The sequence below is a fragment of the Acinetobacter courvalinii genome (genome assembly GCF_014635545.1).
Classification (GTDB): domain Bacteria; phylum Pseudomonadota; class Gammaproteobacteria; order Pseudomonadales; family Moraxellaceae; genus Acinetobacter; species Acinetobacter courvalinii.
Genome location: NZ_BMDA01000005.1, coordinates 57,672 through 115,342 on the forward strand (window position 1 = coordinate 57,672; position 57,671 = coordinate 115,342).

The window sequence follows — 57,671 nt, forward strand, 5'->3', positions numbered from 1 at the left end:
CCAATCACGATAATCAGGATAAACCAATACTCTTGCATCCATTTGGACATGTTCACCACCATTTTGGTGAATGCCGGAAGATCTGCGCCAAAAGAACTGAACAAGTCTTGGAATACGGGTACCACTTTGACCATCAGAATAATGGTCACAATCACAGCCACCACAATCACCGTAGCCGGGTATTTCATGGCCTTTTTAATTTTCTGTTTGAGCAGTTCACTTTTCTCTTTATAGATCGCAACGCGGTCTAACATGGTTTCGAGTGCACCTGATTGTTCACCCGACTCCACCAGCGAGCAGAACAGATTATCAAAATATTGCGGGTATTTTTTTAAGGCGCCAGCAAAAGTATTACCGCCTTCAACCTCGCCTTTGATCCCCAACACCACTTCACGCATAGAGGGATTTTCCAAGCCTTCGGCCACGATTTCAAAGCCCTGTACCAGTGGTACACCTGCTTTCATCATGGTGGCCAATTGACGGGTGAAAATGGTGATATCCAGCGTGGTCACTTTTTTCTTCATCAGGCCTTCAAGAATATTCTTGCGTTTTTCCCGAATATTCTTAATGGTGACCCCTTGTTTACGTAAGGTGACTTTCGCCAAAGCCATATTACGTGCCGGTAATTCCCCTTTAATTTTTGCCCCTTTCCGGTCAACCCCTTCATAAGCAAAAGTTGGCATCATTTGCGCTTTTTTAGCTGCCATGATTATTAATCCTTTTTATTGATTTTATTCACTTGTTACGCGGTTAATTTCTTGCAAAGAGGTAATTCCTTGCATCACTTTTTTTAAACCTGAACGGCGTAAATTATTAAAACCTGCTTGTTCGGATGCCGCTGCAATCTGTAAGGCATTGCCGTCTTCCATAATAATTCTGGAAATTTCTGGCGTAACTTTCATGACTTCATAGACGCCGACACGGCCTTTATAACCTTCACGACATTCGGCACAGCCCACCGGTTGAAAAATCCTGAAATCGGGATCGGCCATATCCTGTTCAGTAAAGCCAAGCTCTAACAGGCTCTGTTTTGGAATATCAATCGGTGCCTTACATTGCGAGCATAAGCGACGTGCCAGACGTTGTGCAATCACCAGATTGACCGAAGTGGCAATGTTGAAGGACGGCACGCCCATATTGCGCAAACGGGTCAAGGTTTCAGGGGCACTGTTGGTATGCAGTGTCGACATCACCATATGACCGGTTTGTGCGGCTTTAATGGCAATTTCTGCGGTTTCCAGATCCCGGATCTCACCGACCATGATGATGTCTGGATCCTGACGTAAGAATGCTTTCAATGCAGCAGAGAAGGTCAGTCCGGTTTTAGGATTGACGTTGACCTGATTAATGCCTTCCAGATTGATTTCGACCGGATCTTCGGCAGTAGAAATGTTGGTGTCTTCAGTATTGAGGATATTCAAACCGGTATACAAAGACACGGTTTTACCAGAACCGGTTGGGCCGGTAATCAGTAGCATGCCTTGAGGCTTATCCAGCGCTTCCATAAATAAGGCTTTTTGCTCGTCCTCGTAACCCAGCGCTTCAATCCCGAGCATGGCACTGGATGGATCAAGAATACGTAGCACCAGCTTCTCGCCAAACAGTGTAGGTAGTGAGTTGACACGGAAGTCGATGGCTTTGGTTTTGGATAGCTTTAATTTAATACGGCCATCTTGAGGCATCCGTTTTTCTGAAATGTCCATTTGCGACATGACCTTTAAACGGGAGGCGAGACGGGTTGCCATTTGTAAGGGCGGCGTGGCAATTTGACGCAGTACTCCATCTACACGGTAACGCACCCGATACATCTTTTCATAAGGCTCAAAATGTAAATCAGATGCACCCATACGAATCGCATCAATGAGGAGCTTGTTGATATATTTAACAATTGGGGATTCGTCGCCTTGTGGTGCATCCTCTTCTTCTTGGTTTGGATCTTGGTTTACATCGATATCTAAATCAAAATCTTCACTCTCTCCAAAGTCGAAACTGCCTGAATCGCCAAATTGCTGTTCAATCAGTTTTTCGAGTTTGGTGTGCTCAACAATAATCGGTTCGATATTGAGCTTGGTGTTAAAGCGAATGGCATCCAGCGCTTCAATATTGGTTGGATTGCTGGTCGCAACGTATAAAATCTGACCCCGCTGCAGCAGGGGCGCGACTCTGTGTTTCTGAATCAGTTTGTTGTCGGCCAGATCACGCGGTAACAGGGCGGTATCGTATACGGCCAGATCAAATAACGGCTCACCAAATTCGGCTGCAATGGTTTCAGCAATGGTGAGTGGTGATAAACGATGATGTTCAATCAAATGTGCGACGATATCTTGTCGTGCTTTTTTAGCTGTATCAATCGCTGTTTGCATGGTTGTTGCAGACAGATGACTGTCTTCAACTAACCGTCGAATAAACCCCGAAAACTTTGGAGACGTATGTAATCCTGACATCTGTCCGCCTTATGACAATAAATGTTTATAATATGTATCCTAAAAATTATACTTTTGTTAGGCAAAAATGCCACTAGCTAAAGTGTCGTTTTTGCCTTGGTTCATCGTTAAACTTTGAACTGATCGAGTTTTTTTACAAATTAATTTTATCTAATACGTTCATTTCTAAACTGATCCGATACTTTTGCCCGCCACCAGCCTGTTGTTTTTAAATAAATATAACAAGCGACTAGCGCGTAAACTGTAACCAGGCTGAGATGAAGATAAATTTTAAATTGATTTAGATCTAAACAATAGAAAAAAACTGAATTTTATAAAAATCCGTGTAAAATATGCAGCATTTTTGAAAATTAACAGTAGGCGGGCGAAGGATGTCGAATTCAACCATTACCCCTTGGGTTGTTGGCAATTGGAAGATGAATCCAATGCATGCGAATGCTTTCCAACTAATAGAAGAATTTAAGCAGTTATTACAGCAGGACAATATTGCTGCTGAGCAATGCCATATTGGTGTCGCACCAACCAGCATTGTCCTGACTGGGGTTCAGGCTCAGTTAAAAGATGCAGCCAGAGCCGTATATACCGTGGCTCAGGATCTTTCGCGTGTAGCTGGCACGGGTGCCTACACAGGTGAAGTCAGTGCGGAACTGTTAAAAGACAGTCAGATTGAATATGTATTGATTGGACATTCTGAGCGCCGTGAGTTATTCGGTGACAATGTCGAAATATTAAAAGCAAAGCTGCAAAATGCCTTAAGCGCTGGTTTAACTGTGATTTATTGCGTCGGTGAAAGCTTGGAGCAACGCGAGCAGGGTGCAGCAGAGCAGGTGGTATTACAACAGATTTGTGACATTGCAGCGGTGGTAAAAGCTGAACAATGGCAAAATATTGTGGTAGCGTATGAACCGATCTGGGCTATCGGGACGGGTAAAACCGCGTCACCCGCAGATGCCCAGGCGATGCATGCAAAAATCCGTGAAGGCTTAAAGCAGATTACGGCATTTGGCGCCACGACTGCGATCTTGTACGGTGGTAGCGTGAAAGCTGAAAATGCGGTTGAATTGGCGGCATGTCCAGATATTAATGGTGCTTTGGTAGGCGGTGCGTCTTTAAATGCACAATCTTTTTACCAAATCGCAAAAGCATTTGCGCAAAGCAAATAACGAGGAAGAGAGATGTATAGTTTTATACTCGTTGTCCACATCATTCTGGCAATTTTGATTATTGCTTTGGTGCTGGTACAACAAGGTAAAGGTGCAGAAGCAGGCGCATCATTTGGTGGTGGCGGTGCTGCAACCGTATTTGGTGCTTCAGGCGCAGGCAACTTTTTAACTCGTCTGACCGCGATTTTTACTGCACTGTTTTTTGTCACCAGTTTGACACTCGCTGTGTTTGCCAAGAAACAAACCACAGATGCCTATAGTTTGAAATCTGTTCAAACGACGACATCTGCGCCGGCAACATCGCCTGAAACTTCATCAAATGCACCTAAAACGGCTGAATAAGTCGATTTAGGACTTTCCTTTTTGTATTGAAAGGAATAGAATGCGTCCCACAAACTGCGGTGGTGGTGGAATTGGTAGACACGCTACCTTGAGGTGGTAGTGCTTTCGGGCGTGGGGGTTCAAGTCCCCCCTTCCGCACCAAACTTAATAACCAGTTAAGTTCGGTGTATGCAGTGTTTGTGTTGTTGCGGGATGGAGCAGTCTGGTAGCTCGTCGGGCTCATAACCCGAAGGTCGTTGGTTCAAATCCAGCTCCCGCTACCATTTGATTAAGGTGCAACTTAATCAGACGGATATGAAGAAAACTTAGATTGACTTTTTTTCATATTTGTATATAATTTTTGCACGTTGATGCGGGATGGAGCAGTCTGGTAGCTCGTCGGGCTCATAACCCGAAGGTCGTTGGTTCAAATCCAGCTCCCGCTACCAAGTTTCTAAAAAGAGGCTCACAATAAGGTGGGCCTTTTTGCACAGTGGGCTAAGCTTTTCTGTGTAACATAGGGGCGATTTACGCCCTTTTTTATTGGTTGTTTAGCTATCGTGTAGTTGTTCGACATCAATTGGTCAAATAGTCGTGCTTCACTATACGGTTAAGATTGATTGGCTCGTATAAGAGCGACGAGAGTACATGAAATTATCAAATAAATCACAAGCATTGCATGATCTTATTGCGCCAGCTGTAGCTGCGTGTGGTGTAGATCTGTGGGGGATTGAATTCCTGCCACAAGGTAAGCGTTCTTTACTACGTATTTATATCGATAAAGCGGTAGATGAGAGTGCTGAACCTGTCCTCAATGAAGATGGTGAAGTTGAACTCGGGCGTGGTATTGGCGTTCAGGATTGTGTTCTGGTAACACAACAAGTGGGTGCAATGCTTGATGTCCATGATCCAATTTCCGGTGAGTATGCTTTAGAGGTGTCATCACCAGGTTGGGATCGTCCATTTTTCCAACTTAATCAATTACCTGCCTATATCGGGCAACAAGTGGCTTTACGATTAATTGCTGCTGTCGAGAACCGTCGCAAATTTCAGGCAAAATTACTGGCTGTAGACTTGGAAAATGAACTAATTCAGGTCGAAGTTGAAGGTAATCATGTGCTTGAAATTGATAGTAATAATATTGATAAAGCAAATTTAATCTATCAAGACTAATATTAACTTAATTTTATAAGAAATCGGTAGGTGACTTATGGGCCGCGAAATTCTTACCGTTGCAGAAACGGTTAGTAATGAAAAAGGTGTTAGTCGTGAAGCGATCTTCCAAGCGTTAGAGCAAGCACTTGTTGCGGCAACGAAGAAAAAGTTTTACGAAGGCACACATTCTGAAGAAGCTCAACTCCGTGTTGAGATTGATCGTAAAACTGGTGATTACCGTACCTTCCGTCAATGGACGGTGGTTGCGGATGAAGATCATGAAATGCCAGCATGCCAAGATGCAATTTCTGATGTAGACCCTGCGAAGTGGTCAATCGGTGATGTGCGTGAACTTGAAGTTGAATCAATCGAGTTTGGTCGTATTGCTGCGCAAATCGCTAAGCAAGTAATCGTACAGAAGATTCGTGAAGCAGAGCGCGCATTGGTTGCGGATGCATATGAATCTAAAGTCGGTGAGTTGATTTACGGTGAAGTGAAAAAGCAAACCAAAGATGGCTTTATCATTGATCTGGGTGACAACGCTGAAGCTTACTTGGCGCGTGAAGAAACCATTCACAAAGAAATTTTACGCCCTAAACAGCGTATCAATGCGATTTTGTACAATGTAAACCGTGAAGGCCGTGGTGCACAATTATTATTGTCTCGCGCACGCCCTGAAATGCTGATTGCATTGATGAAGAAAGAAATTCCAGAAATTTCTGAAGAAATCATCGAAATTAAAGCAGCAGCGCGTCAACCGGGTGTTCGTGCTAAAATTGCAGTGAAAACCAATGACCATCGTATTGACCCAGTAGGTGCATGTATTGGTATGCGTGGTACACGTATCCAGGCGGTACAGCAAGAGTTGAACGGTGAGCGTATTGATGTGGTGGTGTGGTCTGATGATCCGGCACAATATATCGCCAGTGCGTTAGAGCCAGCTGATGTATCAGGTATTGTCCTTGATGAAGATGCACGTAGTGCGGACATCATCTTCGCAACCAATGATCAGTTAGCGCGTGCCATTGGTTCGCAAGGGCAAAATGTTCGTTTAGCATCGGAATTGACGGGTTATAAACTCGACATGATGTTAGAAGAGGAGTATCGTGCTCGTCAGCAAAATGAAGCACAGCAATATTTAGACATGTTTATTACACGTCTTGATATTGAAGAAGACCTGGCAATGGCATTGGTCGAAATGGGCTTCACTTCATTAGAAGAAATTGCTTACGTTCCGGCTGAAACATTTGACGAAATCGAGCTTGAAGCTGATTTGGTTGAATTGCTACAGAGTCGTGCGAAAGAAGCTGCTTTGACGGATGCATTGAAACAGCAAGAAAATATTCAAGAGCCAAGTGCAGAACTTCTCGGTATGGAAGGTATGACAACCGAGATTGCATATGCATTGGCGGCGCGTGGTGTGGTTACTGTTGATGATTTGGCAGACCAGGCAACTGACGATATTTCTGATATCGAAGGTTTAGGTCATGACAAAGCGGGTCAATTAATCATGAAAGCACGTGAATCATGGTTTAACTAGGAGATAATAGATGACGGACAAGTCGATTCAAGAGTTAGCACTCAGCGTAGAACGTCCTGTAGAGAAACTCCTGGAACAGGTTCGCGAAGCAGGCTTACCACAGCGTAAAGCAGATGACATTATTACCACTGAACAGCAAGATACTTTGGTCAATCACTTGAAAAAAGTACATGGTCAGGAAAGTGGTAACACAGGAAAGATTGCGTTGAAACGTAAAACAACGAGTACTGCTAAAGTTACCAGTACTTCTGGTAAAGCAAAAAGCATTAATGTTGAAGTTCGCAAGAAACAGGTTTTTGCCAAGCCAAATCCAGAGTTACTTGCAGCTGAAGCAAAAGCGCGTGTAGAAGCAGATGCGAAAGTCCGTGCTGAACAAAAAGTACGTGATGAAGCAGATCAAAAAGCTCGTCATAGCGCTGAACAAAAAGCCAATGCAACATTAGAAGCCATGCGTGCAGCGCATACTTCTGATAGTTCAGGTCAAAACACTGCGAAAGCAGCGGTTGTGGTGAAAAAGCGTAATAGCGACAAGGTGATTAAAGCGCCAGTGGTTCGCCCGACTGAAACACCAGAACAGAAAAAAGCACGTGAAGAGCAAACTGCTCAGTTGAAAGCGACTGAAGAAGCAGTACGTCGTAAAGCTGCTGAAGAAGCGCAGCAACGTACGCTTGAGCAAATGCGTCAGATGGCATCAAAATATTCAAATGATGATGCAACTGCAACCATTCGTGTAATTGATGATTCACCTTTAGCTGCCGGTCTTGTTGGTCAGGCCTATGAAGATTCCTTCAACAAGGAAGACCGTGAAATCAAACGCGGTGGGGCGACTGCAAATACACGTGGTGGTAAGAAAGGCGGACGTGGTGGCGATGCTCAGTCTGAGCAAAGCTTCAGCAAGAGCCATCACAAGCGCGGCTTGAAAACCAGCCAAGCCAACAAGCATGGTTTTGAAAAGCCTGTGAAGAAACAGGTTTATGATGTCGAGATCGGTGAGAAAATCATTGTTGCTGATCTTGCACAGAAAATGGCTGTTAAAGTTCGTGAAGTCATCAAGACCCTTATGAAAATGGGTGAGCTTGTGACTCAGAATCAGGCGATTGATCAAGATACTGCGGTACTTGTGGTTGAAGAATTGGGTCACAACCCGGTATTGGTTTCTGATACACAAGCAGAAGATAACTTACTGGTTGCAGCTGAAGAAGCACGTGGTGAGCAAACAACTCGTCCGCCAGTGGTGACGATCATGGGTCACGTTGACCATGGTAAAACCTCATTACTGGATCGTATCCGTCGCTCTAAAGTGGCAGCGGGCGAAGCGGGTGGTATTACTCAGCATATTGGTGCTTACCATGTTGAAACAGAGAAAGGCATTATTACTTTCCTAGATACACCGGGACACGCAGCGTTTACCTCTATGCGTGCACGTGGTGCGAAAGCAACTGATATCGTGGTCCTTGTTGTTGCTGCTGATGATGGTGTCATGCCACAAACAGCTGAAGCGATTGACCATGCGCGTGCTGCGGGTACGCCGATCATCGTTGCAATCAACAAAATGGATAAAGAATCAGCTGATCCAGATCGCGTATTAAACGAATTGACCACCAAAGGTATCGTACCTGAAGAGTGGGGCGGTGATGTTCCAATCGCGAAAGTATCTGCACATTCTGGTGAAGGTATTGATGGTTTACTTGACCTGATCCTGATCCAGTCTGAATTGATGGAGCTTAAAGCGTCTGCTGAAGGTGCGGCACAAGGTGTTGTAATTGAAGCACGTGTTGATAAAGGCCGTGGTGCAGTCACCTCGATCCTGGTACAGAACGGTACATTGAACATTGGTGACCTGGTATTGGCCGGTTCATCGTATGGTCGTGTACGTGCCATGTCAGATGAAAATGGTCAACGTATCACTTCTGCAGGTCCATCAATTCCTGTAGAAATTTTAGGTTTACCAGAAGCGCCAATGGCGGGTGATGAAGTTCTTGTGGTGAATGACGAGAAGAAAGCACGTGAAGTTGCTGATGCTCGTGCAGACCGTGAACGTCAAAAACGTCTTGAGCGTGCAAGCTCGATGCGTCTTGAAAACATCATGGCGTCAATGGGCAAGAAAGATGTTCCAACCGTTAACGTGGTACTCAAAACTGACGTACGCGGTACTTTGGAAGCATTGCATGTTGCACTTGATGAGCTTGCAACTGATGAAGTGAAAGTCCGTGTAATCGGTTCTGGTGTTGGTGCAATCACCGAATCAGACGTTACTTTGGCTGAATCTTCGGAAGCAGTATTGTTAGGCTTCAACGTACGTGCGGACAATACAGCACGTCAAAAAGCTGACCAAGATGGTATCGATATTCGTTACTACAGCATCATCTATCAATTGATTGATGATGTAAAAGCTGCAATGAGCGGTAAGCTTGCACCTGAACACCGTGAGACAATCCTGGGTGTTGCTGAAGTGCGTGAAGTGTTCCACTCAAGCAAGTTTGGTGCAGCAGCAGGCTGTATGGTTCTTGAGGGTGTGTTACACCGTAACAAGCCAATTCGCGTATTGCGTGATGACGTGGTTGTGTTCCAAGGCGAGCTTGAATCTCTTCGTCGCTATAAAGAAGTGGTTGAAGAAGTTCGTGCCGGTATGGAATGTGGTCTTGCAGTCAAAGGCTATAAAGACATCAAGGCACAAGACAAGATCGAAGTGTATGATGTTCAATTGATTAAACGGAGTCTTTAATGGCGGGTAGCCAACGCTTAAAGCGCATGGCGGATTCGGTACAGCGTGAGTTGTCCGAGCTGATCCGTCAGGAGCTTAAAGATCCACGTCTGGGTGGTCTGGTGACCATCTCAGCCGTGAAAGTCAGTGCAGATATGGGATATGCAGAAGTATATGTCACTGTAATGGGCCGTGAACTGGGCGATGACCAAAGTGAAGCTGCAAATAAAGAAACCTTGGATGTCTTGAATAAAGCATCGGGTTTCCTGCGTCATGAGTTGAGTCGTCGTATCAAGACACGGATTACGCCAAGATTGCGTTTCCATTACGATAAGACCAATGCCTATGGTAACTATATGTTTGGTCTGATTGCTGAAGCGGTTAAAGATCTGCCTGAACAAGAGCAAGATGAACAGAAGTAAATAGATATAAAAAAAGCCACCTTCGGGTGGCTTTTTATATTTTTGATTATCTACATGAAAATATTTAATTTTTTATAAAAATAAATGCTCTTATTTGCTCAAGAAATACTGCTTGTCGGATTGATATATTGGATTCTTGACTCTATTTGAATGGAGTATTAGTGTTAAGTTGTGATTAAAAAACAAACAAAATATTGCATTATTTTTAGATAAATTTAAATCTGACTTCTATATCAATATTTAGAATCTTGTGTTGGTGGTGACAAATAAGATGAATTGATTGTCTTGTAGAATCTTTGGTTTTCTGACTCGCTACTATTAATAATAAATTCTAATTATTTGACTTAACGGAGATTATGAAATGAATGATACAAGAAAGTGGAAAGAACCAAACCCTAGTCTTGATAAAGATAAAGACATAGATAAGCATAAAGATAAGGTCATTCCAAATGAGACGACACAGGTCGATGCAAAAGCAGTAATCACTCCAAAAAATGCGAAAAGCATCTTTTTGCAGGCCATAGCTACAGATAAGCCATTCTTCACTAATCCGACTCATCCACCTCTGGTGGTTCCACCTGGTCATATCTTCTATTGGGCCTCGGCCACCTCCCCGCTTTGGACTGATAACAAGGATACCTCCTCTAATCGTCCTCTTTATGGTTGGGATTTTGAGCCATATGAACAAGTTGTCACTTGGCTTCGACGTGCGCAACTTATGGGGCTGTGTAGTTTGGGTAATGGAGAGTATTCAGCGGTTGGTTATGAGGAGAAATTTGACCAGTCTAAAGGTGGAACTTGGTATTACATAAACGACAGTGGAACAACGAGATATTATTATTGGTATATGAACGATAACTTTAATTACTACAGCGATAATGCTGGTGTTGCAAACATGACTTTTATCGTCATGCCATATTAGCTAAGTTATAAGTAGGTTTTTATATATCTGCGTAATTTAGCTTTATAAAGAAATACTAATCTGGTTGAAGCCATGAGTTTACTGGTGGGGTTTATGATAAGTGGCTCATAGAAATTTAAAATAATAAAAATCATTTGTTATGGTTTTAAAATTATGAATGCATAAAAAAGCCACCTTCGGGTGGCTTTTTTATGCTCAGAATAAAAAGGACTTAATCTTTCTTCAATGGATGGCGACGGTAGCGTTGCCAAGGAAGTGGGCGATTTAAGGCTTCTGGTACCTCACCACTGGTTGAGCGTAAGCGTAAGTGGATGGCTGCCTGAGCCATCAAATTGGCGGATACGGGTGCAGTGATAAAGGCAAACAGGGTAATCAAAAGCTCGGCAAAACCAAAACGGCCTTGTGTCGCCCAGAAAATCATTGCCGCAATCAGGAAGCTACCCAGCCCTAAGGTACTGGATTTAGTCGGTGCATGGAGACGCATAAACAAGTCTGGCAGGCGGATCATGCCGATCGAACCGACCAGCATAAAGAAGGCGCCAAACACCACGAAGAATGAAATAATAATCTCAACAATCAGTTGCATGATGACGCTCCTTAATCAATCACGTGACCAGTAGTGAAATAGCGGGCGAGGGCAGCGGTCGAAACAAAGCCCAGCATTGCCACCAGAAGCGCACCTTCAAATAGATTGGTGCTGACCCAATAAATGCCCAACACGACGATTAAACAGGTGGCATTCAGGAACAGGGTATCTAGGGCCAGCAGTCGATCAATGACCGAAGGACCTGCAATCAGACGGATCAGGCACATAAACATCGAGATGGTAATTGCAATTAAGCCAATACCCAATGCATAAGGGAGAATAGTCATTTGGTTGCTCCTTCTGCTGCAATCTTCACGTCAAAGATTTCGATTAAAGGCATTTCATAACGCTTTTTAATGTCCTGAATATCAAGCTCGGCATTATCGGTACTGAGCGCATGCACCAGAATATCGCCACGCTCCTGATCAATCCCCGCTGAAACCGTACCGGGCGTAGTAGTAATGATCATGGCCAGCAAGGTGTTGACCTGCTCGTGTTCGGTTTCCAGAGGAACGCGATACCATTTCGGATGCAGTTGATCCATAGGGCCAAGTACCATTTTAGCAACGCGGAAATTAGAGATCACGATATCCCAAAGCACCACAAAAAACAGTTTAATGGCAGGCATCCACTGAATATGTGGAGTTCTGTCAATAAAGGGACTGACCAGACGCGCAATCCCGATGGCCAGAATCACCGCAATTAAAAGATCGGTTACATCCAGACTGTGAGCCAGCATCAGCCAGCTCACAAAAATCAGCACAGACACAAAGGGATGCGGAAACCAACGGTCAAGCAAAGATAATTTTTGCATCAGTGTTCCTCCATTGGTTTTAACTGCGTGCTATTCGGAATGGTCGGTGCTTCCAAAACCTGCCCAGCGATTTGACGCTGCTTGTATTCAGAAATATGCTCACCTTGCAGGGTTGGCTTGGAAATAATATCCGGAATCAACAGAGCATTATGATCTTCGACTTCACCGCCATATTTGGTTTCAGGTAAATAACTCGGATCATAAGGCTGGACACTGATCGGACGACCCTGCGCATCATTTTTCAGAATGGTCTGGTTATACAGGGCATGGTTCTGGATTTGCTGTGCCGTGGCTGTGGTATAGCTTTGGATAGGCGCAGCAAAGACTACATAGGCCATCAAGCTGGCCAGTAGAATATAGATGGCCTTGTCATTGCGTTTGGGTGCAACTTCAGGCAAAGCCTGATATTCAGCATAAGCAGCTTCTTTCTGGTCTTGTTCCGGTGGTGTTGCACGCCAGAACAGAATAAAACCTACCCGCGTCAGCGCGATAATGCTGAGCAAGCTGACGATCAGGATCACCGCAATGATCCAGCCCTGATAAGGCGTTTCAGCTGTGGCTTGTAAAATAAAGACTTTGCCCAAGAAACCACTGAACGGTGGTAAACCTGCCAGCATTAATGCAATGATGAAAAAGCTGAAGGCAGCGGCTTTTTCCTGCTTGATTTTAGGTGCAACTTTTAGATGATCTTTGAAAGCACCCCGCTGTGAAGTGATCCAGCCACAGAACAGATAGAATGCTGCCCCGATCAAGGTACTGTGTACCAGATAATACAGTGCCGCTGCCCAAGCTTCGGTATTGAACATGGCAATCGCGATCAGCAGGGTACCTATTGACGATAACACCATAAAGCCGACAAAACGACGTAAGCGTTCTGCACCAATTGCACCGACCACCCCATACAATGAAGTAATCAAGCCAATAATCAGCAGGCAGTTCTTGAGAATACTCTGGGCCATGACATCATCAAACACGGTCCCGTTGACCCGTAAGATCGCATAGATACCGACTTTAGTCATGATAGTGAACAGTGCGGCAACGGGGGTGCTGGCAACGGCATAGGTTTTTGGCAACCAGAAGCCGACAGGCAGCATGGCAGCTTTAATACCAAATACCACAAACAGTAAAAAACCGCCTGCAATTGCAAGTTTATGCTGATCACCATCCAGAGTCGGAACCAGACGCCCGACATCGGCCATATTCAGGCTACCCACACTGCCATAGATCATGCCTAAGCCGATCAGGAACAGGGCAGAGGCGAGCAGGTTAATGGTGACGTAGTGAATCCCCAGTTGAAACCGTGGACGGCCCTGACCATGTAACAGCAGCACATAAGATGCCATCAACAGGATTTCAAAGAATACGAATAAGTTAAACAAGTCGCCGGTGAGGAAGGCGCCCGCGATTCCCATCAGCAGGAAATGCACCATGGTATGGAAATAGCGTCCACGCGTGTCCCAGTTATCACTTGCAAACCAGATCACCGGTACCGCAAGCACGTAAGTCAGCACCAGCATAAAGGCAGAAAGTTGGTCCAGTACCAGTACAATGCCAAAAGGTGCAGACCATTCACTGAGTTGATATACCGTGATCTGTCCTGTGCTGGCAATCCCCAGATAGCTCACCGCGGTGATGAGCCCCAGAATTGCTGAGCCCAGACTGATGCCGCGACGCCAAGGCTGGCGCCAATCTTGTTTTAACGAGCCTGAACCCGGGTTGCCGAGTAAGATCAATATAAAACTGGTAAAAGCCGGAATTAAGATACTGATAATCGGAGCATGAGCGTGCCAGAAATTATAAAAATCAAACATTATGGCTCATCCTCACGTGGGTCATAAGTCAAGGTGGGTTCTTCTTTGGAGTCGACATGATCAGTACCTGATTCATAGCGGCTACGTAAGGCAAGTTGCACAATAAATGCTGTGGTTGCAAAGCCAATGACAATGGCAGTCAAGACCAGTGCCTGCGGCAATGGATCAGTGACTTTAGTGGCTTGCGTCAAGACAGCAGGGGCATTGATTTGCAAGCGCCCCATTGCGAACAGGAACAGGTTGACTGCATAACCGATCATGGCAAGGCCAAGCACAACAGGAAAGGTTCTGGCACGCAGAATCAAATAAATACCTGTTGCGGTCAGTAAACCAATCCCTGAAGCGAGTAAAAATTCAATACTAACCATTTTCTTTATCTCCACTTGGGATCGGGCCTGACATACTGGAGTGACGTGAGTCCCCCAAGACCGAGATCAATAACATGGTGGCCCCTACAACAGTGATATAAACCCCTGTATCAAAGGCAACTGCCGATGCAAGATGCATTTTTCCGAGTAACGGTGCTTCTACATAAATATGCGCACTGGTCAGGAACGGGCGTGCCCAGAACCAGGCTGCAATACCGGTTAAACCGGCAATTGTTAAGCCTGAACCAATCCATAACTCATACAGACGGCCTGATTTGGCTTTGATCATCTGTTCGGTCTGGTCTTGTCCCAGCACGATGTACTGGATCACCAAGGCCATTGAGGTAATCAAGCCCGCGATGAAGCCGCCACCCGGCAGGTTGTGACCACGCATGAAAATATACACACTAACGACAAGCGCGAGTGGCAAGATCCATGACGCGGTAATACGTAGCATTAGTGGAGAAGGGTTGAAGCGATAAGTCAGGCCTTGGGTCATGGTGGTACCATGCGCACGCATGCCATCCATCAAGCACAGCGCACCAATGGCTGCGATACCCAATACCGTGATTTCACCGAAGGTATCGAAGCCACGGAAATCCACCAGAATCACGTTCACCACATTTGATCCACCGCCAAGTGGAATCGCCTGTTGCATGAAGAACCATGAAATTGAATTGTGGTCGCGGGTCAGTAGCAGCCATGTAATCCAGCCAATACCCAAACCACCTACGATGGCCAGGGTTGCATCTCTCCAGCGGCGTGAACGACTCGATTCGTATGGTGTCAGTTGTGGCAGTAATGACAAGCTCATGAGCAGTAAAACCGTGGTCACGACATCTACCGTAATTTGCGTTAATGCCAGGTCAGGTGCAGACAGGGTCACGAACACCATGGTCACCACTAAACCAACCGCACCACTGATCAGTACTGCCTTGATTCGTTCATGATGGAACCACAGCATCATCCAGCAACCAGAGAACAACGTGAGCCATAACACGATCGCCACCCACGGCGCATGGGTCAGTTCTCGTGTCCCTGTGGTCAGTCCCTGATTCAACAGCGGCAGTGCCACCATGACAATACTAAACAGGACGATCCAGAGCAGATAGCTTTGCAGAGAACCATTTTCTGTGGTCTGCTTCATGCGGCGACTGCTAAGCAGTAAATGTTTCAGGAACAGATCGAACAGGATTCGGCCCTGAAATTTACCCAGATGCGGATCAAGGTCGATCTTGCGAATACGACCATCTTTTGCCAGTGCGAAATAGAACAGTGTCCCGCCAATCAAGGCAATCACACTCATCAGTAGCGGTGCATTCACCCCATGCCAAATCGCCAGATGCACACCTTCAAATTCAGGTTGAGCCAGACTGGCACGTGTCACGCTATTCACTAGGGTGCCTGCGAGCAGGGCAGGGAGGATGCCGACCAAGATACACAAAGTCGCAAGGATGATTGCAGGTAAGCGCATACCTAATGGTGGTTCATGCGCATCTTTATTTGGAACCTGTTTACCCAGCGGACCATCAAAGAACACACCATGAACCAGACGAATCGAATAACTCACTGCAAAAATACCGGCCAAGGTCGCAATGATCGCCGAGATCACCATGACTGGACCAGATAGATTCGCTAGTAACTCGGTAAAGAACATCTCTTTAGAGATGAAACCATTGGTGAGGGGCACGCCTGCCATAGACGCCGCCGTGATCATGGTCAAAGTTGCAGTGAATGGAAGTAGTTGCCAGACACCACTGAGCTTACGCAAGTCACGGGTGCCGGTTTCGTGGTCGATAATCCCTGCAATCATGAACAATGCCGCTTTAAAGGTGGCATGGTTGATGATATGGAATACTGCCGCTGCAACGGCAAGCGGTGAACCAATACCGAGCAGGCAGACAATCAAACCTAAATGGCTGATAGTCGAATAGGCCAGAAGTCCTTTCAGGTCTTCTTTGAAAATTGCAAAACCTGCGGCCATACACAAGGTGAATAGACCGACAAAGGTCACGATGTTGTGGTATAGCGCAGCACCGATAAAAATAGGCGCTAAACGGGCCAGCAGGAAAATCCCTGCCTTGACCATTGTTGCCGAATGCAGATAAGCCGAAACAGGCGTAGGTGCCGCCATGGCATTGGGTAACCAGAAGTGAAACGGGAACTGCGCACTTTTGGTAAAAGCCCCAAGTAAGATCAGCAATAAGGTCGGAACAAATAGCTCATGTTGCTGAATGGTATCTTTCATCAGCACCAGTTGGTCGATCTGATAAGTTCCGGTGATCTGACCCAGTAAGACAAAGCCCCCCAGCATTGCCAAACCACCCATTCCTGTAATGGTAAGTGCCATACGGGCACCACGCTGGGCCGCATCATACTGACTCCAGTAACCGACCAGCAGGAAAGAGGAAATACTGGTTAACTCCCAAAACACCAATAACAGGATCAGGTTGTTGGAGAGCGAAATCCCCAGCATGGCTGCCATAAACAGCATTAATAATTGATAGAGTTTACTGAGCGAGTTTTTCGGGCTGAGATAATAATAGGCATAAATATAAATGAGTGTGCCGATACCGCTAATCAGCAGACCAAACAATAAACCTAATGCATCCAGGCGAAAACTAAGATTGATCCCAAGCTGCGGAAGCCAGTCCCAGCTTTGTTGCAGGGTATTGCCCTGAAGAACCGTTTCTGCCTGAGTAAGAAGTAAAATAAAACAGCTAAGGCTGATGCCAATCGCCCCAAGTGCCGTCACGCCCCGTGAAATACGTTGCAATTGTGAGACAAGGGTGGTGCCGAGTATGAGCGGTAATAGGATAATAATCGGTAGCACACTGGTATCCATGTCGATGATTTAGGTCGAGACCTAAGGGTGAATTTTTTTCAAGACTTACAGGCACTCAAAGAGAATACCAAAAACTTTAAATCTTGAAGCCCAATCAAGTTAACGGAGGCAGCAAGTTGTATTGCACAACTTGAAAATAAAAAATGAGATTTATTTTACTATAAAACATCAATAAAAATCTGATGTTATTACATGAAAATAACAACACTTTTTGTTCTAAAGCACAGCCTTTTCCAGTGTGGGCAATCGATTAAAGCGGGCTCTCCTGCGGGGTGTCATCGATCTTGAGCAAGTGAATTAAATCGCTCTTTTCCTGTTCATTCAGACCCTGAATCTGATGAAATAACTCATCGACTTTGTTCGATAAAGGATCAGCCTGCAGGACATTTTGCTGTTCGACTGAACTCATCTCTTGTGTTTGTGCCAGCTCTTGATACAGGTCGGAAAGCTGCTGTTGGGAGGCTTCCAGATCAATTTCATAAATGCCTTTCTGATCCAGTTTCAGGCATTGATATTGCGCTGCATGCTCAAGTAAGGCATCACGGTTGCCTGTGCTAATAATTTGCAGGCGAGGGAATGCCTGATGTAAGCGGGCCAGAATCTCAGCACACATATGTTGGTCGAGCTGGTGATCAATCTGGTCAATAAGCAAAATGCCTTCACCTTCCAGACAGGGATTAAAACAGTGCTGGTTCAATAGACACAATCGTCGGCTAATATCGCCCACCAGTGCAATCCAGGCTTTCATTGAGGCAGACAGCAGTTGAAAGGGCAGGGTCTGTTCCTGATAGCGCACCATTAACTGCAGTTTGGGTACGTATTGAATATAAATATCATTCAGTTCGGGAAAAACGGTTTGCAGACTGCTTTTCAAGGCATACAAATTCGGTGCAGACAGCTGTTTAGGATGATTGACCAGTTCCTGCTGCAATTCTTGCAAAATTTCTGACTGGTTTTGCTGATTAAAATCATTGCCCATTAAACGCCGGACTATGTGAGCCGAATGCGCATTCTCTACATCACTGATTTCACGCAACCATTCAAAAAAACGTGCAAAAGTGGTGTAAGGAATTGCAGTCAGATCATAGGCAGCAATCTCCTGCAAAGTCCCCGGTGTATTCTTACTTTGTAAATTAATATCTTGTACAAAGCGTTCAGCCGGATAGTAGGCAATCAGCGGCAAGCCGAGGAGCGGGTCCTGCTGATTGGTTTTCTGATACAGCGTAACCAGCTGGTCGAGTTGCTGGGTTTCCACCTGACTGATGCCAACACCTTGGGCATTAAAGGTTTTATACAACTTCCACATGCAGGTCTGGGTATCGGCGATCTGGGCGGTGCTACTTTCCGGTAAGGCCGCATTCAGCTCGCTGCTCATGCGGACATGCATCTGGATTTTGGCTTGTAATCTATTTAACAGGATGTCCTGATCGGCAATCACCACCCCTGCAGTACGTATATCTTTATAACGTGCAGAAAACCAGGTCAGGCTTTGGTAGATATTTTTTAAAATGGTGCTTTTACCGGTGGCCTGATCACCCAAAATCAGGGTGATGGGCTGCTGTTCAGGATAGAAATCGACTTTCAGATCCCGAAACATGCCGATATGTTTAAAAAGAACCGATTCAAGTTGCATAAGCTGACCTCAATCTTGAGCGCTTTAACCTGCGGACTGACGAAGACTTGCGGGCGCTCGCTGTTTTAATTGTTGTATTAAGTCGTATAAATGATGAATATTTAAACTTACTTTAGCACGCGTGCAGGCCACGTAAAGTAGTCTTAACTCTTCATCTGTAATTTTATGTTCCATTCCATTTATTTTAAACTGGTAGTCATCTTCGATATGAACACGGTTCCACTCCAGTCCTTTGGCTTTATGGGCCGTCGAGATGACATAATCTGCCTGCTCAATCGGCGTGATTTTTGCCAGTGCCCGTTTTAGTGGATCGGTACCATGATCATCGACCAGCTTGACTAAAGGCTTGATATCACTGCCATCATTGGTTTCACAATACTCATGCACATCATGCCATGAATTAAACCAAGCCAGTTCAGGCACGTCGGTGATGCGTTTACCTTGTTTCAGCAAACTGGCAGCATCGACAAAGCGGCTGAGTTTTTGATGATCGGCTTGCAGGCTGACTTTATCCCCATGCACCAGACCCGAAAGCAGTAACTCCATGGCACGGGCATTGGTCCGGCACAGGATCGCATCCCGCATTTTGGTGTGTGGCTTGTTGACGACACTCGATTTAACATTGGGATTACCGAGTAAGGGCACGGTTTCATTCAATGCGCCCAGCAAGCTATTGGCCACATCGGCAATCGCGTCACCAAAACGGAACGAGGTGGTGAGACGACTTTCTGGTAAGGGCATTTGCTGCATGGCATTGATTGCACCACGCCATGCATAGATTTGCTGATGGGCATCACCGACATAAATCACCTGAGTGCTTTTTTGACGGAGCAAAATGCCCAGCATCAATGGATCGGCATCCTGTGCTTCATCAAACAGCACATAGTCTGCAGGAATATTCGGTTCCGATAAGGCCCATAGTTTCAGGTAAATATCATGCCCAATGCCCGCCTGATGATTGGGATCAATCGATTCCAGCCAACGACGTTCTACCGCAGGGTAGAGGTGTTGCTGTAAAGCTTCTATGTCATCCAGATGTAACCAGCTCGGTGCCTGAATATGACGTGGGGCCGGATATTGGGAACTGGTCGAACAAAAATAGCTGACCGCATTGGCCACCAGACTGGCCAGACGGCTGGGCATCAGGACATATTTTTCATAACGTCCACCCATCAAGCGGCGCAGCGTAATGGGCTCCAGACGATATTCTTTGGCAATAAAACTTGGGCTGAGACGGGGTAGACGTAACTTGTCGGTGACTCCACGTGGAACACTGCGAAATGCCAGTGAGTGGAAGGTGCGGCAGTTTACGTTGCCATGAAATTTATTTTGTGCTTCTGAAGCAATCGCCTTGTTAAAGGCCAGATACATACCACGCCGTTCAGGCATAGCATCACTGATCATTTGCAAAGTCGTGGTTTTACCTGTGCCAGCATACGCAATCACTTTAAAAGACTGGCCTAAACGGGCATTGTCTATGGCAATAGCTTGCTCATAGGTGGCTTTTGGTTTTTCTATATTTGACACAGGCTCTATTTACGCTTCTTGACTACGGTTCGCTTTTTCAACTAAACCAGACAAACCTTGGCGACGTGCCAGCTCATCCAGTACCACTTGCGGATCAAGGTCGAAATAACCCAGCATCACAATACTGTGGAACCAGAGATCGGCGACTTCATAAACCAGATCGTGTTTATTTTCCAGTGAGGCATGTACTGCATAATCTTTGGCAGCGATAATGCTTTCGACACTTTCCTCACCGACTTTTTCTAAAATTTTATTGATGCCTTTTTTGTACAGGCTAGCCACATAAGAGTTGTCGGCTTTGGCATGCTTACGCTCCTGCATGAGGCGGCCGAGATAAGCAAGCACATCCACCTGTTCATTTTGCACCTGATCATGCGCTTCAACTTTTGCCGATGCGCCATAAATCGCCGTCGGATCTTTGAGTTGGGCATCTACGATTTCCCAGCCTTGTGGGGTGAGTTTGCGATAGAAGCACGATTCACGGCCGGTGTGACAGGCAATGCCACCATGCTGTTCAATTTGTAGAATGATGACATCGGCATCGCAATCGAGACGAATTTCATGCACGGTTTGAAAGTGCCCTGACTCTTCGCCTTTGTGCCAGAGTTTTTGACGTGAACGCGAGTAATACACCGCCTGATTTTTTTCCGCAGTCAGTTGTAATGCCTCACGATTCATCCACGCAACCATTAACACTCGACCTGTTTGATGATGTTGTGCAATGGCAGGAACAAGACCATTGGAATCAAATTTAACTTCATCTAACCAGTTTGACATGAGTGAAAATCCATTGGGTGGAAAGCAGCTAGTGTAGCGTTTGTGGCTGGGGTTGGCTATGCTTGCAGGCTAAAAAATCGCGGATAGGGCATTAAAGAGTGTTCGATATTTCAATCAGATTCTGATCCGGATCACGGAAATAAATCGAAAGGATTTTTCCCATTGCACCTGTTCTTTGTACAGGACCTTCAATGATTTCAATCTGCTGGGCCTGAAGATGTGCAATCACCTCATTGAGTGGCGTTTCCGCAATAAAACATAAATCAGCTGAACCTGGCGTTGGGTGAAGAGCTTTAGGTTCAAACGCTTTGCCTGCTTGATGCAGGTTAATTTTTTGATGACCAAATTGTAGCGCCTTGCGGTTGTCACCGAAAACAATGATTTCAAAATTCAGGGCTGATTGATAGAACTTACACGTTGTCTCAATATCGGCAACGGTCAGAACCAGATGGTCTAAATGACTAATTTTCATATTTCACTACACTTATTCATATTCAGGAACTGGTGCATGGGGATGCTCAAAAGCCTGCTTTGATCCAGCATAATGTGCCACCTGCTGGTAATCCAGTTGTTGAAACAGTCCTGTCTTTAAGCCTGAAATGGTGAAGGCCATTTCTTTACGAAAATAGGGGATTTGATACAGCCAGGGGAAAGTCAGATCGCGTATGCCACCTGCCCACCAATGATCGGATTGATACAATGGCGTTAATAATCGGCTGAGAAACTGGTAGAACCGGGTCGAAGAACGACGATGTTGATGGTAGTGTTGCCAGAGCATGGACCAGTCAGTTTGCTGATGAGGGGTTGCAGCCTGTAAGGATTGAGAAAAAGCCCAGGCATCCAGTAAAGCCATATTGGCCCCTTGTCCCAGTTGTGGACTCATGGCATGGGCAGCATCACCGATCACGCCGATTCGCCCTTGTCCAAATTGTGACATCACCACATCCCGGTATTGAGCGGAAAGCCATTGCGGTTGATTCTGTTCATTCGTCAAAAGCTGTTTGAGCCAGTCTCCAACCTCAGGCCAACGATCGCCGACTTGCTGTAACCATTGCTGTTTTGCCGATTCATCTTTTAGAAAAGCATCCAGTTGCGCGGTCGGCAGACTCCAGAACACACTGGACAATCGTTGTTGTGGAGCAGACGGGATGGCACCTGTGGGCAGCACGCCCATCATGATTTGGGAACGGTCATAAAATTGATGCAAAATTTCAGGATTTAAGTTTGGGCATTCTGGCACGATGCTCCACGCCGCACCCCAGGGATATGCCTGATCCACTTTGACCCATGCTTGGGGGCGTAACTGGCTACGGGCACCATTGGCAATCAGGACGGCATCAAAATGTTGATCAAATTTCTGTTGCTGATGTGTACCGAATAGCCGAACTGCATGGGCACTTTCCTGAATCGAGTCGATTGAGTGATTCATCTGCCAAGTGACATGACTAGAGTATTCAGCCAGCTTTTGGGTGAGGACGTGACATAAAGTTGCGCGATGAATGCCGAGTCCATACAGATTGCTGCCCGCTTGATGATAATGACTATTTACCAACAGTCGTTTATCTGCAAGCTGGCCTTCTAAACCAGTCACTCTGGCACCTAATTGAAGTGCATGCTCCAGTACCCCTAAATGCTCAAAGACGGCTAAACCTGCGGGTTGTAAAAGTAAGCCTGCACCAACTGGCGAAAGCGTCTCAACTTGCTCGAATAGGGTGACGTGATGGCCTTCGCGTGCCAGCAGAATGGCGCTTGCCAAGCCAGCTGTGCCCGCACCGATAATAGCAAAATGAGGTAATTTCATTATTTATTCTTTTCAGACTGTTATCAGATCATTTCATCATGATCTTAACTGATCCCGGTCAGTTTGAAAAATGAATCCTGAGGCATAAAAAATCCCTTGTCTAAGCAAGGGATCTGAACCTTATTTCATGATGCGCCACAGGGCAATCAGACTACTCAGTACAATCAGAACAATGGAAATAAACCACGGTGTAATAATCGCAATCGTCAGTAAAATCAGCATGCTGCTGCCAAACATCCAGCTACGTCTTTGCTGATGCTGCATTTGCAAACGCATTTGCTGGATTTCACGCAGTTGTTTGTCATGCCACGCCGACTGATTTTTTAAACCATTCAGACTGTCGATCAGCAGGCTTGGAATATCTTGTGCACCCAATAGCAGATCTGGAATTTGCTGACCCAGTTCTTTCATGTTCTTGACCGGGTTCATATTGGCCTTGACCCATTCGGTTAGAATCGGTTTGGCCAGTTTCCAGATATCCAGTTGCGGGTAAAGATCTGTTCCCAGACCTTCAACATGCACCAGTGTCTTGAGCAAGAGCATGAGTTGCGGTGGAATTTCCAGATGGAAACGACGTGCAATATCCATGACCTGAATCAGGATACCGGCGAAATCCAGTTGGTCCATCGGCTTTGAAACCATTGGCCCGACTGTACGGCGCATTTCACGCGATAAGGCATCCTGATCGGTGCCTGGCGGAATCCAGCCGGCCTGATGCACGATCTGGATCAGTTGCATAAAGTTGCTGTTCATCACGGCCAGCAACATACGTGCAACGGTCATTTGGTCATGCTTGGACAGCTCACCCATGATGGCACAGTCCAGCGCAATAAAGCGTGGATTGCTTGGGTTAATAGTCTCGACAAAGACATTGCCCGGATGCATGTCCGCATGGAAGAAGTTGTCGCGGAACACCTGGGTGAAGAAAATGGTCAGGCCTTTTTCTGCCAGATCGGCGCGATCCATGCCTAAACGGTCAAAGGTCGCGATGTCCGAGATCGGCACGCCGGTAATCCGTTCCGCCACCATCACATCTTTACTGTCCATATAGACTTCAGGCACGTACATCATGCTTGAACCGGTAAAGTAGTGACGCATACGTCGGGTATTGTCGGCTTCCAGACTCAGGTCCAGTTCATTTAAAATGATCTGGCGATAATCTTGAATGATTTCAGATAAATGTAAGGCACGGGCCGCTTCCAGACGGTTTTCCAGCCAGTCGCCTAACCAGGCCAGAATTTCAAAATCTTGCAGAATCTGACTGCGAATATCCGGGCGCGTAACTTTCACTACCACTTCGCGACCATCATGTAACGCCGCTGTATGCACCTGTGCAATTGATGCCGCAGCAAGCGGCTGTTCATCAAAGCGGGAGAACAGGGTGGTGACATCCGCTTTCAGTGATTCCTGAATTCGCTGTTTTGCCAGTTGCGTGTCATAGGGCTTAACCTGATCTTGTAATAATACCAGTTGCGATAAGACTTCTGGTGGAATCAGGTCGCGGCGTGTAGACAGCAGCTGTCCCAGCTTAATTGCCAGCGGCCCCATGTCTTCAAGTGCTTCTTTCAGTTTAAGCGGATTCTTCTTTTCACGACTCGACCAGGCCGCAGGATGCATTTTAATGATATTTAAGGCATGACGTGCTTTAACCGGTAATTCTTCCGCAGGGAACAGGGTATCAAGGCGATAGTGTGCTGCGATACGCCAGAGTTCATGTAACCGTTTAACATGCGGAATCATATAAAGTCTTACCTAGTCTTATGTGGGTTGCTTTGGTGAATTAACTTGAGTATTGAGCTGTTGAAGCTTGGCTTCCAGACGATCAATTTCCTGATTGAGTTGGCGGGTCTCTCGGTTGAGGTCATCCATTTGCCAACGTGGGGCAAATAAACCGCTGTCTTCTTTTAAGGCATCTTCAACAAAAAATAAATGGCTTTGCAGGGAGCGTTTTAACTGTTTCGGTGCAAGTTGCACTTTACCCAACTCATGTGCCAGTTGTGGACCGATCCATGGCGATAAATGCGCTGCCAGATCAGGCTCGGCCTGCTGCATGATTTTTTGAATATCCTGCAACAGGTGATAATCACCTTGCAATGGAATATTGCCAATCTGATCCATGTCGCTAAGCAGTAATTTAACCAGCTCAACAGTATTTTCAACATGCAAGGTTGCAGTGGCATCCTTGAAGGTCTGTTGAGGATCAAAAGGGCGCTGTTCAAAAATAGAAGGGCTTTGACTTTGTCCCATCACGGTCGGTTCGAGACGAACTCTATTCTCATCAAAAAACACATCAACCGAGAGTTGTGGGCTATCGATCACAACACGTAATAATTGACCTTGTAGCTGATTGAGCTGCATGCGGGTAATCGCATCCAGATCAATCACATGATGAATGATACGTTCGACTGCACCGAGTGCTAAAATCGACCACATATCTTAAACCTTAAAGTTTGAATCCACGATGAACCGCAACAATACCACCAGTTAAGTTGTGGTAGTCACAGCTTTGGAATCCGGCATTTTCCATCATCCCTTTCAGGGTACGCTGGTCCGGGTGCATACGAATCGATTCAGCCAGATATTTATAGCTTTCCGAGTCATTGGCCACCAGTTTACCCATGATCGGCAAGGCGGTGAATGAATATAGGTCATACAGTTTTGAGAATGGCTCAAACACGGGCTTGGAAAACTCAAGAATCAATAAGCGGCCGCCTGGCTTAAGCACGCGGTACATGGCTTGTAACGCAGCATCTTTATCAGTCACATTACGCAGACCAAAGCTGATGGTGACCAAGTCAAAACTGTTGTCTGCAAATGGCTCTAAAGTTTCAGCATTGGCCAGTACGAAATCAACATTGGTACAGCCAGCATCAATCAGACGGTCACGGCCGACATTGAGCATCGATTCGTTGATGTCTGACAGAACCACATGACCCTGCGGTCCAACTTCACGGCTGAAGACTTTGGCCAAATCACCTGTACCACCGGCAATATCCAGTACGTGCTGACCACGACGAACGCCTGACATGTTAATCGCAAAGCGTTTCCAGAGACGGTGAATACCAAATGACATCAAGTCATTCATGATGTCGTATTTGCTGGCAACGGAATGGAACACTTCGGCAACTTTTTGTGCCTTGTCATCACTACTCACGGTTTGATAACCGAAGTGTGTAGTTGCACCAACGTTGCCGGTATTGGCACCACGCGGCAAATTATATTTTGGGATTGAAGCTGTTGAGGTCGGTGCAGCATCTGGTTGTAAAGACTGTTGCTGACCTTGTGGGGTGCCTTGTGGCAGTGGCGTGTTTAAGAAAGGGCTGACTTTGTCTGAACTTGGGTTTTGCTCAACTTCTGGGGTAGGCTGTTGGTTTTCGTTAGACATTGTTTTCTCCTAAACTTTCGCTCTAGCGGCACGAATCAGCAAGCATGATGACAGATTTTGTATCTTTTTACAGGGTTTCGCATGTAATTGATATGAATAATATACAGAAAGTCACTTTCTCAAAAGGGTTTTAATTTTTCTTAAGATTTGAAAAGACTCATTTTTCTATTTCAGCCATAGGCAGGATGGCTGAAATAGAAGCAGACTTATCCTAGTCACGAAATGGATTTGGATGTCCTGCATGAACTTTATCAATGATTTCCCGCTCTTTTTCGCTAAAGGTTTTGATAAAGCTTGCCGCAGATTTCATCGGTTTCATCGCAGCAAAACCTTCCTGAATAAACTCATACATGCCATCAAACTGGTATTTATGCGCGATGCCTTTGCACATTTTAAAGGCCGCATACATCATGGTTGAACGCATATATTTATCCAGTGTCACGCCTAATTCATCCAGAAGCTGCAGTTGTTCATAGCGTGCCTCGCCCTGATCCAGTTTAATCAAGGTCTGGCGCATGATTTCATCGGTCAAAGGGGTTTCGAGCGGATAATCTTCCAGCAATTGCTGGGCAACTTGCTCATCGAGTCGTGTTGCAAGCACGGCCAGGCTGACGGATTTGGTCCCTGTTTTAATCGCATTTTCAGGCAGCAGGCTTTCGGCTTTATGGGCATATTTGAGCAGGCGTTCGATTTGTTGCGCCATGGCATCAAAGTCTGGCCCGCCATATAAGCGATTTAAAAAGTACGCTGCCATAAGCTGGTTTTTGGGTTCGGCAAAGAATTCGGCATGTGTCTCGGCAATCCGTGCTTTCATCCATGCCTGTACTTCATGCAATCGCTGCGCAACCGCTGGATTCTGGTGGTAATTCAAAGATTGATATTCTAATAAAAGTTGATCAAATGCAGCGAGTTTTGACATGTTCGAACTCAAAGAAAATAAAACGATAAAATCATAGGCATCATCATAACGGAGAACCATGACAGCATAAACTTTAAATGCTTAATAATTGGTCAGTATGGCCGTGTCGTGGCAGTCAACATAAACTGTACACGGGTTTTTGCATGAACATTTATAGTTTGAACGATACCTATTTTAATTTTAATAATGAGCCAGTTAGAGCAGCACATGAGTAAACAACAACCGACATTTGAATTGCGTGATGAAGATGAACTCTCTTTGGACCTGATCGAGGCGCAATATGCCTTAAAAGAAAGCCGCGACAAAAAGAATGCTAAAAGTGTACTGGTTCTGGTCAGTGGCATTGAGCTGGCAGGTAAAGGAGAGGCGGTTAAACAGTTACGTGAATGGCTGGATCCACGCTATTTACGAGTCAAGGCAGATGCACCGCAGTTTTTAACCAATAACCAGCCATTTTGGCAGTCCTATAGCCGCTTTATCCCGGCTGAAGGGCAGATCGTGGTGATGTTTGGTAACTGGTATAGCGATTTGCTCACCACGGCGATGCATGTATCCAAGCCCCTGAATGAACAACTATTTGATGGCTATATTGAACAAATGCGGGCTTTTGAGCATGATTTGCAGAATAATCATGTCCATATTGTCAAAGTCTGGTTTGATTTATCCTGGAAATCACTGCAAAAACGCTTAGACCAGATCGATGCTTCGGAACAGCGCTGGCATAAATTACACGGACTGGATTGGCGTAATAAAAAACAATACGATACCTTGCAGGGCTTGAGCCAGCGCTTTACCGATGACTGGTTTGTGATTGATGGCGAAGACGAAAAGTTGCGTGATCAAAGTTTTGCCCAGTATCTTCTGCAAACCTTACGGGAGTTGCCTGAACACCAGACCAAAGTGAGTCAGAAGTGGCAACAGGCCGAGATTCCCCAGCACTTGCAGGAACCAGCGCAAGCCAGCCTGGAAAAACAGGACTATAAAGCAGAACTGCGTAAACTGAGCAAGAAAGTGGCAGAAAAGCTACGTTTTGATGAACGTAAAGTCGTGATCTGCTTTGAAGGTATGGATGCGGCAGGTAAGGGTGGAGCAATCAAACGCATCGTCAAAAAACTCGATCCGAGAGAATATGAAATCCATACCATTGCAGCGCCGGAACGTTATGAATTGCGCCGACCTTATTTGTGGCGTTTCTGGAATAGATTGAATGATAGCGGCAAGATCACCATTTTTGACCGGACCTGGTATGGGCGGGTACTGGTTGAACGCATTGAAGGTTTTGCCTCTACAGTAGAATGGCAGCGTGCCTATAACGAAATTAACCGTTTTGAAGAAAATCTGGTGGATAGCCAGACTGTGATCGTCAAAATCTGGCTAGCGATTAGTAAAGAGGAGCAGGCGCTCCGCTTCAAGGCACGTGAACAGACACCGCATAAACGTTTTAAGATCACCGAAGAAGACTGGCGTAACCGTGAGAAATGGGATGATTATCTCAAGGCAGCGGCGGATATGTTGGAACGGACCGATACCGATTATGCACCATGGTATGTGATTGCAACGGATGATAAATATTCAGCGCGAATTCAGGTTTTAAAGGCGATTTTGCAACAACTGAAGGCGGATTAATCCGCCTTTCAGCTAACTTCAATTAATTGTTATTTACCAATTGGGCGCTATAGCTGCGATGTTGGCGGAATACGATCAGTGTCGCGATTAAACTGGTGATCGCGGCAAACATCAGCCAGAAAGCAGGCATGCTCTTATTGCCTGAGCTCTGTACCAGATAGGTGGCGATCATGGGCGTAAGCCCGCCAAAAATCGAGGTGGCAAAGCTATAAGCCACCGAGAACCCTGCAATACGTACCGAACTCGGCATCATTTCAGCCAGTGAAACCACCAGCGCACCGTTGTAGAAGCTATACAGTAATGAGAACCACAATAACACCATCAGCATATGCGACAGGCTAATGGTCTGGGTGAGCCAGTTGAGTAAAGGATAAGCACTGATAAAGATCAACAAGGTGGTTGTGATTAAAAGCGGTTTTCGACCAAATTTATCGGAAAGATGACCGCCAATCGGTAACAGTATAAAGTTGCTGAGCCCAACCATAATGGTGGCGATCAAGCTTTCGGTACGGGTTAAATGTAGTACCTCTTTACCGTAGGTCGGGGTATAGACGGTAATGAAGTAGAACATGGTGGTCGTGGTTGCAACCATACACACACCAGCCAGCACGATTTTCCAGTTGGCTGCCAAGGTAGTTAGAATTTGTCGGGTACTTGGATGCTCTTTACGCGAGGCAAAGGCTTCTGTTTCAGCCAGTGACTTCCGTAGCCAGAAAATAAAGGGAATGATGGCACAGCCGACAAAGAAGGGGATTCGCCATGCCCAAGCATCGACCTGGGCCTTGGTAAAGACCAGACTGACGATATAACCCAATACGGCGGCAAAAATTACCGCGACTTGCTGACTGGCAGATTGCCAGCTGGTGATAAAACCACGGTTATGCGGCTCGGCAATTTCGGACAGATACACCGAGACCCCACCCAGTTCTACCCCAGCCGAAAAACCTTGCGCAAGGCGTCCGGCAAAAATCAGGACAGTGGCTGCAAAGCCGATACTGGCATAGCTGGGGGTAAAGGCAATGATTAACGAGCCAAATGCCATAATGCTCAAGGTCACCATCAGGCCTTTACGGCGGCCGATCCGGTCGACATAGGGACCCAGTACCAGTGCGCCAATCGGACGCATCAGAAAACTGACCGCAAATACCAGAAAGGTTTTCATCAGTGCGGCATAACTGCTGTCGGAATGGAAGAATGTCTCGCCGATGGCCTGGGCATAAAGACCGAACAGGAAGAAGTCGTATTGTTCAAGGAAGTTCCCGATGGTCACATTAAAAATGGCACGGACACGAGAGGGGGATTGGCTGGTTTGCACAACGACGCTCCATCATCTAATTATCTTCGAGATGTGGAGATTAAAAATACAATCTTTATGAAAGCTTAAAAAATTAAGTGAATATTAACGTAATTGTGGTGTTTTTTTATGGATCTGTTGGCCTGATGTAACCCAGCGCATCCAGGTGAGCAATAGACATGAAAGCTAATAAGCCGGATTCGGAACATTTTTTAATTCTATTTTGAAGCACTTAATTTCATTCATCAAACAGCAGGTATGCGAACCGCTACCTGCTGCCATAGAACTTACGCTACGATGGTGGTCCGGCTTTTCTGCTGAATCCGCTTGGCAAGGTTATAGCAATCCTGCACATGCGCTTCAGTGATTTTGCGCATCATGAAATAGCCCAGACTGGCCGCGACCAGTTGGCCGCCCAAGGGAATAAATTTAGTCACCTGTTTGGTGGCAATTTTAGTGAAAAAGCCATTAAACGACTTTTTCATCGCGGTACGTGCCACCACGAAGCCTGAAAACTCGAATCCGCGTTTACGTAATTCATCCCAGTGAACTTTTTTGGTTTGAGGGTCATACACACTGATATGTTCGGGTGCCAAACCAAAGCGGGCATTAATATCCGGAATGATCTGGGTCAGCATGCCCAGGTCGACCACCACATCAAAGAATGGAATCGGTACAATCGCTGCACCTGCTGACCAATATGCACGCTTTTTAGCCATTTCTAAACATTCATCACGGATCTGTTCCAAGTTTAAGCTTGGGTCAATCGAATCAGGAATTTTTTCAATTTTCATAAAGTTATACCTAAAGTCTATCCCTTGATAGTACATTCAATACGATTGAATGGTGAATTTCAAAACAATTTTTTTGTTGGATTGTGTATTTAACGTGACTTCATGATATGAAGTTGGATGTTGTATAGTGAGCATTATGGACGGTTTCGTGCAACAAAATGATCATTTTTTGATGAGGTTATATTAATACATGGGTATTCATGTTATTCAAAGTCAACGCCTTGAAGTGTTATTGCAAGGTGTGATGGCATCAATTACCCAACCCGGCGATTCCCCTTTTCAGGTGTTTAAAACCCAGCATTTTATTGTTCCGAGTCCTGCACAACAACAATGGCTGACGCAGAAAATTGCGGAACAGCAAGGCATGACTGCCAATTATCAGTTTCATCAACGTATCCGTGGTTTCCAATGGTATGCCTATCAGCAGGTGCTTGAAAATAAAGAGCAGGTGCGCAAGGCCAATATTCCTCGATTAATTTTAAAATGGCGTATTCATCAAGCCTTACAACCCTTTATCCGTGCTGATCAACTCGATCTCGCCACAGATCATCCTCTCTATTCGATTGTGCAGCGCATTTATGACAGTGCGGCCCAATTACCGCAGGGCACAGAAAAACAGTTAAAAAAGCAGAGCATGCTGTATTGGGTAGCGGAACAGGTGTCACACCTGTTTAATAACTACATGATTTATCGTGGTCATTGTCAAAAAGGCTGTCGTAGTGAATGCAGTTGCTCAAGTAACTGGCTCTCCACCTGGGGGCAGAATAAAGCACTGGATATTGAACAGCTGATTGCCAAGACGGATCAGCAGACCTCAGCCTTTAGCTTAAACCAGACCGAGCAACTGGAAGCATGGCAGCGCTGGTTATGGCAAAACTATTTCCATGATGACTTTATCGAAATGCAGGGGATTGATGCTGATTTCTGGCAGACCTTAGCGCATGCGCAGACCCGGGACAAAGCGCTGGCACAGTTACCGAATCAGGTGATTGTTTTTACCGTGCTGGATTTGCCACCCAGCCAGCTGCAGTTTTTACGCCGTTTAGGTCAATATCTGGATGTGGTGATTTTGCACTATAACCCGTCACAGGAATATTGGGCGGATAGCGTCGATCCACTATGGAAACAACGTTATGATCTTGGGGTAAAAGAGCGGTTTATTGCCAAGCATCCCCAAGCAAATGATGCGGAAATTGCTGCTTTCTTTGAGCGCTTTAGTTTAGGGTTTAATGCCTTGAATCGTGAATCTCGCCATCCTTTACTGACCCGTTTAGGCAAGCAGGCACGCGATCACTTCTCCCTGTTATCGCAACTGGCAACTGGTGAGGAAGGCAAATGGATTGATGCCTTTGAGGATTATTTCCCAGAGACGCTACTGGGCAAAATCCAGTCGGATATTTTCTATCTGGCTGAACCTGTCCCTGAGCAATATGAGCTGGCGGCTGAAGATCATTCTATCCAGTTTCACGTCTGTCATTCCAGCTTGAGACAACTCGAAGTGTTAAAGGAGCAACTGCTACATTGGTTGTCACAAGCGGATACGACGCCGCGCCGTCCAAGTGATGTTCTGGTTCTGACCCCGAATCTGACCGAGCTTGAGCCGCTGATTCGTAGTGTGTTTCCTTCCGTGCCGAATGATCATGATGTGTTTTTACCGGTTAAGATTGCGGGTGTGGCGCAGCTGGATGCACTCAATGCCTGGCGGGCAGTCTTGGGGCGTTTGCAACTGACGCAAACCCGAATGACCCAAGATGATTTTGCGGACTGGCTGAACCTGTCGGCAACCCAACAGCGTTATGGACTAGATTATCACCAGGCACAACGTATCCTGAGCTTATTAAATGAAGCCGGTTTTAAACGCGGTCTGGATGAAGAACATCTCAAGCATAGTTTAAGTGCCGATGATCAGGACTACCGTTATAGCTTTAAATTTGCTTTAGACCGTCTAGCTTTAGGTATTGCCGTACCTGCTCATGTAATGGTGCAACAAACTTTAAGCTATGCACTGGTCCAGCCGAGTGATTTTGAGCTGATTGGCATCCTGATTCAGATTTATCAGGATTTGTCGCTGCGACGTCACTGGCTGGTGGCGCATGAGCAGGGGCAGCGCTTGCCGGTAGTCACCTGGCTCAAACGCCTGAAAGCAGATGTTCAGGAATTTGAGCAGGCCGATATCGTTGCTTTAAAGGCGGTGCGTGAGATTATCCAGAAGCAGGAGCGTATGCTGACGCTGGCCAGTTATTATGAAGAGATGGAAAGCCAGTTACGTCAGATTTCTTTGCCCTTGCCTTATATTATTGAAGAAATTCAACGCACGCTGGAAAGCCAGTCAGCGCAGGTTGAACCTACCGGACAAATTACCTTTAGCCAGATCGGTCAGATTCGTCCGATTCCTTATCGGCTGATTGTGATGCTGAATCTGGATACCGGAAAGTTTCCAAATCGGGATAGTCATATTCCCTTTGATCTGATGGATGTCTTACGTCAGCAATTGGGGGACCGTTCCCGTCTGGAAGATGATCAGGGTGCCTTTCTGGATGCTGTGTTGCTGGCACAGGAACAATTATGGCTGTTCTATAATGGCTTTGATGTGAGTGATGGGGAAGTGCGGGAGCCATCCAGTGTGTTACAGCATTTCCGTGAGCATTTGGCACTGATTATAAAGCCACCCCTTTCTAAATCTCTCCCCGAGGGAGAGTCTTTATTGGGTGAGATTTCTCTCAGCCCAGCTTTAAACAAGGGCGATTCTGGGAGGGTGGCGGATTTGTCTAAGGAATTTGCAGCCTTGCAACTTCTGACACAGCTTTATCCCTTGTACCATATTCATCGCTTACAGCCCTTTGATCCATTAGGTTTTATGGCAGAACAGCGACATAAGCGTTTTCAGGATCAGTGGTTTAAGGTTGCTGCACAGATTCAACAGGACAAAGGCGACCGGGCAGCTTGGGTCAATACGGCTTATCCGGTTGAGAATAATGAGATGCTGATTCTGGATGGCCAGCAATGGATTCAGGATGTCACTTTTCCTGCGCGTTTGTACTTGAAAACTCTGGGTGTAGAAAACCTGAGTTCAACAGAACTCGTTGATCAAAGCGAGCCATTATTGCTGGATGGTTTAGGGAAATATGCCATTCGCCATTTCCTGCAACAGCAGGAGGCCAATCCTTCACCTCAGCTATTACAGGATCAGTTACCTGTTGGCAAAGTCCAGCAAAGTGCCTGGCAGCAAAGCTGTCTGGAACAACAGCGTTTACTGGAGCGCTTGCAGCAACATGCCGCAGCGCCCACTGTAACGACCCAGCGCGTTTGGCGTGTATCCAAACATTTACAGATCGGGTGTACCACCCCGAAACAGATCGGTCAGGACTGGATTAGTCTGGATGCCTCCAGTGCCCGAGCCAAGCGTCTTGCCAAAGTCTGGCTGGAATACCTGTTATGGCTAACGGTACTGGATCACGAGACTGCCGCTGAAAAACGCCGTATTGTGGTGTTTAGTGATCAGACCGTGATTTGTGAAGGCTTAAGTTCTCAGCAAGCACGCACTTATCTGCAAGACTGGCTGGAACTGTGGCAGCATGCCCAGCAACAGCCTGTGGTGCTACCTGCAGCCTTGATGTTAAAGCCACTGGAAAAAGGCAAACAGCATGAATGGTTTGAGCTGGATTCGAAACAGATTTTAGTCGAGGACAGTCAAAAGCAGCTACTGAAAGACTGGAATGATACTGGCGACTTTTCCGGCTTTGATATGAGCCAGAATGAAGCCTGCAAGTTACATCGGGACTGGCAGTTTATTTTGCAGGAACAGGATGCTGCAGCATTATTACAATATGCTTGTGATCACTATTCCTATAGGCTGTATCAGCCAGTGTTTGAATTTTTACGAGTGGAGTAAGGCATGAACGCGCGCTACCCTGTGTCTTTTCAACCGATTCGTGATATTCAGTTCGAAGGCCTGCATCTGATTGAAGCTTCGGCGGGAACAGGCAAAACCTATACCTTGTCCAGTTTAATGGTACGGATTTTCTTAGAAAAATATCTGCCGAATCAGGTGATTGCCACCACCTTTACCCGTGCTGCTGCTGCCGAATTAAAAAGCCGTATCCGTTTACGTTTGGTCGAGATGCAACAGTATCTGGAACCACTGCGGACGGTGCTGGAGCAGGATATCCAAGTTTTGGCTGCACAAGAGTCAGACCCGCTTAAACAGCAGGTTTTGCAGACTTTTGCACCGCGTATTGCCTATGCCTGCGAACGCTTGAAACTGGTGATTGACCAGCTGGATGAACTGTTTGTCGGGACGCTGGACAGCTTTAGCCAGAAGCTGCTCAGAGAGTTTGCTTTTGAAAGTGGCAAGATCGAAGCGGCGCAGATTACCGATGATGCAAAAAGCTATACCCGTCAATTGATTCATGATGTGTTGCGTGAGTGGATTCAAGCTCAACCGCAACAGGTGATTGATACACTTTATAGTGTAGGTGGTCTGAAAAGTGTGGATCATTTTGTATCCATGGTCGAAAGCTCCCTGAATTTTAGTTCGGCTCAGTTCAAGTTGCCGGCCATGCCCGAGATTGAGCTGGCCCAACTGCAGCAGTGGCAACAGCAAGCTGAACAGATTCAGCTGGAGGCGCTTGCGGATTATTTTGATCTGGATGGTGTGCATTATGCGCATATCAATGGCAGCTCTTTCCGTAATCATGCTTTCAACAAGCTGTTTACCGTGCATTGTCCAGCCCTATTAAATGCCTTGAAACAAGCATCACCGTTACAGGTGTTTGATACTTATTTTGAGGCTGATCGCGATGCCATGTTCAAGTTTTTAGACAAGCTCGACAGCCAGAAAATTTTTAAGAAATGTCCTGCAGACATTAGTGATGGTTTTTACCAGCATCCTGCGATCATACAGCTACAGACACTCTGTCAGGCCCTACAACAGACACAGCAGCAATTTGAGCAGTTGCAGGTGTATCTAAAGGCCTATCTGTGTATTGAAGTCAGAAAAAGGTTGCCTCAGGTTTTACAGCAAAAGGGTGAAACCACATTTTCCCAGCAAATTAAAACCTTATCCGAAGCTTTAAAAGGCGAGCAGGGACAACATTTCGCGGTATTTGTACAGGCCCGTTATCCGCTGATTCTGGTGGATGAGTTTCAGGATACCAATCAGGATCAGGATGACATGCTGGCCAGTATCTGGCGACATCCGCAGCGCTATCAGAAGGGCTGTATGATCATGGTGGGAGATCGTAAACAGGCGATTTATGGTTTCCGTGGTGGGGATATGCTGACTTTCCTGAATGCCCATCAGGATATTATGGCGAAGCAGGGCTGCGTCTATAAACTAATTCATAACCATCGTTCAGTAAAAGAACTGGTAGAAGTGGTGGATGTGCTGTTCCAGCGGCAGATTGACTTTGGTGAGCAGGTGCTTTATGACCCGATTCAGGCAGGGTCACGTCCACATCCTGCCCTGATTGAAAATAACCAGATCAATCCTGCACCATTACGCTGGTTACAGCTACAGGATGGCAATGAGCAAGCGACCCAAGTGGCCTGGAAAATACAGACCCTGCTCAATCAGGCCCATGCCGCAGAATTATATTTGGAGGATGAACATCCTAAAGCCATTTGCGAAGATGATATTGCGGTCCTTTCCCGTAGCCATCGCCAGCTGGATGAAGTGCAATACGTACTGGAGCGTTTGGGTATTCGCGTCAATCGTCCTTCCAAACGCAGTGTGTTTGATTCAGCCATTGCACAAGATGTCGGGGCATTGTTGACTGCCATTCTTCATCCTTATGATGAAGCCAAATTAAAACGTGCTTTACTCAGTCGTTTATTCGGTTTTGACTTAAGCCGCTTGTTGGCACTGGAACAGAGTGCAGCAGGCTTGAGCGCATATATCCAGCAGCTGGATGAAATACGGGAAATGTGGCTCAATCAGGGTTTTCTGGCGGCATGGCAACGTTGTCTCAACCAGTTTGGTATCTGGCAGCAACTGGTGGCAACACAAAGCAAGGACAATGAGCGTGCAGTCGTCAATTTACGCCATCTCACCGATATTCTGAGTCAGCACAGCGAACATGTGCAAGGCATACAGAACCTGTATCATTGGTATCTCAAGCAACTACATTCACCCAGTGACCGTGAATGGGAGCTCGAACATAAACTGTCCAGTGAAGCCGGTGTGCAGTTGATGACGATTCACCAGTCCAAGGGGCTGGAATATAAAATCGTGTTTCTGCTCGGTGCCAATAAAGCCTTTTCGGAAATGCAGAAAAGTTTAAATTTTTCCACTGCCGAGATTCAGCATCCGGAAACTGGACAGGTCCGCACACAACGGGTGGTTGCTGTCGCCGATAAAAACTTTCTGCAGCAGGCTGAACTGGATCAGCATCAGCAACGCGCGCTGGCTGAGCAAAACCGCTTATGGTATGTGGCGCTGACCCGTGCCAGCCATCGGGTCTATGCAGTATTTGAACCTGAGAAAGGCGATAAAAACAAGTTTTCCGGACTGGCATTCTGGAAGAACCAAGGCGATGCTTTCCAGCATCCTTGCTGCGCAGATGAGGCTTTGGTACTGGAACGGCCTTATGCCGCCTACCAGCAGCAAGGTAAACAGAAGTTCCCGCTTGCTGCCCAGCCCTTACCGGAGCAACGCTTTTACGCACGTGGCAAGACCAGTTTCAGTTATCTGGCACAGCATCTCAAGCATAAGGCCAATCGTGTTGATCGCTTGGCGAATATCGATGCCGACTTTGAACAGGCCGAAGATGAACTGCATCTTGCCAATAGCCAAGCCTTAGCGAGCTCTCAACCGATCGCCTGGATTAAACAGTATTTTCCGAAAGGCACGCTGGCTGGCAACTTTCTGCATGAAATCTTCGAGCAGATTGATTTTCAGCGTCCGGAAACGTGGATTGAGGAAATTCGCCGCCGTTTTAAAAATACTTATCAAAGTTTATGGGTCGAATTGCTTGAACAGTATCAGCAGCAGTTTCCGGAGCAGACGCAGCCAGAACAGCAACTGTATGAATGGATCGCTGGCTGGTTGCAGGATGTACTGGTGACGCCCCTCAATCAGGGCTTTCAATTAAAGCAACTGCTTGCGGGACAATATCTGTCGGAATGTCCTTTCTATCTGGCATTGTCGGATCGGGTACTGGCCATGCAGCGTGTACAGCAACTGTTTGAAGAGTACGGCATCCACATGCCCGAACTGCTTGAGGCCCGGTCTGCCCGCTATCTGAATGGTTCCATCGATCTGGTTTACTTTGATGGTCAGCGCTACCATATCGCCGATTATAAAAGTAATTATTTAGGCACGGCCCAAGCCGATTATCAACATGAGCAGATCGCAGAAAGTATGTCGCTTTCCAGCTACTGGCTACAAGCGGCTTTATATCTGGTGGCGTTGCATCGCTATCTCGGAGTGAAGTTGCAGAATTACAGCATTGAGCAGCATTTGGGTGGTGCATCTTACTTGTATTTACGGGGCATGAACGGGCAAGCACAACAGGGCTGTCTGTACTGGAAACCTGAAGACGAATTTATCTTGCGTTTAGACGCCATTCTTGGATATTTCTCTGAGGATAAAGCCGGAAAAATGGTGTAGATAAAATGTGTGAATTTAAATTAAACAAAAGCTTAACTTGTGGATAAGACTGTTTATAACCTTGTGGACAAGCGTGTGGGTAAGTTTGAGGATAACTCTGTGGAAAAGCATGTGGATGATCAGTCTGAGCAAATCACCTGGTTGAATATGTGGAGTCAGTACCTGACACAGGCAACCTTTTCTCAATCTGCCCAATCAGTGGGGGCTGCGCAAATATTACAGCAACTGGTTGAAGCCAGCTTGCAAGGCGACAGTTGTATTGAAGTCAATCCATTACAGCTTGAAGTGCTTGGTGACCTGGCCGTTTCGAGTGAGGCTGCTACCAGTCAGGTGGCGCCGTGCGTCTACGATCAGCAGGGCTTGGCATTATACCGATATTGGCAACTAGAGCAACGCCTCGCGGAACAGATTTGTCGATTAAAGCGACAAACGATTCAAACCCTTCAGGCGGCGGATTATCACGACCTGCTCAGTGATGAGCATCAGCAGAATGCCTTGAAAATGGTGTTGCAACAAGGCTTGAGCGTTATTACTGGCGGTCCGGGGACAGGTAAAACCTATACCTTGGCACGTATTATTGCAGCCCTGAACCAGATGATTCCTGATATTCGTATTGCTATGGCGGCGCCTACGGGGAAGGCTGCCCAACGCATGCAGGAAGCCTTACAGAACTCGTTTAATGATCCGAAGCTGTTGGCATCGGGGCTGATTAGCGATGAATTACGTCATCAAAATACCCAGACCTTGCATCGATTACTGGGCATGGGCAATCGGCAGATTCCACGTTTTAACCAGAAACAGCCTTTACCCTATGATGTGATTGTGGTCGATGAAGCCTCCATGCTGGATTTAAATCTGGCGACTGCTTTGTTTGAAGCCGTGCCTGATTATTGCCGTCTCATTTTATTGGGAGATGCCAATCAGCTGGCTTCGGTGGATGTGGGTTCGGTCTTGGCAGATTTACAGCAAGTCGCTGCATTGGCCGAGAATCGGGTGCAACTGCAAACCAGTCGCCGTTTCTCCGGGGAGGCCAAGATTGGACAACTGGCAAGATTTATTCAGGCCCAGCAACATCAGACCGATGTGGATGCTGTATTGGAAAATCTGGAACGCCAGATCGTCGCTGCAACCGCCTTGCAACCCGTTGCATTGTCTAAAGACATGTCTGACCTGATTCAACTAGAATATCTACCCGAACAGCATGAGACGGATATTAGCAGTGCCCAGCAGAAACTGATGTATGGCTTTCAAGGCTATATAGATGCGCTAAAGCTGTATATAAAGGCAGACGAACCCGAGCAATATATTCAACAGGTAATACAGCGCTTTGATGATTATCGGATTTTAACCGCGATCCGGCACGGACAATTGGGGATTGAACAGTTAAATCGTCATGCCGAACAATGGCTAAACCAGCAACTCAGACAGATTGCTGTAGGGGACTGGTATATCGGGCGTCCAGTAATGATGACCTATAATGATTACCAGCTTGGTATTTCCAATGGCGATATCGGGATTTGCTTTAAACACAGATCCCAGCCACAACAATTTGAAGTCTTTTTTCCTAGCCTGAATAAATGGATCGCGGCGCATCGCTTACCGCGTAACATGCAGACTGCTTTTGCCTTGACCATTCATAAATCGCAAGGTTCCGAATTTACCCATACCGCGATTGTACTGGATGCCAGTGCGGAGAAATTGCTGAGTCAGGAATTGATCTATACTGCAGTGACCCGGGCCAAAAAAGTGGTCAGTATTCTGGCTGATTCGAAGGCTCTGTTACAGGCGCTTACCACCCGCACAGTACGCCGTAGTGGTTTAGTGCAAAAGATCAATTTGCTTATATTGTGAACTTTTACTTCAAAATATAAGCGTTTGTAAGTAAAAGCTTACAAGGATTCGAGATATTGTCGCTAGAGCAAATGAGTGCTTTTTGAGATTATGTACCCACAAAGAGCCTGGCATGGAATGCGAGGTAAATCGCAAAAATATAATAATAACGTCGTGATGACAGCGAACTTACAGTGAAGTAAGTGATAAGAGAGGAAACTTACAGCCGCTAAGCCTTGTAGTTTTGGGAGAGACTACAGGGCTTTTTTATTTTCGCGATTCAGCACGACATATTTATCAACCTTCAGATCTGGCCGTCCTATGATTCAAAACGTGAATATTCATGTTTTTGTCACTTTATGCAGGTTTAATTTAGTCTGATAAAAACAAGAAATGAGAATTCTGTTGTAGAACAATTTTTTGTTATTATTAAGTTAAATGTTATACAGACTTGTACGTTTTTTCTTACACAGAGATAAGAAAAATGCTATTTTTCTCCACAATTGATTCTGACAGAATAGTCAGTATAGAAACAACACACATGCGATAACAAAGAATAAGTAAGAACATGATGTGGATAAAACATTCAGAGGGTATGAATGTGAAAGGAGAAGAAGAGTTAATAATAAAAACAAAGCAAAATGATAATAATAAAATCTCAGCGCAAAAGCCCAAGTTGAAACTTGGGCTTTTTTGTTTTGATCTGTTTAATTTAAAAGTTAAACCAGATCCGCCTCAGTACGATCTGTCGCAAATAGCGATCGACGCTGGTTTTTCGGAATTTTCGGGCAATTGCTAGAGATCTGGTATAGCGTTTTTGCCAGTGCAGGCAGATGTGTCCCTACGACTGATTTACCAGTGGTAAGCAGCGATACGCTAATGTCACGTTCAGGGTCCGCCCAACATAAAATATTGGAGAAGCCGATATGACCGAAGGCCTGTCCTGTCATTGGCCCAAATAAGCCAACTGGGTTGCTGCCCAGCATTGGCCCCAGCGCATAGCGCATCGGTGCCAGCAGAGTTCGATCCAGACTGACTCCCGAAGTCGGCAAGGTGGAACGGAATACGGTTTTGGCACTCATGATCTGCTTGCCTTGGTACTCACCACCACTCAGCAACATTTCAAAGAAACGGCCCGCCTGTTCAGCACTGGTATAGATGTTGCCCGCGGGACAAATGGTGTCCATAAAGCGTCGATCATTGGTGACATCCACCGCCAGTTGCAGACCGCCGCCTAATACGTGATTGAGGTAGTAGTCGGTGCCCAGACTTGGATGAATGCCGGTGGCATAGTTGAGGGCAACATCGTCACGATATTCAGGTTTTAAACCGTAGTTGAAATAGTCCAGTCCCATCGGTTTTTCGATATGCTCGGCGAGAAACTCACGAACACTTTGCCCTGTGACCCGCTGAACAATTTCACCCAGAATATAACCGGCAGTGACAGCATGATAGGCAAGGTGGGTACCCGAAGGGGATACCGGTTTTGCAGCATACAGCAGCTTTAAGATGTCTTGCTGGTTAAATAGCAGTTCTGGCGTAACTTCCTGATCAATACGTGGAATGCCGCCACGATGGGAAAGTAAATGGAAAATGGTGGCGCGGCGTTTGCCATTGACGCCATATTCAGGAATGTAATAGCTAATCGGATCAAGCAAATTCAGCTCGCCACGCTCATCCAGCATATGAATTAACATTGCCGTCACCATTTTCGAGGCAGAAAACAGGCAGACAGGCGTATCGGGTGTGGCAATCTTGGCATCTGCTGTCAAGCCCTCAGCGGAGTTGCCTTGCGCATAACCAATGCTACGATTAAGTAGAATCTGTCCCTGACGGCGTAAACATAAGGTGATGAGTGGATAATTCCCCGTTTTATATAAAGATTCAACACTGTTCCAGATTTTTTGAAGCTGTCTTTCGGTCATGCCACCCAAGTCCGCTGACACTTCATCTTTGCTACGAATTACCTGATTAAGGTCATCTGGCACGTAGCAGGTATTGGTCGATAAAATTTTCACGCATCCCTCGCAATTTTTCATTTTCTTTTTTGTCTGCCATCAATCTAAACAGAGCAAGGCTAGTGTGCCTATTTTGTACAATGCTGTCAGCTGCCGAAATGCCGGCGAACATAAAACAATTTTGCAATATAGCGATAGATCACTTAAAATAGCGCCTTGCTGTAGTGATGCACGGCAGTCAGTTGGTTCCAACTGATCAATATCATTTTATTTTTTAAGCATCTCGGAGAAATCGAATGGCTTTAACTAACGCAGATCGCGCAGAGATCATCGCTAAATTTGCTCGTGCTGAAAACGACACTGGTTCACCTGAAGTACAAGTTGCTTTATTGTCTGCGCAAATCAACGATTTGCAAGGTCACTTTAAAGAACACAAACACGACCATCACAGCCGTCGTGGTTTGATCCGTATGGTAAACCAACGTCGTAAATTACTTGACTACTTAAACGGTAAAGATCACGGTCGTTATGTTGCTTTGATCGGCGCATTAGGTTTACGTCGTTAATTCGATTTTACTTTGTTTTCGCTATTTCGCATGTTGCAATGCCTTATCGCTGAAAAGAGAGTTTCACCTAATTTCCGTTAGGTGAGTTTAGAAGGGGCGCTTGTTCGCTCCTTCTTTGTGTTTAAATTTATTTAAAAATTTTGATCTAGTGCGATGGCTTCTAAGCTTTGTCATTTATCCACACGCTAGTGGTGGTCTGAATGCCAAACCTTAGGGGTCTCACTAGAATAAAACTAGGAAAATATAATACATGTCAATGTTTAATATCATTCGTAAAGAATTCCAATTCGGTCAACATCAAGTTGTTTTAGAAACGGGTCGTGTTGCACGTCAAGCCAATACCGTGTTAGTGACCATGGGTGGCGTAACTGTTCTGGTTGCAGTGGTTGCCCAACCTAAAGCAAAAGCGGGTCAAGACTTTTTCCCGTTGACTGTTAACTACCAAGAAAAACAATATGCTGCTGGTCGTATCCCAGGTGGTTACGGTAAGCGTGAAGGCCGTGCCTCAGAAGCTGAAACGTTGATTTCACGTCTGATCGACCGTCCAATCCGTCCGTTGTTCCCGGAAGGTTACTTCAACGAAATTCAAGTTACAGCAACTGTTGTTTCTTCTGACAAAACCATGGATGCCGATATTGCTGCAATGCTCGGTACTTCTGCTGCATTGTCAATTGCCGGTACCCCATTCCGTGGTCCAATCGGCGGTGCGCGTGTTGGTTTAATCAACGGTGAATATGTTCTTAACCCGAACTTTGAACAACTTGCTCAATCTGACCTTGACCTTGTGGTTGCGGGTACTGAATCTGCAGTATTGATGGTTGAATCTGAAGCGAAAGAGCTTTCAGAAGACCAGATGCTTGGTGCTGTTCTATTCGGTCATGACGAAATGCAAATCGCAATTCAAGCGATTAAAGAATTTGCTGCTGCTGCGGGCGCAGTTGAATCAACTTGGGTTGCTCCAAGCAAAAACGAAGTGCTTCTTGAGCAATTAAAAGCAGCTTTCGAAGTGAAGATTTCTGAAGCATATACCATTGCAGTCAAACAAGACCGTTATGCGGCACTTGATGCACTTTATGCAGAAGCAGTTGCTCAGTTCGTTCCTGAAAATGATGAAACGGGTATTGCTGACGAAGTTAATGAATTATTTGAAGACCTTAAATACCGTACCGTACGTGACAACATCTTGTCAGGTAAGCCACGTATTGATGGTCGTGATACCAAAACTGTTCGTGGTATCGACGTACAAGTAGGCGTATTAGACCGTGCACACGGTTCTGCATTATTTACACGTGGTGAAACTCAGGCGTTGGTTACAACCACTTTGGGTAACACGCGTGATGCGTTGATGGTGGATACCCTTGCGGGTACCAAAACTGACAACTTCATGTTGCACTATAACTTCCCAGCATATTCTGTCGGTGAAACCGGTCGTGAATCTGGTCCTAAGCGCCGTGAAATCGGTCATGGCCGTTTAGCTCGTCGTGGTGTTCAAGCCGTTCTTCCAGCAGCTGACCGCTTCCCGTACGTGATTCGTATCGTTTCTGACATCACTGAATCTAACGGTTCATCTTCAATGGCTTCTGTATGTGGTGCTTCATTATCACTTATGGATGCAGGTGTTCCGCTTAAAGCACCAGTTGCAGGTATTGCAATGGGCTTGGTGAAAGAAGGCGAGCGTTTTGCAGTTCTTTCTGACATCTTGGGTGATGAAGATCACTTAGGTGATATGGACTTTAAAGTTGCCGGTTCTGCAAACGGTATTACTGCACTTCAAATGGATATCAAGATCGAAGGTATCACTGAAGAAATCATGGAAGTTGCATTAAACCAGGCATTTGCGGGCCGTATGCACATCCTCAATGAAATGAATAAAGTCATTTCACGTGCGCGTGCTGAAATCAGTGCCAATGCGCCAACATTTGAAGTGATTAACATCAATCCAGACAAGATCCGTGATGTGATTGGTAAAGGTGGTGCTACGATTCGTGCCATCACAGAAGAAACCAAAGCTGCGATTGATATCGAAGACAATGGTACCGTGCGCGTATTTGGTGAAACTAAAGCTGCTGCGCGTGCTGCGATTGCAAAAATCCAGGCACTTACTGCAGAAGTTGAACCAGGCAAGATCTACGACGGTAAAGTCATCCGTATCGTTGAATTTGGTGCGTTCGTTAATATCATGCCAGGTACTGATGGCTTGCTTCACATTTCGCAAATCTCGAATGAGCGTATTGCCAACGTGACTGACGTATTGAAAGAAGGTCAGGAATTGAAAGTACAGGTTGCTGATGTCGACAACCGTGGTCGTATCAAGTTGACAATGAAAGATATTGAGCAAGCATAAGCTAGCGTAGTCTTTTGACTCAAAAAGCGCATTGTGTAAACAATGCGCTTTTTTTATTAACTAGATGATTCTTATGAACATAATTTTTAAACATTTTAGGCATAAGCTGTAGAAATTATGAACATAAGTGGCTTTTATATTAGACATTAGTCTAATATTTTAAATGTGAGCCCTACAACTAACGTAGAATTCCCCAAATTTCCGTGCCTGCCGTATTTATGTGGTTTTAGATAGACAGTCGGAAGTCTATTTGTTCATCTCAATATGAAGGAATATTGCACATGCTTGTCGATCATGTAGCCGCAGGTCAAGATGACCAACAACCTCCCAAAAAACCAAAGTTCTATCAAATTCTCTATGTACAAGTGATCTTCGCAATTGTTGCGGGGATACTACTCGGTCATTTCTTTCCAGAGTTTGGTGAAAGCTTGAAGCCACTGGGCGAAGCCTTCATTAAAATGGTGAAAATGATTATTGCCCCGGTGATTTTCCTGACCGTTGTCACAGGGATCGCGGGCATGAAAAACATTGGAAGTGTTGGACGGGTGACCGGGAAGGCAATGATTTACTTCCTGACTTTTTCAACCTTAGCTTTGATTGTTGGTCTGATTGTCGGAAATGTGATTGAACCAGGTCATGGTTTAAATATTGATCCAAGTACCTTACACAGTACCAAAGTTGACGAATATGCAGCCAAAGCGCATGAGTCTTCAATCACCGGCTTCTTAATGAATATTATCCCGGATACCTTGGTCAGCCCATTCGTATCGGGACAGATTCTTCAAGTGCTATTCGTTGCCGTATTATTTGGTTTGGCTTTGGCAAAATCAGGTGATTTAGGTCGTCCAGTCACAGACTTTCTTCAACAACTGACCAATCCAGTTTTCACCTTGGTGGGAATGTTGATGAAGTTTGCGCCGATTGGTGCATTTGGTGCCATGGCCTTTACCATTGGTGCGTACGGGATTAGTTCGATTGGTAATCTGATGTTGCTGATCGCGACCTTCTATATTACCGCATTACTGTTTGTGATCGTCATTCTGGGCGCTGTTGCACGCTATAACGGTTTCTCGATTATTGACCTGATCCGTTATATTAAAGATGAACTCTGGTTGGTACTCGGGACCAGTTCATCTGAAGCCGCATTACCTTCATTGATGGCGAAAATGGAAAAGGCAGGCTGTGAGAAATCAGTGGTCGGTCTGGTAATTCCGACAGGCTATTCCTTCAATCTGGATGGCACTAATATTTACATGACCTTGGCAGCCTTGTTTATCGCGCAGGCCTGTAATATCGAATTGACGCTGACTCAGCAGATCACCATTCTATTGGTGGCGATGTTGAGCTCTAAAGGTGCAGCAGGGATCACTGGTGCAGGCTTCATTACCTTGGCAGCGACACTTTCAGTGGTACCTGCAATTCCAGTCGCAGGGATGGCACTGATTCTAGGGATTGACCGTTTCATGTCTGAATGTCGTGCATTAACCAACCTGGTCGGAAATGCATGTGCAACGATCGTGGTTGCGAAATGGGATAAGGCATTAGATAAAGAACAACTTGATCTGGCGTTAAAGCACGGGATCGTTAAAGAAGATGCATAATCTTTGATCTGTTCAAAAAGCCTCCTCGTGAGGCTTTTTTTATGGCATGGCAACCCGGTGGTTTGAATAGCGATAGCTTTTTATGACGCTTCATGGCAGCATTTCAATAGCTATCCAAATTCATCTTGTCCTATGCAGCTTTATTATTTTTATCGTCATAACAGCGAAAATACAATTTTTATTAGTACAGAACAACAAGCAGAACATGCGCTAGAATTTTTGTGGGTCGATAGTTTAAGACAGGATCTGGTCAATCATACCGAGACCTGGCAAAGTGATATTTGTCGGCATACGGGATTGGTCTTGAACGAATTTCATATGCGCGACTTACTCAATATCGAGCATCCTTGTGCTTTTGATACCGTAGAAGAATATGACCTGCTGGTGTTCCGTAAACTCATTAGCCCAGATGACCAGATTCTTGAAAGCGAGAATGTGCTGGAATCCCATGAGAGCGTATTTGGACTTGCCACCACACCGATGAGTTTTATCTTGACCCCTACGATTTTGGTCAGTGTCAGGGAGCAGGGCAATCAGGCAGTAGAGAGTTATATTCAGCGTATTCAGACCATTATGGGACGTCCGATCGCCGAGCAGAATAAACCGCGTAAATTGCCTGCCACACCCGCAGATCTGTGCTTGCGTTTACTGAATAGCATGATTGATGGTTATCTGAATCTACGGACTCCGCTCACCCGTCGGGTGGAATATTGGCAACAGCAATTGTTACAGGGCAATCGTCGTTTTAAGCAATGGCATCAGTTATTTCATGAAGACATGGCATTCCAGCAAATCGAAAATTTATGTGAGGAACAGATTGAAACCTTGCAGGAGTTTAGAGATGAGCTGGTGGATAATTATCATCATGTCGTGGGTGAGCATAAACATAAGGCACAAGATATCTTGCTGGTACGTTTGAATGATCTGATGAGCCATGTCGAGCGGGTACAGAAACATAGCTTACGCTTGCGTAATGCGATTCAGTCGGCTATCGATTTGCACTTTTCTGCGATTGCCAACCAGACCAATGAAAACATGCGTATCTTGGCGATTATCACCGCTATTTTTGCACCATTGACCTTGTTAACGGGTATCTATGGGATGAACTTCGAGTTTATTCCTGGACTGAAATCACCGGTCGGGTTCTGGATCATGCTGGGCGTGATGCTGATGAGTACGGTATTGCTGCTGTATTATTTCTATCGTCAGCATCTGGTTGGGCGCGGTGAACGGAGTGTAATTGATTTGCTGGCACAGCAGCATAAGCAGCGTAATCTGAATCTGCTATGGTTTCTGGACTATGAACCGATTAAGCAAACGTTGAAAGAAGTGGAGAAAATGACCAAGTTAAAATAGTTTGAACTTGGTCATACTAAATCCTTTAATGAAAATGTTTGAGCTGTTTACGTAGTTGTTGCACTTCATCAATTAAATCCAGCATCACGGCCACAGCTGACAGGCTGGCATCAAAGTCGCGTTGCAGGCGATAGGCACGTCTGGCACGGCTGACATCTTCACCAATAAACTGATAGCTTTGTGGGTCGACAGAGATTTGCAAAATATCATAATCAATCAGCTTGAGGACCCAGTCGGTACTTTGACCGCATGCTTCGGCAAAGTGTTCAAGATCAAGTGCCAATTGTTCATCAATGATTTCAACTTGGCAGTGACCGTCATATTGAATTTCTTTGTATTGAATCGTTGTCATGATCTTACTCCTTATGAGGCACGAGGTTTGAATGCAGCAAAGGCTTCGGCAAATTGTTGATAAGCCTGTTGCTCTTGCTCACTGTGCGCTGGCGGTAAAACAATATTGATAATCAGGTATAGATGTCCCGCAGTCTTGTTGGGAATGCCTTTCTCTTTTAAACGTAATTGCTGCCCGTTCTTTGCGTTTTTCGGCAAGTTGACCTTGAGTTGTCCCGCAGGGGTATTGACCTCGATACCTTGTCCCAAACCCGCTTCCCAAGGACTGACGTCAATGGTTTGATAGACGTCAGCGCCTTCGACCCGAATCCGGTCAGTCTCCTTATACTGAATTTCGATATAAAGATCGCCATTTGCACCGCCATTGATACCACTCTGGCCTTGACCATTGAGACGGATTTGCTGACCTTCCTTCATGCCTTTTGGAATTTTAACTTCCAAGGTTTTACGTTGTACTTCAGGTTCACCATAGACATTATAAGTCGGAATTTGTAGCGTGATTTGCTGGGTTGATCCGTGATAGGCAATCTCTAAATCGACCTGAATACTGGCATGTTGATCTTCGCCACGATAGCTACGCTGTTGGCGTTGAGAGCGTTGTTGCCCGCCGCCAAAGCCTGAGCCGAAACGACCAAACAGGTCTTCAAAGCCACTAAAATCTGCCCCTTCTCCTGAACTCTGGCGATAGAACTGCGCACCATCGAAACCGCTTTGGTTAGCTTGACCAAAGTTGGAAAAACCTTGTGGATGATCCAGCATCTGATCATATTCGGCTTTTTTGCTGCTATCGCTTAAGGTGTCATAGGCGACATTAATCGCCTGCATTTTGGCTTCCGCATCGGCTTCTTTACTAATGTCAGGATGATATTTACGCGCCAGTTTTCGATAGGCTTTTTTGATTTCATCTGCTGAGGCATCTCTGGAAACACCTAGCTCTTCATAATAATTTTTTGCCATGATCTTTAAATATAATAATGTTGTGTTTCTTTCATTATGAAACGAATCCAAGAGATTTCAATGGATTCGATTGTATAAGACTTGTTCTGTTTGAATCAGAAAAGAGCGTGTAAATAATTTTATTTGGCTTGGTTGAACGTCTAGATAAAGGTTTCGATCAGACCATACAGTGCAATCAAGACCAGCAAGGCACCGCATAAGCCGAGGATTTTTGGATAAACACTGCTTTGTGATAAGCGACGGAAGAACAGATACACCAAAGATAAGGTCAGGAAATCCAGAATAATCCAGGTCACCGTCAACAGACTGAGACTAAAATTGATATTGGGTGAAATTGAAATAAACTGCGGGAAAAATGCCGAAAAGAAAATAATATCTTTGGGATTGGAGATGCCGACCAGAAAGCCTTTGTTAAAACCGCCATTTTGTGCCGATACGGTTTGAATCGCAGTAGGATGCGGCGCCTGAATGACTTCTTTAATAATGCTATAACCGAGATAGGCAATATAAAGGCAACCTAGTACCCGAATGGCTTTCAGGTAGTTTTCATCAATAATCAGAAAGCCTTTGAGAATAAGCACTGAGATAAAAATCAGGATTAAAGAGGCAAAGTTGGTTCCAAAGATGGTCTGTAAAGCTTTTTTATAACCGCCTTTGAGTCCGGCACTGGCCACCAGAATCATGACAGGCCCCGGCGTGGCGATCAGTACCACCACACTCACAATAAACAGTACATATTCGAAGTAATTCATAGCGTAATCATAAGGTCGGTATTATAAGGAGATTTGAACATTGTTTTATCGGGTAGACCTTAATACAAAATAAAAAAAGACGGAAGCCCGTCTTTTTTTATTTTCAACATTGAATGAATTAACTTAAATGTTCACCAAATAAAGCCAAGGCTTCTTCTGCCGTAAATTCATAGCGTGTATTACAGAATTGGCAATCCATCTGGATCGGATTTTGTGCTTCTAAAGTTTCATGCACTGCATCTACACCAATCTGAATCAGGGCATTGGCACAGCGCTCTTTTGAACAGGTACAACCAAACTTTAACTGCTCAACTTCAGGCAAACGCACTTCTTCTTCGTTATACAAACGATAGAGGATTTCATTGGCTGACAGGTCGGTCAGTTCTTCCGGTTTCAAGGTTTCAGTGAGCATGGTCAGACGAGGCCATAGGTCTTCGTCGACCAGTTTTTGCTCTTCTTCATCATTCCGAGGAAGCAACTGAATCAATAAGCCACCTGAACGTTTGCTGTTGGTCGCCAAGACAATATGCGTCGGAATCTGCGCCGATAAATCGTAATATTGGGTCAAACAGCCAGCCAAGGTCGGTTGATCAAGCGGTACGATCCCTTGATAGCGTTCGCCGTGTTCAGGTTCAATATTAATGAACAGAACCGGATTGGTTAAGGCTGCCAGTACCGTACGGCTATCATGGCCTTCGACAAATCTTGGATCTTCTTCATAATCAGCCAAGGCACGGACTTCACCCAAATGGTTACATTCAGCCATGGCCCATTTAAAGGTACCGCTTGCCTGAATCTGTAAGCTAATACGACCACGGATTTTCAGTGTGCTGGCAAGTAATGCAGTCGCACTTAACATTTCGCCCAACAGGCTTTGTACTGCAGGCATATATTCGCGTTGCGCCAAAATGGTTTGTAATGCTTCTTCCAGATGCACCACTTCACCGCGAACAGGGCAGTCCTCAATAAAAAAGCGTTGGCGTAAATCAGACATATTTTTCTCCAGTATCCCGCACAGGGAAAACAAAGCAATGCGCTGCTTTGAAAAGCACTGAGGGCTTTATAAAAAGGTGCATGTATGCAGTCAATAATGGTGTCAGTTTGCTAAAACTCAAGATGTTTCATTGAGTGAATTTGCATCACTTTGTGTGTTTTGATCACTGCGCGTGCGATCTGGCTGCAAAGTTTTTGTGTTTTCAAATAAATACTCAAGTTCTGCAATTGCACTCGGATAATATTCAATAACCTCTTGCTGTTCCTGTACCCAATGTTGCTGGATCAGCAGCAGCTCATCCTGTTGCTTAAAACGCTCTATCTGCATTTGTGCATCAAGATTTGACAGCCCCGTTTCAAGCAACGCCTGCTGGGCCATCTCCAGTGAAGCGGCATAAGTTTCACGCCAGATATATTGAATGCCTAAAGCATTGAGCAAATGCGCATGATGACGGTCGCGTGCCCGCACAAACAGGGTTAGGTCCGGATGATTCAAGCGCAGATAACGTGCCAGATTCATACTGTCTTCAACATCATCAATGGCGAGGATCAGGAGTTTGCAATATTCGATTCCGGCAGCACGTAAGTTCTCAACCTGGGTCACATCGGCATCAAAAAACCGATGTCCATATTGTTCAATAAAATCAGCATCCGGCTGGTTGCTGTCAATCACGCTAAAGTGTTTGCCCTGTGCATGTAAAGCGCGAGCAATCACTTGTCCAAAGCGTCCAAAACCGACAATCAGAATCGGATGTTGCGGCACATCTTCAGGTGCAACAGGTACTTTTTTCTGCAATCGTGGCAAAATTTCTGTATCAAACAGCCAGTACAGCAGCGGCGTCAATAACATCGAGCCGAAGACGATGAGCAAGGCAGGCTGTAATAAGGCCTTGCCAAGTAAATTTTCACTTTCTGCCAGTTTGAGCAAGATAAAGCTCAGTTCACCACTTTGTGCCAAGGTGATGGCAAACAGGGTACTGAGTCGGGCATGACGTTGTTGATAATAACGGATGGCTGCAATCACACCGGACTTGATCAGGATCAGCCCAAAGATTGAACCCAAGATCAGTAAAGGGGTTTGCATTAAGGCCTCTAATGAAAGGCCTAAACCCATCGCCAGAAAAAACAACCCGATGGCCGCATCTTTAAAAGGTGCAAGAATACGTTCAACTTCAGCTTTAAATTCGGTTTCTGCCAGTAATAAGCCTGCCAAAAATGCACCAATCAAGACATGAATATTTAAAACATCCATAATCAGAATGACCGAAACAATAATCAGGGCACTCAGCACAGGGATGAGTTGAATACTGTTTTTTTGTGCTAAAAAGCGGAAGGCTGGACGCACCAGATAGCGACTGGCGAGAAACAGACCTGAAATCGTGGCAATGATTGCTGCAAAATAAGCAATCCCGTGTCTTGTCGATGCAGTATCTTCCAGCAAAGGAAACAGCGCAATCAGAATCACGGTAATAAAAACCTGAAATTGCAGTGTGGCCAAACAGGCTTGTCCCAACGGGTTATGCAGTTGCTGTTTGTTCTGTAGCAGTTGCTGCACTAAAGTCACTGCGGAGAGTGCCAGTGCAAAGCCAAGAATGAGACTGCTCTGCAACTGGTGAAACAGCAGGAAAGCTGCACCAGCTAAAAGCGGGATGGTGACTGCAAGTTGTAGTCCCGTACTTTTAAGGATAGTTTTACGTTCCAGCCACAGTTGTACAGGTCGAAAGCTTAGACCTAGAAACAGCATGACCGCCATCATGCCTAGATTGAGCAGTGACTGGATCAGTTGAGGATCTTCAATCAGCCCAGAAACATGTGTACCGAGTACAAGCCCTGCGATGAGATAACCTAAAACTGTTGTGCCCAGGTAGCGCTTGGCCAAGGGTACAAAAATTAAAGTCGCAGCCAGTAAAAAAATAATGGGGAGCAGTAAGGACATCGAATGCCTCAATTTTTCTATTCTGTTTAGACGAACCCAAATGAGTAAAGCTTAAAAAGACCAATCCGTGATGGGGCTTTGATAAGGTGCGCCTAAACTAGCTTAACTAAACTCTTGTGGATCAACATCAATGGAAAGCCTGAGTTGATGCTGTCGTGGTAAATGTACCACTTGTTGCCACCATTGACGCAAATAAAAGTGCAGTTTTGCCCGATCGGTAGATAAAATCACCATGTGCGCACGATAACGGCCTGCTTTACGCTCCATAGGAGCAGGGATTGGCCCCCAGATATCAACCAGATCACCCGCCATGCTCCTGAGTTGCTGGGCAATCTCGGCCAGAAAGTGTTGGCTATAGTCGCGATCTTTCGATTCCACCCGAACCAGTACCGTATAACGATAAGGCGGCAGCATGGCAATTTTGCGATCAGCCAGCATTTGTTTGGCGACGGTACGATAATCATGCTCAATCAGCGTGGTTAGCATTGGATGGTCAGGACGTAAACTTTGTAAATAGACACTGCCTTTATGCTCACCACGTCCAGCACGTCCGGCCACCTGCACAATCAATTGAGCTGTCCGTTCAGGCGCACGCGGATCAGCACTGAGCAGGCCTGCATCAATATCAAGAATCGCAACCAGCGTCACATGCGGGAAATGATGGCCTTTCGCCAGCATTTGCGTGCCCAGCAAGATACTCGGCTTGTTTTGCTGGATCCGGTCATAAATTTTCTGCCAGCTACCGACCCGGCTGGTACTGTCGCGGTCAACCCGTATCACTTCATTGTGCGGGAACAATTCCTGTAAATGTTCCTCAAGCTTCGCCGTTCCTGCCCCAATGGTTTTCAAACTCTGTTTCTGGCATGCCGGACAATGGTCTGGCAGGCGGTTGATGGTTCCGCAATGATGACAATGCAAATAGTGGTAAGGCTGTGAATGCAGGGTAAAGTGTGCATCACAATGTGGACAGTTGGCTTGCCAGCCGCAGCTTTCACACATCAGGATCGGCGCATAACCGCGTCGGTTTAAAAAGATCAGGACTTGTTCTTTGCGCTCTAAGGTCTGCTTGATTTGCTGAATCAAGGTCTGGCTGAGGCCATGCTGCTTTTTTGCAATCTTTAAATCCACCACATGCATTTTCGGTAAAACCGCCACGCCTGCACGTTGATTCAGTTCAAGCAGTTCCAGCTTTCCAGATTCAACCAGATGATAGCTATCGATACTTGGCGTTGCAGAGCCAAGTATCACCGGACAGTTCTGCAAATGTCCGCGATATAAGGCGACATCACGGGTATGGTAACGGAAGCCTTCTTGCTGTTTATACGAGAGGTCATGTTCTTCATCCAGGATGATCAGCCCCAGATTGGGCAATGGAGTATAAATTGCAGAGCGTGTCCCAATAATGATCGAGGCTTTGCCGGTTTGTGCATGTTGCCATGCCTGTAGCCGTTTTGAGTCATTCAGCCCTGAATGCAGTAAGGCAATATCACAATGAAAGCGTGACTTAAACCGTGAAACGGTTTGCGGGGTGAGGCCAATTTCCGGTACCAGCACCAGTACTTGTTTCCCTTGTTTTAATACCTCATGCATCACTTGCAGATAAACTTCAGTTTTGCCGCTGCCCGTCAAACCATCGAGTAAAAAAGCCTGATAATGATGCTGTGCCTTGAGAATATGTTGAATGGCTTTTTTCTGGTCTTCATTCGGTGTTAAGGGAACTTGAGCCAGTTGCACCGGTGTTGGGGTAAAATCATGCGGCTCCAGACAGCACTCAACCAGGCCTTTCTTTTCCAGTGCTTTCAGGGTCGAGGTTTCCACCCCGCTCAGGTTTAAGACATTTTCAGTGGTGCCATACGGATGCAGTTTTAATACCTGATAGGCGTCATATTGTTTTTGCGAACGTTTTAATAATGAGGCTGGGTCATCATGGGGTATGATTTTCCATAGATGAAACAGGATATCTAAGGCACGACCTTGTCTGAGTAAAGTGGGTAAGGCACTTTGCATGACCTCGCCAATCGGAAATTGATAATATTGGGCGGACCATGTCAACAAAGTTAAAACTTGTTGGTCTAAAATCGCGTCCTGATCGAGTAATTCCGTGATGGCTTTAAGTTTGAACTGACCGGTAAATACTTCGTCCGGATTGACTTTTTCAGTGATGATCCCGACCAGGTTTTGCCGCCCAAATGAAATCGCAACACGCGCGCCAACCTGTGCCTGAGCGTATTGCGCTGCGCTCACCGTATAATCAAAGGTGTCATACAGATACACCGGTATGGCAACGCGAATACGGTAAACAACAGTGCTAGAATTTTGGGTCGGCATATCGGCTTCATTCATATAAAGTGTATGTTGATATTTTCAGCCTTTTAAGTTGTATGATCGCTTAAAACAACTTAAATAAGGCATGACGGCATCTCATAGAATTATGCTAAAGTGCTATGCGTTATATCGATGAATTTCATGTGGAACCACATTCCTCAGGCCATACACGGATGCACTTAACAACGACTATTTTGGGACAATTAGAACAGAACCATGCCTGCTTATCAATTTACTGCGCTTGATGCCTCTGGAAAGCAACAAAAAGGTGTGCTGGAAGGGGATTCCGCACGCCAGATTCGCCAACAGTTGCGCGATAAAGCCTGGACCCCGATCGCGGTCGATGCAGTCGAGCAAAAAGACAAACAGCAACAGCGTTCGTGGTTTAAAAAAAGCTTTAGTGCCTATGATCTGGCATTGATGACACGTCAACTCTCGGTATTGGTGGCGGCTGGGATTCCGCTGGAAGAAGCCCTGCGTGCCGTCAGTAAACAAAGTGAAAAAGCGCATGTCCGAAATCTATTGATTGCGGTACGTTCCAAAGTTCTGGAAGGGCATTCACTGGCAAAAGCGATGCAGCAGTCAGGACGCTTTCCCGAACTATATATTGCAACAGTGGCGGCAGGCGAACGTTCAGGTCATCTGGATCTGATTCTGGATCAGTTATCGGACTACACTGAAAACCGTTTTGCCATGCAGAAGAAAGTTCAGGGTGCGATGATTTATCCGATTGTACTGATGTTAATGTCTTTCGGCATTGTGATGGGCTTGATGACCTATGTGGTGCCTGAAATCGTCAAGACCTTTGAACAAAGTAAAGAAGCTTTGCCTTGGATTACGGTTGCCTTGATGAAGGCCAGTGCCTTTATCCGGCATACCTGGATCGGCATGCTCATTCTTGCCGTCGTATTCATTATTTTATTTACCCGGTTTTTAAGAACGACGGCAGGACATTATGCATTTGACCGATTAACGCTCAGATTGCCACTATTTGGTAAACTTTCGCGTGGTATAAATGCAGCACGTTTTGCCAGTACCTTATCCATTTTGACCCGCTCAGGTGTACCTTTGGTGGAAGCCTTACGTATTGGCGCCGAAGTCAGTAATAACTGGGTCATTCGTGATGCCATTGAAGTGGCGATGGAGCGTGTAACAGAAGGGGGGAATTTGGCAACACAACTGGAACGTTGCGGTTATTTCCCGCCGATGATGGTACAAATGATCCGAAGTGGAGAAGCTTCTGGTGAACTGGATCGTATGTTGGATCGTGCATCGACCATGCAGGACCGTGAGGTGACCACCTTTATTTCTACGTTACTAGCCTTGCTTGAACCCTTGATGCTGATTTTTATGGCAGCAATTGTATTGGTGATTGTGATTGCGGTAATGTTGCCAATTATTAATATGAACAATATGATCTGATGAGTGACATGAAAGAGATGAATATGAATAATTCAATGAATAAGCACAATGTTGAACAAAGCTTGAATCCTTGCACTCAAAGCATAGCTTCTGGTCTTGCGGAATCGTGTGACTCAGAGCATAGCTCTTCGTCTTGCGCTCGGACAAAGTTCCACTTTGTTAACCCTCGCTCAGGATTTACCCTCATTGAGGTGATGGTGGTTATTGTAATTTTAGGTGTTCTCGCTGCACTGATCGTTCCGAACGTGATGGGGCGTGGTGAAAAGGCTAAAGTGGATACCACCAGCATTACCTTAAAGGGTGTTGCGGGTGCACTGGATCAATATAAGTTAGATAATGGCCGTTACCCATCCATGCAAGATGGTGGTTTAGATGCATTGGTAAACCAGCCAGCCACAGCGAAAAACTGGTTACCCGGTGGTTATGTGAAAGGTGGTTATCCAAAAGACAGCTGGGAAAATGATTTACAGTATGTGATTCCAGGCCGTGAAGGTCGTCCATTTGATTTATATTCGTTTGGTGCGGATGGTAAAGAAGGTGGTGAAGGCAACGATGCCGATATTTATTATCAGCCTTAATCGTTAGATAAAAATATCACTTCACTTTTGAGTTATTAAATCGAGAGTGAAGTGATAATGTTTCTTAATTCGTAATTAATCTATAAGTTGTTGAAAAATAAAAATAGAATAAAATATTGAATATGTGAGAGTTATAATAAGAATTATTCCCATATTTAATAGTTACAAGAAAAAGAAATTATGCAGAAAAATAGACTGTTTCTTTAGATCAAAGCTTTGCATAATAAATCAGACCTTTGAAC

General features: G+C 45.6%; 43 protein-coding genes and 3 tRNA genes (1 of these 46 only partly in view). 20 read left to right on the top strand and 26 right to left on the bottom strand.

The window, feature by feature from the left end:
- Both IEV39_RS15340 and pilB read right to left on the bottom strand, forming a co-directional pair.
- Positions 1 to 707 carry the 5' portion of a type II secretion system F family protein gene (locus IEV39_RS15340; protein ID WP_005280883.1) on the bottom strand. The gene continues 523 nt to the left of window position 1, outside the view, so the window shows 707 of its 1,230 coding nt (coding positions 1-707); the start codon lies at positions 705 to 707; its stop codon lies off the left edge, out of view.
- Positions 708 to 731: 24 nt separating this feature from the next.
- Positions 732 to 2,444: a type IV-A pilus assembly ATPase PilB gene (gene pilB, locus IEV39_RS15345; RefSeq protein WP_005280880.1), complete on the bottom strand. Its 1,713-nt coding sequence runs from the start codon at positions 2,442 to 2,444 to the stop codon at positions 732 to 734.
- A 371-nt stretch (positions 2,445 to 2,815) separates the two neighbouring features.
- Between pilB and tpiA the strand changes: the two genes are divergently transcribed.
- The 10 genes from tpiA (at position 2,816) to IEV39_RS15395 (ending at position 10,671) form a co-directional block, all read left to right on the top strand.
- Positions 2,816 to 3,607, top strand: a complete 792-nt coding sequence (gene tpiA / locus IEV39_RS15350; RefSeq protein WP_005280877.1) for a triose-phosphate isomerase — start codon at positions 2,816 to 2,818, stop codon at positions 3,605 to 3,607.
- A gap of 12 nt (positions 3,608 to 3,619) precedes the next feature.
- A complete protein-coding gene (gene secG, locus IEV39_RS15355) occupies positions 3,620 to 3,949 on the top strand; it encodes a preprotein translocase subunit SecG (RefSeq protein ID WP_005226447.1) in 330 nt (109 codons plus the stop codon).
- 56 nt (positions 3,950 to 4,005) lie between these two features.
- Positions 4,006 to 4,090 (top strand) — tRNA-Leu (locus IEV39_RS15360).
- A 45-nt stretch (positions 4,091 to 4,135) separates the two neighbouring features.
- Positions 4,136 to 4,212, top strand: a tRNA-Met gene (locus IEV39_RS15365).
- An 88-nt stretch (positions 4,213 to 4,300) separates the two neighbouring features.
- Positions 4,301 to 4,377, top strand: a tRNA-Met gene (locus IEV39_RS15370).
- A gap of 199 nt (positions 4,378 to 4,576) precedes the next feature.
- Complete coding sequence (gene rimP / locus IEV39_RS15375) at positions 4,577 to 5,101, top strand: ribosome maturation factor RimP (protein WP_005280873.1); 525 nt, start codon at positions 4,577 to 4,579, stop codon at positions 5,099 to 5,101.
- A 37-nt stretch (positions 5,102 to 5,138) separates the two neighbouring features.
- Complete coding sequence (nusA, locus tag IEV39_RS15380) at positions 5,139 to 6,623, top strand: transcription termination factor NusA (RefSeq protein ID WP_004774096.1); 1,485 nt, start codon at positions 5,139 to 5,141, stop codon at positions 6,621 to 6,623.
- Positions 6,624 to 6,633: 10 nt separating this feature from the next.
- A complete protein-coding gene (gene infB / locus IEV39_RS15385; RefSeq protein WP_005226452.1) occupies positions 6,634 to 9,348 on the top strand; it encodes a translation initiation factor IF-2 in 2,715 nt (904 codons plus the stop codon).
- Positions 9,348 to 9,749 carry a ribosome-binding factor A gene (locus IEV39_RS15390; RefSeq protein ID WP_004774100.1) on the top strand — a complete coding sequence of 134 codons (402 nt, stop codon included), beginning with the start codon at positions 9,348 to 9,350 and terminating at the stop codon, positions 9,747 to 9,749. Before infB ends, IEV39_RS15390 begins: the two co-directional genes overlap by 1 nt.
- A gap of 361 nt (positions 9,750 to 10,110) precedes the next feature.
- A complete protein-coding gene (locus tag IEV39_RS15395) occupies positions 10,111 to 10,671 on the top strand; it encodes a hypothetical protein (RefSeq protein WP_005280868.1) in 561 nt (186 codons plus the stop codon).
- 211 nt (positions 10,672 to 10,882) lie between these two features.
- Here the strand turns inward: IEV39_RS15395 and IEV39_RS15400 are convergent, their stop codons facing one another.
- The 15 genes from IEV39_RS15400 to IEV39_RS15470 form a co-directional block, all read right to left on the bottom strand.
- Positions 10,883 to 11,257, bottom strand: a complete 375-nt coding sequence (locus IEV39_RS15400; RefSeq protein WP_005280865.1) for a Na+/H+ antiporter subunit G — start codon at positions 11,255 to 11,257, stop codon at positions 10,883 to 10,885.
- An 11-nt stretch (positions 11,258 to 11,268) separates the two neighbouring features.
- The gene (locus IEV39_RS15405; RefSeq protein WP_005226455.1) at positions 11,269 to 11,544 is read right to left on the bottom strand and encodes a monovalent cation/H+ antiporter subunit F; all 276 of its coding nucleotides are present in this window, start codon (positions 11,542 to 11,544) and stop codon (positions 11,269 to 11,271) included.
- Positions 11,541 to 12,071 (bottom strand): Na+/H+ antiporter subunit E, encoded by a 531-nt coding sequence (locus IEV39_RS15410; protein WP_005280861.1) that lies wholly within the window; start codon positions 12,069 to 12,071, stop codon positions 11,541 to 11,543. The genes IEV39_RS15405 and IEV39_RS15410 overlap by 4 nt, the downstream gene beginning before the upstream one ends.
- Positions 12,071 to 13,882, bottom strand: a complete 1,812-nt coding sequence (locus IEV39_RS15415; protein ID WP_005280858.1) for a monovalent cation/H+ antiporter subunit D — start codon at positions 13,880 to 13,882, stop codon at positions 12,071 to 12,073. Before IEV39_RS15415 ends, IEV39_RS15410 begins: the two co-directional genes overlap by 1 nt.
- Positions 13,882 to 14,250: a Na+/H+ antiporter subunit C gene (locus IEV39_RS15420; RefSeq protein WP_004774108.1), complete on the bottom strand. Its 369-nt coding sequence runs from the start codon at positions 14,248 to 14,250 to the stop codon at positions 13,882 to 13,884. The genes IEV39_RS15415 and IEV39_RS15420 overlap by 1 nt, the downstream gene beginning before the upstream one ends.
- Entirely contained in the window at positions 14,243 to 17,095 is a 2,853-nt protein-coding gene (locus tag IEV39_RS15425) for a monovalent cation/H+ antiporter subunit A (RefSeq protein ID WP_005280854.1), read from the bottom strand. Before IEV39_RS15425 ends, IEV39_RS15420 begins: the two co-directional genes overlap by 8 nt.
- Before the next feature lie 250 nt (positions 17,096 to 17,345).
- Positions 17,346 to 18,728, bottom strand: coding sequence for an ATP-binding protein (locus IEV39_RS15430; RefSeq protein WP_005280851.1), 1,383 nt, complete (start codon positions 18,726 to 18,728; stop codon positions 17,346 to 17,348).
- A 24-nt stretch (positions 18,729 to 18,752) separates the two neighbouring features.
- Positions 18,753 to 20,255 (bottom strand): UvrD-helicase domain-containing protein, encoded by a 1,503-nt coding sequence (locus IEV39_RS15435; protein ID WP_005226465.1) that lies wholly within the window; start codon positions 20,253 to 20,255, stop codon positions 18,753 to 18,755.
- A gap of 9 nt (positions 20,256 to 20,264) precedes the next feature.
- Positions 20,265 to 21,032, bottom strand: coding sequence for a bifunctional phosphoribosyl-AMP cyclohydrolase/phosphoribosyl-ATP diphosphatase HisIE (hisIE, locus tag IEV39_RS15440; RefSeq protein ID WP_005226467.1), 768 nt, complete (start codon positions 21,030 to 21,032; stop codon positions 20,265 to 20,267).
- Positions 21,033 to 21,123: 91 nt separating this feature from the next.
- Complete coding sequence (locus IEV39_RS15445; RefSeq protein ID WP_005280847.1) at positions 21,124 to 21,504, bottom strand: VOC family protein; 381 nt, start codon at positions 21,502 to 21,504, stop codon at positions 21,124 to 21,126.
- A 12-nt stretch (positions 21,505 to 21,516) separates the two neighbouring features.
- The gene (locus IEV39_RS15450) at positions 21,517 to 22,833 is read right to left on the bottom strand and encodes an FAD-dependent oxidoreductase (RefSeq protein ID WP_005280844.1); all 1,317 of its coding nucleotides are present in this window, start codon (positions 22,831 to 22,833) and stop codon (positions 21,517 to 21,519) included.
- A 120-nt stretch (positions 22,834 to 22,953) separates the two neighbouring features.
- Positions 22,954 to 24,573 (bottom strand): ABC1 kinase family protein, encoded by a 1,620-nt coding sequence (locus tag IEV39_RS15455; RefSeq protein ID WP_005226478.1) that lies wholly within the window; start codon positions 24,571 to 24,573, stop codon positions 22,954 to 22,956.
- A gap of 18 nt (positions 24,574 to 24,591) precedes the next feature.
- Entirely contained in the window at positions 24,592 to 25,266 is a 675-nt protein-coding gene (locus tag IEV39_RS15460; RefSeq protein ID WP_005280840.1) for a ubiquinone biosynthesis accessory factor UbiJ, read from the bottom strand.
- A 10-nt stretch (positions 25,267 to 25,276) separates the two neighbouring features.
- On the bottom strand, positions 25,277 to 26,218 hold the full coding sequence (gene ubiE / locus IEV39_RS15465; RefSeq protein ID WP_005226482.1) for a bifunctional demethylmenaquinone methyltransferase/2-methoxy-6-polyprenyl-1,4-benzoquinol methylase UbiE: 942 nt from the start codon (positions 26,216 to 26,218) through the stop codon (positions 25,277 to 25,279).
- Positions 26,219 to 26,429: 211 nt separating this feature from the next.
- On the bottom strand, positions 26,430 to 27,137 hold the full coding sequence (locus IEV39_RS15470) for a DUF8198 family protein (RefSeq protein ID WP_188382619.1): 708 nt from the start codon (positions 27,135 to 27,137) through the stop codon (positions 26,430 to 26,432).
- 207 nt (positions 27,138 to 27,344) lie between these two features.
- Between IEV39_RS15470 and pap the strand changes: the two genes are divergently transcribed.
- The gene (gene pap / locus IEV39_RS15475) at positions 27,345 to 28,763 is read left to right on the top strand and encodes a polyphosphate:AMP phosphotransferase (protein ID WP_005280836.1); all 1,419 of its coding nucleotides are present in this window, start codon (positions 27,345 to 27,347) and stop codon (positions 28,761 to 28,763) included.
- Between the two features lie 22 nt (positions 28,764 to 28,785).
- Here pap and IEV39_RS15480 read toward each other — a convergent pair whose 3' ends face one another.
- Positions 28,786 to 30,078, bottom strand: coding sequence for an MFS transporter (locus IEV39_RS15480; RefSeq protein ID WP_005280833.1), 1,293 nt, complete (start codon positions 30,076 to 30,078; stop codon positions 28,786 to 28,788).
- Between the two features lie 266 nt (positions 30,079 to 30,344).
- Entirely contained in the window at positions 30,345 to 30,851 is a 507-nt protein-coding gene (locus IEV39_RS15485) for a hypothetical protein (protein ID WP_005226490.1), read from the bottom strand.
- Positions 30,852 to 31,041: 190 nt separating this feature from the next.
- Between IEV39_RS15485 and IEV39_RS15490 the strand changes: the two genes are divergently transcribed.
- The 3 genes from IEV39_RS15490 (at position 31,042) to recD (ending at position 40,311) form a co-directional block, all read left to right on the top strand.
- Complete coding sequence (locus IEV39_RS15490) at positions 31,042 to 34,743, top strand: exodeoxyribonuclease V subunit gamma (RefSeq protein ID WP_005280830.1); 3,702 nt, start codon at positions 31,042 to 31,044, stop codon at positions 34,741 to 34,743.
- 3 nt (positions 34,744 to 34,746) lie between these two features.
- Positions 34,747 to 38,460 (top strand): UvrD-helicase domain-containing protein, encoded by a 3,714-nt coding sequence (locus tag IEV39_RS15495; RefSeq protein ID WP_005280828.1) that lies wholly within the window; start codon positions 34,747 to 34,749, stop codon positions 38,458 to 38,460.
- Positions 38,461 to 38,607: 147 nt separating this feature from the next.
- The gene (gene recD, locus IEV39_RS15500; RefSeq protein ID WP_371873729.1) at positions 38,608 to 40,311 is read left to right on the top strand and encodes an exodeoxyribonuclease V subunit alpha; all 1,704 of its coding nucleotides are present in this window, start codon (positions 38,608 to 38,610) and stop codon (positions 40,309 to 40,311) included.
- 698 nt (positions 40,312 to 41,009) lie between these two features.
- Here recD and IEV39_RS15505 read toward each other — a convergent pair.
- The gene (locus IEV39_RS15505; RefSeq protein ID WP_005280822.1) at positions 41,010 to 42,308 is read right to left on the bottom strand and encodes a serine hydrolase domain-containing protein; all 1,299 of its coding nucleotides are present in this window, start codon (positions 42,306 to 42,308) and stop codon (positions 41,010 to 41,012) included.
- Positions 42,309 to 42,544: 236 nt separating this feature from the next.
- On the opposite strand from IEV39_RS15505, the gene rpsO reads away from it, so the two are divergent.
- From rpsO to IEV39_RS15525, 4 genes are all read left to right on the top strand, one after another.
- Entirely contained in the window at positions 42,545 to 42,814 is a 270-nt protein-coding gene (gene rpsO / locus IEV39_RS15510; protein ID WP_004774141.1) for a 30S ribosomal protein S15, read from the top strand.
- A 256-nt stretch (positions 42,815 to 43,070) separates the two neighbouring features.
- Positions 43,071 to 45,158 (top strand): polyribonucleotide nucleotidyltransferase, encoded by a 2,088-nt coding sequence (pnp, locus tag IEV39_RS15515; protein WP_171067863.1) that lies wholly within the window; start codon positions 43,071 to 43,073, stop codon positions 45,156 to 45,158.
- A gap of 281 nt (positions 45,159 to 45,439) precedes the next feature.
- Positions 45,440 to 46,759: a dicarboxylate/amino acid:cation symporter gene (locus IEV39_RS15520; protein WP_005226497.1), complete on the top strand. Its 1,320-nt coding sequence runs from the start codon at positions 45,440 to 45,442 to the stop codon at positions 46,757 to 46,759.
- Between the two features lie 132 nt (positions 46,760 to 46,891).
- Positions 46,892 to 48,115 carry a magnesium transporter CorA family protein gene (locus IEV39_RS15525; protein WP_005280817.1) on the top strand — a complete coding sequence of 408 codons (1,224 nt, stop codon included), beginning with the start codon at positions 46,892 to 46,894 and terminating at the stop codon, positions 48,113 to 48,115.
- Positions 48,116 to 48,140: 25 nt separating this feature from the next.
- On the opposite strand, the gene IEV39_RS15530 is transcribed toward IEV39_RS15525, so the two are convergent.
- The 6 genes from IEV39_RS15530 to IEV39_RS15555 form a co-directional block, all read right to left on the bottom strand.
- A complete protein-coding gene (locus tag IEV39_RS15530) occupies positions 48,141 to 48,467 on the bottom strand; it encodes a chaperone modulator CbpM (protein ID WP_005226501.1) in 327 nt (108 codons plus the stop codon).
- A gap of 11 nt (positions 48,468 to 48,478) precedes the next feature.
- A complete protein-coding gene (locus tag IEV39_RS15535; protein ID WP_005280814.1) occupies positions 48,479 to 49,423 on the bottom strand; it encodes a DnaJ C-terminal domain-containing protein in 945 nt (314 codons plus the stop codon).
- A 140-nt stretch (positions 49,424 to 49,563) separates the two neighbouring features.
- A complete protein-coding gene (locus tag IEV39_RS15540) occupies positions 49,564 to 50,175 on the bottom strand; it encodes a LysE family translocator (RefSeq protein ID WP_005280811.1) in 612 nt (203 codons plus the stop codon).
- A 118-nt stretch (positions 50,176 to 50,293) separates the two neighbouring features.
- Positions 50,294 to 51,169: an Hsp33 family molecular chaperone HslO gene (hslO, locus tag IEV39_RS15545; RefSeq protein WP_005280808.1), complete on the bottom strand. Its 876-nt coding sequence runs from the start codon at positions 51,167 to 51,169 to the stop codon at positions 50,294 to 50,296.
- A 117-nt stretch (positions 51,170 to 51,286) separates the two neighbouring features.
- A complete protein-coding gene (locus IEV39_RS15550) occupies positions 51,287 to 53,104 on the bottom strand; it encodes a cation:proton antiporter domain-containing protein (protein ID WP_005280805.1) in 1,818 nt (605 codons plus the stop codon).
- A 102-nt stretch (positions 53,105 to 53,206) separates the two neighbouring features.
- Positions 53,207 to 55,432 carry a primosomal protein N' gene (locus IEV39_RS15555; RefSeq protein WP_227554530.1) on the bottom strand — a complete coding sequence of 742 codons (2,226 nt, stop codon included), beginning with the start codon at positions 55,430 to 55,432 and terminating at the stop codon, positions 53,207 to 53,209.
- A gap of 213 nt (positions 55,433 to 55,645) precedes the next feature.
- Here IEV39_RS15555 and gspF point away from each other — a divergent pair, with 213 nt between their 5' ends.
- Together gspF and gspG are read left to right on the top strand one after the other, a co-directional pair.
- Positions 55,646 to 56,851, top strand: coding sequence for a type II secretion system inner membrane protein GspF (gene gspF, locus IEV39_RS15560; RefSeq protein WP_005280799.1), 1,206 nt, complete (start codon positions 55,646 to 55,648; stop codon positions 56,849 to 56,851).
- Complete coding sequence (gene gspG, locus IEV39_RS15565) at positions 56,851 to 57,429, top strand: type II secretion system major pseudopilin GspG (protein ID WP_005280796.1); 579 nt, start codon at positions 56,851 to 56,853, stop codon at positions 57,427 to 57,429. The genes gspF and gspG overlap by 1 nt, the downstream gene beginning before the upstream one ends.
- Positions 57,430 to 57,671 lie beyond the last annotated feature (242 nt).

Bases quoted from the DNA above. Each gene is read 5' to 3' on its own strand.
- pilB (WP_005280880.1), bottom strand. From the start codon at position 2,444: ATGTCAGGATTACATACGTCTCCAAAGTTTTCGGGGTTTATTCGACGG.
- tpiA (WP_005280877.1), top strand. From the start codon at position 2,816: ATGTCGAATTCAACCATTACCCCTTGGGTTGTTGGCAATTGGAAGATG.
- secG (WP_005226447.1), top strand. From the start codon at position 3,620: ATGTATAGTTTTATACTCGTTGTCCACATCATTCTGGCAATTTTGATT.
- rimP (WP_005280873.1), top strand. From the start codon at position 4,577: ATGAAATTATCAAATAAATCACAAGCATTGCATGATCTTATTGCGCCA.
- nusA (WP_004774096.1), top strand. From the start codon at position 5,139: ATGGGCCGCGAAATTCTTACCGTTGCAGAAACGGTTAGTAATGAAAAA.
- infB (WP_005226452.1), top strand. From the start codon at position 6,634: ATGACGGACAAGTCGATTCAAGAGTTAGCACTCAGCGTAGAACGTCCT.
- IEV39_RS15390 (WP_004774100.1), top strand. From the start codon at position 9,348: ATGGCGGGTAGCCAACGCTTAAAGCGCATGGCGGATTCGGTACAGCGT.
- IEV39_RS15395 (WP_005280868.1), top strand. From the start codon at position 10,111: ATGAATGATACAAGAAAGTGGAAAGAACCAAACCCTAGTCTTGATAAA.
- IEV39_RS15400 (WP_005280865.1), bottom strand. From the start codon at position 11,257: ATGCAACTGATTGTTGAGATTATTATTTCATTCTTCGTGGTGTTTGGC.
- IEV39_RS15405 (WP_005226455.1), bottom strand. From the start codon at position 11,544: ATGACTATTCTCCCTTATGCATTGGGTATTGGCTTAATTGCAATTACC.
- IEV39_RS15410 (WP_005280861.1), bottom strand. From the start codon at position 12,071: ATGCAAAAATTATCTTTGCTTGACCGTTGGTTTCCGCATCCCTTTGTG.
- IEV39_RS15415 (WP_005280858.1), bottom strand. From the start codon at position 13,882: ATGTTTGATTTTTATAATTTCTGGCACGCTCATGCTCCGATTATCAGT.
- IEV39_RS15420 (WP_004774108.1), bottom strand. From the start codon at position 14,250: ATGGTTAGTATTGAATTTTTACTCGCTTCAGGGATTGGTTTACTGACC.
- IEV39_RS15425 (WP_005280854.1), bottom strand. From the start codon at position 17,095: ATGGATACCAGTGTGCTACCGATTATTATCCTATTACCGCTCATACTC.
- IEV39_RS15430 (WP_005280851.1), bottom strand. From the start codon at position 18,728: ATGCAACTTGAATCGGTTCTTTTTAAACATATCGGCATGTTTCGGGAT.
- hisIE (WP_005226467.1), bottom strand. From the start codon at position 21,032: ATGTCAAACTGGTTAGATGAAGTTAAATTTGATTCCAATGGTCTTGTT.
- IEV39_RS15445 (WP_005280847.1), bottom strand. From the start codon at position 21,504: ATGAAAATTAGTCATTTAGACCATCTGGTTCTGACCGTTGCCGATATT.
- IEV39_RS15450 (WP_005280844.1), bottom strand. From the start codon at position 22,833: ATGAAATTACCTCATTTTGCTATTATCGGTGCGGGCACAGCTGGCTTG.
- IEV39_RS15455 (WP_005226478.1), bottom strand. From the start codon at position 24,573: ATGATTCCGCATGTTAAACGGTTACATGAACTCTGGCGTATCGCAGCA.
- IEV39_RS15460 (WP_005280840.1), bottom strand. From the start codon at position 25,266: ATGTGGTCGATTTTAGCACTCGGTGCAGTCGAACGTATCATTCATCAT.
- ubiE (WP_005226482.1), bottom strand. From the start codon at position 26,218: ATGTCTAACGAAAACCAACAGCCTACCCCAGAAGTTGAGCAAAACCCA.
- IEV39_RS15470 (WP_188382619.1), bottom strand. From the start codon at position 27,137: ATGTCAAAACTCGCTGCATTTGATCAACTTTTATTAGAATATCAATCT.
- pap (WP_005280836.1), top strand. From the start codon at position 27,345: ATGAGTAAACAACAACCGACATTTGAATTGCGTGATGAAGATGAACTC.
- IEV39_RS15485 (WP_005226490.1), bottom strand. From the start codon at position 30,851: ATGAAAATTGAAAAAATTCCTGATTCGATTGACCCAAGCTTAAACTTG.
- IEV39_RS15490 (WP_005280830.1), top strand. From the start codon at position 31,042: ATGGGTATTCATGTTATTCAAAGTCAACGCCTTGAAGTGTTATTGCAA.
- IEV39_RS15495 (WP_005280828.1), top strand. From the start codon at position 34,747: ATGAACGCGCGCTACCCTGTGTCTTTTCAACCGATTCGTGATATTCAG.
- recD (WP_371873729.1), top strand. From the start codon at position 38,608: ATGTGGAGTCAGTACCTGACACAGGCAACCTTTTCTCAATCTGCCCAA.
- rpsO (WP_004774141.1), top strand. From the start codon at position 42,545: ATGGCTTTAACTAACGCAGATCGCGCAGAGATCATCGCTAAATTTGCT.
- pnp (WP_171067863.1), top strand. From the start codon at position 43,071: ATGTTTAATATCATTCGTAAAGAATTCCAATTCGGTCAACATCAAGTT.
- IEV39_RS15520 (WP_005226497.1), top strand. From the start codon at position 45,440: ATGCTTGTCGATCATGTAGCCGCAGGTCAAGATGACCAACAACCTCCC.
- IEV39_RS15525 (WP_005280817.1), top strand. From the start codon at position 46,892: ATGCAGCTTTATTATTTTTATCGTCATAACAGCGAAAATACAATTTTT.
- IEV39_RS15530 (WP_005226501.1), bottom strand. From the start codon at position 48,467: ATGACAACGATTCAATACAAAGAAATTCAATATGACGGTCACTGCCAA.
- IEV39_RS15535 (WP_005280814.1), bottom strand. From the start codon at position 49,423: ATGGCAAAAAATTATTATGAAGAGCTAGGTGTTTCCAGAGATGCCTCA.
- IEV39_RS15540 (WP_005280811.1), bottom strand. From the start codon at position 50,175: ATGAATTACTTCGAATATGTACTGTTTATTGTGAGTGTGGTGGTACTG.
- hslO (WP_005280808.1), bottom strand. From the start codon at position 51,169: ATGTCTGATTTACGCCAACGCTTTTTTATTGAGGACTGCCCTGTTCGC.
- IEV39_RS15550 (WP_005280805.1), bottom strand. From the start codon at position 53,104: ATGTCCTTACTGCTCCCCATTATTTTTTTACTGGCTGCGACTTTAATT.
- IEV39_RS15555 (WP_227554530.1), bottom strand. From the start codon at position 55,432: ATGCCGACCCAAAATTCTAGCACTGTTGTTTACCGTATTCGCGTTGCC.
- gspF (WP_005280799.1), top strand. From the start codon at position 55,646: ATGCCTGCTTATCAATTTACTGCGCTTGATGCCTCTGGAAAGCAACAA.
- gspG (WP_005280796.1), top strand. From the start codon at position 56,851: ATGAGTGACATGAAAGAGATGAATATGAATAATTCAATGAATAAGCAC.